At 60.9% G+C, this 55,368-nt stretch carries 56 protein-coding genes and 2 pseudogenes (2 of these 58 cut by a window edge); 40 read left to right on the top strand and 18 right to left on the bottom strand.

The genetic code is table 11. From position 1 onward, the window contains the following. The 5 genes in view from fliO to flhB are tightly spaced (at most 3 nt apart) and all read left to right on the top strand, a layout consistent with a single transcriptional unit that may run on beyond the window. A protein-coding gene (gene fliO, locus DKB71_RS08545; RefSeq protein WP_274074855.1) for a flagellar biosynthetic protein FliO crosses the window boundary here: on the top strand, window positions 1-426 show its 3' portion. 27 nt of this gene lie to the left of the window's left edge; only the last 426 of its 453 coding nucleotides appear in the window; its start codon lies beyond the left edge, outside the window; it ends in the stop codon at window positions 424-426. Next, on the top strand, window positions 426-1,184 hold the full coding sequence (fliP, locus tag DKB71_RS08550; RefSeq protein ID WP_274074856.1) for a flagellar type III secretion system pore protein FliP: 759 nt from the start codon (window positions 426-428) through the stop codon (window positions 1,182-1,184). The genes fliO and fliP overlap by 1 nt, the downstream gene beginning before the upstream one ends. Then, window positions 1,181-1,450, top strand: a complete 270-nt coding sequence (gene fliQ, locus DKB71_RS08555; protein WP_046816911.1) for a flagellar biosynthesis protein FliQ — start codon at window positions 1,181-1,183, stop codon at window positions 1,448-1,450. The genes fliP and fliQ overlap by 4 nt, the downstream gene beginning before the upstream one ends. 3 nt (window positions 1,451-1,453) lie before the next feature. Continuing rightward, a complete protein-coding gene (fliR, locus tag DKB71_RS08560; protein WP_323628865.1) occupies window positions 1,454-2,239 on the top strand; it encodes a flagellar biosynthetic protein FliR in 786 nt (261 codons plus the stop codon). Window positions 2,240-2,242: 3 nt separating this feature from the next. Then, window positions 2,243-3,382 (top strand): flagellar biosynthesis protein FlhB, encoded by a 1,140-nt coding sequence (gene flhB / locus DKB71_RS08565; RefSeq protein ID WP_274074857.1) that lies wholly within the window; start codon window positions 2,243-2,245, stop codon window positions 3,380-3,382. A gap of 167 nt (window positions 3,383-3,549) precedes the next feature. Here the strand turns inward: flhB and DKB71_RS08570 are convergent. After that, window positions 3,550-3,633: pseudogene (locus DKB71_RS08570) on the bottom strand (transposase); the annotation flags it as partial. A 216-nt stretch (window positions 3,634-3,849) separates the two neighbouring features. Continuing rightward, window positions 3,850-4,914, bottom strand: a complete 1,065-nt coding sequence (locus DKB71_RS08575) for an RHS repeat-associated core domain-containing protein (RefSeq protein WP_408600080.1) — start codon at window positions 4,912-4,914, stop codon at window positions 3,850-3,852. A 315-nt stretch (window positions 4,915-5,229) separates the two neighbouring features. Between DKB71_RS08575 and flhA the strand changes: the two genes are divergently transcribed. The 15 genes from flhA (at window position 5,230) to DKB71_RS08650 (ending at window position 20,749) form a co-directional block, all read left to right on the top strand. Continuing rightward, window positions 5,230-7,359: a flagellar biosynthesis protein FlhA gene (gene flhA, locus DKB71_RS08580; RefSeq protein ID WP_046819334.1), complete on the top strand. Its 2,130-nt coding sequence runs from the start codon at window positions 5,230-5,232 to the stop codon at window positions 7,357-7,359. An 11-nt stretch (window positions 7,360-7,370) separates the two neighbouring features. Then, window positions 7,371-8,696 carry a flagellar biosynthesis protein FlhF gene (gene flhF, locus DKB71_RS08585; RefSeq protein WP_408600081.1) on the top strand — a complete coding sequence of 442 codons (1,326 nt, stop codon included), beginning with the start codon at window positions 7,371-7,373 and terminating at the stop codon, window positions 8,694-8,696. A gap of 115 nt (window positions 8,697-8,811) precedes the next feature. Continuing rightward, window positions 8,812-9,642 carry a flagellar synthesis regulator FleN gene (fleN, locus tag DKB71_RS08590; protein ID WP_007975361.1) on the top strand — a complete coding sequence of 277 codons (831 nt, stop codon included), beginning with the start codon at window positions 8,812-8,814 and terminating at the stop codon, window positions 9,640-9,642. Beyond that, window positions 9,639-10,379 (top strand): RNA polymerase sigma factor FliA, encoded by a 741-nt coding sequence (fliA, locus tag DKB71_RS08595; RefSeq protein ID WP_008055347.1) that lies wholly within the window; start codon window positions 9,639-9,641, stop codon window positions 10,377-10,379. Before fleN ends, fliA begins: the two co-directional genes overlap by 4 nt. Window positions 10,380-10,545: 166 nt before the next feature. Next, window positions 10,546-10,917, top strand: coding sequence for a chemotaxis response regulator CheY (locus DKB71_RS08600; protein ID WP_162488921.1), 372 nt, complete (start codon window positions 10,546-10,548; stop codon window positions 10,915-10,917). Between the two features lie 19 nt (window positions 10,918-10,936). Next, window positions 10,937-11,725, top strand: a complete 789-nt coding sequence (locus DKB71_RS08605) for a protein phosphatase CheZ (protein ID WP_274074861.1) — start codon at window positions 10,937-10,939, stop codon at window positions 11,723-11,725. A gap of 52 nt (window positions 11,726-11,777) precedes the next feature. Next, window positions 11,778-14,036 (top strand): chemotaxis protein CheA, encoded by a 2,259-nt coding sequence (locus tag DKB71_RS08610; RefSeq protein ID WP_408600082.1) that lies wholly within the window; start codon window positions 11,778-11,780, stop codon window positions 14,034-14,036. A gap of 50 nt (window positions 14,037-14,086) precedes the next feature. Continuing rightward, the gene (locus DKB71_RS08615) at window positions 14,087-15,217 is read left to right on the top strand and encodes a chemotaxis response regulator protein-glutamate methylesterase (RefSeq protein ID WP_274074863.1); all 1,131 of its coding nucleotides are present in this window, start codon (window positions 14,087-14,089) and stop codon (window positions 15,215-15,217) included. Further along, complete coding sequence (locus tag DKB71_RS08620; RefSeq protein ID WP_248677034.1) at window positions 15,217-15,957, top strand: flagellar motor protein; 741 nt, start codon at window positions 15,217-15,219, stop codon at window positions 15,955-15,957. The genes DKB71_RS08615 and DKB71_RS08620 overlap by 1 nt, the downstream gene beginning before the upstream one ends. A 15-nt stretch (window positions 15,958-15,972) precedes the next feature. Next, window positions 15,973-16,863, top strand: coding sequence for a flagellar motor protein MotD (gene motD, locus DKB71_RS08625; RefSeq protein WP_274074864.1), 891 nt, complete (start codon window positions 15,973-15,975; stop codon window positions 16,861-16,863). Between the two features lie 42 nt (window positions 16,864-16,905). Continuing rightward, complete coding sequence (locus DKB71_RS08630; protein WP_274074865.1) at window positions 16,906-17,694, top strand: ParA family protein; 789 nt, start codon at window positions 16,906-16,908, stop codon at window positions 17,692-17,694. A gap of 580 nt (window positions 17,695-18,274) precedes the next feature. Further along, window positions 18,275-19,174, top strand: a complete 900-nt coding sequence (locus DKB71_RS08635; protein ID WP_408600083.1) for a CheW domain-containing protein — start codon at window positions 18,275-18,277, stop codon at window positions 19,172-19,174. A gap of 42 nt (window positions 19,175-19,216) precedes the next feature. Beyond that, on the top strand, window positions 19,217-19,702 hold the full coding sequence (locus DKB71_RS08640; protein WP_007946765.1) for a chemotaxis protein CheW: 486 nt from the start codon (window positions 19,217-19,219) through the stop codon (window positions 19,700-19,702). Next, a complete protein-coding gene (locus DKB71_RS08645; protein WP_274074867.1) occupies window positions 19,703-20,098 on the top strand; it encodes a DUF2802 domain-containing protein in 396 nt (131 codons plus the stop codon). A 381-nt stretch (window positions 20,099-20,479) separates the two neighbouring features. Then, window positions 20,480-20,749 (top strand): hypothetical protein, encoded by a 270-nt coding sequence (locus DKB71_RS08650; protein WP_408600084.1) that lies wholly within the window; start codon window positions 20,480-20,482, stop codon window positions 20,747-20,749. Window positions 20,750-20,809: 60 nt separating this feature from the next. On the opposite strand, the gene DKB71_RS08655 is transcribed toward DKB71_RS08650, so the two are convergent. After that, the gene (locus DKB71_RS08655) at window positions 20,810-21,139 is read right to left on the bottom strand and encodes an EscU/YscU/HrcU family type III secretion system export apparatus switch protein (RefSeq protein ID WP_323609082.1); all 330 of its coding nucleotides are present in this window, start codon (window positions 21,137-21,139) and stop codon (window positions 20,810-20,812) included. Next, a complete protein-coding gene (locus DKB71_RS08660; RefSeq protein WP_408600085.1) occupies window positions 21,136-22,704 on the bottom strand; it encodes a flagellar hook-length control protein FliK in 1,569 nt (522 codons plus the stop codon). Before DKB71_RS08660 ends, DKB71_RS08655 begins: the two co-directional genes overlap by 4 nt. A 198-nt stretch (window positions 22,705-22,902) precedes the next feature. Here DKB71_RS08660 and ccmA point away from each other — a divergent pair, with 198 nt between their 5' ends. The 12 genes and pseudogenes from ccmA to DKB71_RS08720 form a co-directional block, all read left to right on the top strand. Next, on the top strand, window positions 22,903-23,538 hold the full coding sequence (ccmA, locus tag DKB71_RS08665) for a cytochrome c biogenesis heme-transporting ATPase CcmA (RefSeq protein WP_408600086.1): 636 nt from the start codon (window positions 22,903-22,905) through the stop codon (window positions 23,536-23,538). Then, a complete protein-coding gene (gene ccmB, locus DKB71_RS08670; RefSeq protein ID WP_007980754.1) occupies window positions 23,535-24,203 on the top strand; it encodes a heme exporter protein CcmB in 669 nt (222 codons plus the stop codon). The genes ccmA and ccmB overlap by 4 nt, the downstream gene beginning before the upstream one ends. Before the next feature lie 92 nt (window positions 24,204-24,295). Next, entirely contained in the window at window positions 24,296-25,051 is a 756-nt protein-coding gene (locus tag DKB71_RS08675) for a heme ABC transporter permease (RefSeq protein ID WP_274074872.1), read from the top strand. Next, entirely contained in the window at window positions 25,048-25,224 is a 177-nt protein-coding gene (gene ccmD, locus DKB71_RS08680; protein ID WP_008055370.1) for a heme exporter protein CcmD, read from the top strand. Before DKB71_RS08675 ends, ccmD begins: the two co-directional genes overlap by 4 nt. After that, complete coding sequence (ccmE, locus tag DKB71_RS08685) at window positions 25,221-25,676, top strand: cytochrome c maturation protein CcmE (RefSeq protein ID WP_056852992.1); 456 nt, start codon at window positions 25,221-25,223, stop codon at window positions 25,674-25,676. Before ccmD ends, ccmE begins: the two co-directional genes overlap by 4 nt. A 3-nt stretch (window positions 25,677-25,679) precedes the next feature. Further along, entirely contained in the window at window positions 25,680-27,668 is a 1,989-nt protein-coding gene (locus tag DKB71_RS08690) for a heme lyase CcmF/NrfE family subunit (protein ID WP_274074874.1), read from the top strand. Then, window positions 27,665-28,201: a DsbE family thiol:disulfide interchange protein gene (locus tag DKB71_RS08695; protein WP_274074875.1), complete on the top strand. Its 537-nt coding sequence runs from the start codon at window positions 27,665-27,667 to the stop codon at window positions 28,199-28,201. Before DKB71_RS08690 ends, DKB71_RS08695 begins: the two co-directional genes overlap by 4 nt. Beyond that, on the top strand, window positions 28,198-28,668 hold the full coding sequence (locus tag DKB71_RS08700; RefSeq protein ID WP_274074876.1) for a cytochrome c-type biogenesis protein: 471 nt from the start codon (window positions 28,198-28,200) through the stop codon (window positions 28,666-28,668). Before DKB71_RS08695 ends, DKB71_RS08700 begins: the two co-directional genes overlap by 4 nt. Continuing rightward, window positions 28,665-29,867 carry a c-type cytochrome biogenesis protein CcmI gene (gene ccmI / locus DKB71_RS08705; RefSeq protein ID WP_406592592.1) on the top strand — a complete coding sequence of 401 codons (1,203 nt, stop codon included), beginning with the start codon at window positions 28,665-28,667 and terminating at the stop codon, window positions 29,865-29,867. The genes DKB71_RS08700 and ccmI overlap by 4 nt, the downstream gene beginning before the upstream one ends. Window positions 29,868-29,895: 28 nt before the next feature. Next, the gene (locus DKB71_RS08710) at window positions 29,896-30,303 is read left to right on the top strand and encodes a hypothetical protein (protein WP_323609085.1); all 408 of its coding nucleotides are present in this window, start codon (window positions 29,896-29,898) and stop codon (window positions 30,301-30,303) included. A 279-nt stretch (window positions 30,304-30,582) separates the two neighbouring features. Then, window positions 30,583-31,149: a phosphonate metabolism protein/1,5-bisphosphokinase (PRPP-forming) PhnN gene (gene phnN / locus DKB71_RS08715; protein WP_406592591.1), complete on the top strand. Its 567-nt coding sequence runs from the start codon at window positions 30,583-30,585 to the stop codon at window positions 31,147-31,149. Between the two features lie 55 nt (window positions 31,150-31,204). After that, window positions 31,205-31,324 (top strand): annotated as a pseudogene (locus DKB71_RS08720) (type II toxin-antitoxin system HicB family antitoxin); the annotation flags it as partial. Between the two features lie 53 nt (window positions 31,325-31,377). Here DKB71_RS08720 and DKB71_RS08725 read toward each other — a convergent pair. Beyond that, window positions 31,378-32,583, bottom strand: a complete 1,206-nt coding sequence (locus DKB71_RS08725; RefSeq protein ID WP_274074880.1) for an MFS transporter — start codon at window positions 32,581-32,583, stop codon at window positions 31,378-31,380. A 208-nt stretch (window positions 32,584-32,791) separates the two neighbouring features. Here DKB71_RS08725 and DKB71_RS08730 point away from each other — a divergent pair, with 208 nt between their 5' ends. Further along, complete coding sequence (locus DKB71_RS08730) at window positions 32,792-33,235, top strand: hypothetical protein (protein ID WP_408600087.1); 444 nt, start codon at window positions 32,792-32,794, stop codon at window positions 33,233-33,235. 97 nt (window positions 33,236-33,332) lie between these two features. On the opposite strand, the gene DKB71_RS08735 is transcribed toward DKB71_RS08730, so the two are convergent. The 8 genes from DKB71_RS08735 to gcl form a co-directional block, all read right to left on the bottom strand. Next, window positions 33,333-34,328 carry a sulfate ABC transporter substrate-binding protein gene (locus DKB71_RS08735; protein ID WP_408600088.1) on the bottom strand — a complete coding sequence of 332 codons (996 nt, stop codon included), beginning with the start codon at window positions 34,326-34,328 and terminating at the stop codon, window positions 33,333-33,335. A gap of 104 nt (window positions 34,329-34,432) precedes the next feature. After that, on the bottom strand, window positions 34,433-35,257 hold the full coding sequence (locus DKB71_RS08740; protein ID WP_274074883.1) for an ion transporter: 825 nt from the start codon (window positions 35,255-35,257) through the stop codon (window positions 34,433-34,435). Window positions 35,258-35,278: 21 nt separating this feature from the next. Further along, window positions 35,279-36,193, bottom strand: a complete 915-nt coding sequence (locus DKB71_RS08745) for an urea transporter (RefSeq protein ID WP_408600089.1) — start codon at window positions 36,191-36,193, stop codon at window positions 35,279-35,281. 121 nt (window positions 36,194-36,314) lie between these two features. Then, window positions 36,315-37,730, bottom strand: a complete 1,416-nt coding sequence (gene pyk, locus DKB71_RS08750) for a pyruvate kinase (protein WP_323609093.1) — start codon at window positions 37,728-37,730, stop codon at window positions 36,315-36,317. After that, window positions 37,720-39,000 (bottom strand): glycerate kinase, encoded by a 1,281-nt coding sequence (locus DKB71_RS08755; RefSeq protein ID WP_408600091.1) that lies wholly within the window; start codon window positions 38,998-39,000, stop codon window positions 37,720-37,722. Before DKB71_RS08755 ends, pyk begins: the two co-directional genes overlap by 11 nt. A gap of 152 nt (window positions 39,001-39,152) precedes the next feature. Next, a complete protein-coding gene (locus DKB71_RS08760) occupies window positions 39,153-40,043 on the bottom strand; it encodes a 2-hydroxy-3-oxopropionate reductase (protein WP_408600092.1) in 891 nt (296 codons plus the stop codon). Window positions 40,044-40,195: 152 nt separating this feature from the next. Next, entirely contained in the window at window positions 40,196-40,978 is a 783-nt protein-coding gene (gene hyi, locus DKB71_RS08765; RefSeq protein ID WP_408600093.1) for a hydroxypyruvate isomerase, read from the bottom strand. Window positions 40,979-41,118: 140 nt separating this feature from the next. Beyond that, the gene (gene gcl, locus DKB71_RS08770) at window positions 41,119-42,894 is read right to left on the bottom strand and encodes a glyoxylate carboligase (RefSeq protein ID WP_046819365.1); all 1,776 of its coding nucleotides are present in this window, start codon (window positions 42,892-42,894) and stop codon (window positions 41,119-41,121) included. 267 nt (window positions 42,895-43,161) lie between these two features. Between gcl and DKB71_RS08775 the strand changes: the two genes are divergently transcribed. After that, window positions 43,162-43,602, top strand: coding sequence for a heme-binding protein (locus DKB71_RS08775; protein WP_077184045.1), 441 nt, complete (start codon window positions 43,162-43,164; stop codon window positions 43,600-43,602). A gap of 217 nt (window positions 43,603-43,819) precedes the next feature. Then, window positions 43,820-44,278, top strand: a complete 459-nt coding sequence (locus DKB71_RS08780; RefSeq protein WP_408601065.1) for an REP-associated tyrosine transposase — start codon at window positions 43,820-43,822, stop codon at window positions 44,276-44,278. 114 nt (window positions 44,279-44,392) lie between these two features. Here DKB71_RS08780 and DKB71_RS08785 read toward each other — a convergent pair whose 3' ends face one another. Beyond that, window positions 44,393-44,998 carry a TetR/AcrR family transcriptional regulator gene (locus DKB71_RS08785; protein ID WP_274074890.1) on the bottom strand — a complete coding sequence of 202 codons (606 nt, stop codon included), beginning with the start codon at window positions 44,996-44,998 and terminating at the stop codon, window positions 44,393-44,395. 134 nt (window positions 44,999-45,132) lie between these two features. On the opposite strand from DKB71_RS08785, the gene DKB71_RS08790 reads away from it, so the two are divergent. Then, window positions 45,133-46,047 (top strand): DUF808 domain-containing protein, encoded by a 915-nt coding sequence (locus DKB71_RS08790; protein ID WP_408600095.1) that lies wholly within the window; start codon window positions 45,133-45,135, stop codon window positions 46,045-46,047. Window positions 46,048-46,178: 131 nt separating this feature from the next. On the opposite strand, the gene DKB71_RS08795 is transcribed toward DKB71_RS08790, so the two are convergent. Beyond that, window positions 46,179-46,967, bottom strand: a complete 789-nt coding sequence (locus tag DKB71_RS08795) for a VacJ family lipoprotein (RefSeq protein WP_274074892.1) — start codon at window positions 46,965-46,967, stop codon at window positions 46,179-46,181. After that, window positions 46,960-48,258: a serine/threonine protein kinase gene (locus DKB71_RS08800; protein ID WP_408600096.1), complete on the bottom strand. Its 1,299-nt coding sequence runs from the start codon at window positions 48,256-48,258 to the stop codon at window positions 46,960-46,962. The genes DKB71_RS08795 and DKB71_RS08800 overlap by 8 nt, the downstream gene beginning before the upstream one ends. 224 nt (window positions 48,259-48,482) lie before the next feature. Between DKB71_RS08800 and DKB71_RS08805 the strand changes: the two genes are divergently transcribed. After that, complete coding sequence (locus DKB71_RS08805) at window positions 48,483-48,851, top strand: hypothetical protein (protein ID WP_274074894.1); 369 nt, start codon at window positions 48,483-48,485, stop codon at window positions 48,849-48,851. Between the two features lie 106 nt (window positions 48,852-48,957). On the opposite strand, the gene DKB71_RS08810 is transcribed toward DKB71_RS08805, so the two are convergent. Continuing rightward, window positions 48,958-50,511: a beta (1-6) glucans synthase gene (locus DKB71_RS08810; protein ID WP_408600097.1), complete on the bottom strand. Its 1,554-nt coding sequence runs from the start codon at window positions 50,509-50,511 to the stop codon at window positions 48,958-48,960. A 330-nt stretch (window positions 50,512-50,841) separates the two neighbouring features. On the opposite strand from DKB71_RS08810, the gene DKB71_RS08815 reads away from it, so the two are divergent. From DKB71_RS08815 to DKB71_RS08825, 3 genes are all read left to right on the top strand, one after another. Next, window positions 50,842-51,693 (top strand): glycine betaine ABC transporter substrate-binding protein, encoded by an 852-nt coding sequence (locus DKB71_RS08815; RefSeq protein WP_323608815.1) that lies wholly within the window; start codon window positions 50,842-50,844, stop codon window positions 51,691-51,693. 239 nt (window positions 51,694-51,932) lie between these two features. Beyond that, window positions 51,933-52,244 carry a DUF485 domain-containing protein gene (locus DKB71_RS08820; protein ID WP_008061165.1) on the top strand — a complete coding sequence of 104 codons (312 nt, stop codon included), beginning with the start codon at window positions 51,933-51,935 and terminating at the stop codon, window positions 52,242-52,244. Beyond that, on the top strand, window positions 52,241-53,899 hold the full coding sequence (locus DKB71_RS08825; RefSeq protein ID WP_406591331.1) for a cation acetate symporter: 1,659 nt from the start codon (window positions 52,241-52,243) through the stop codon (window positions 53,897-53,899). Before DKB71_RS08820 ends, DKB71_RS08825 begins: the two co-directional genes overlap by 4 nt. A 334-nt stretch (window positions 53,900-54,233) precedes the next feature. On the opposite strand, the gene gltA is transcribed toward DKB71_RS08825, so the two are convergent. After that, window positions 54,234-55,368 carry the 3' portion of a citrate synthase gene (gene gltA / locus DKB71_RS08830; RefSeq protein WP_007977501.1) on the bottom strand. 155 nt of this gene lie beyond the right edge of the window, so only the last 1,135 of its 1,290 coding nucleotides appear in the window; the start codon falls outside the window, past its right edge; it ends in the stop codon at window positions 54,234-54,236.

Raw genomic sequence — 55,368 nt, forward strand, 5'->3', positions numbered from 1 at the left:
GGGCTGGCGCTGGTCTTGCCCTGCAGTGTGCTGGCCGCCGAGCCTGTCGCCAATGCCGCCGCCGCGCCTGTGGCCAGCAGCGGCGTGGCCGGGCAGTTGACACAACTGGTGTTTGGTTTGTTGCTGGTGCTGGGGCTGATTTTCTTCCTCGCCTGGCTCTTGCGCCGGGTACAACAGGCCGGGCCGGCGGGCAAGGGGCAGGTGATCGAGCTGATCGGCTCCCGCGCACTGGGGCCCCGTGATCGCCTGATGCTGGTGCAGGTCGGCAACGAGCAGATCCTGCTCGGCCTGAGCCCGGGCACCATCACGGCGCTGCATGTGCTCAAGGAGCCGGTGCAGGTGCCGAGCGCGACCGAGAAAGCCACCCCGGAGTTCGCCCAGCGCCTGATGGAGCTGATGGGCAAGGATCAGAAGGATAAGAAGTAATGGCTGCGCTGCGCATCATCCTGACGCTGGCCCTGATGCTGGCCGCGCCGCTGGCGATCGCCGCCGATCCATTGTCGATCCCGGCCATCACGCTCGGCACCAATGCCGAGGGCGCCCAGGAATACTCGGTCAGCCTGCAGATCCTGCTGATCATGACCGCGCTGAGTTTCATCCCGGCGTTCGTCATGCTGATGACCAGTTTCACCCGCATCATCATTGTCTTCTCGATCCTGCGCCAGGCCCTCGGCTTGCAGCAGACGCCGTCGAACCAGATCCTCACCGGCATGGCGCTGTTCCTCACCCTGTTCATCATGGCGCCGGTGTTCGACCGGGTGAACCAGGATGCCTTGCAACCTTACCTCGCGGAAAAAATGACCGCCCAGGATGCCGTGGCCAAGGCCCAGGTGCCGATCAAGGACTTCATGCTGGCCCAGACGCGCACCAGTGACCTGGAGCTGTTCATGCGCCTGTCCAAGCGCACCGACATCGCCACGCCGGATCAGGCGCCGCTGACCATCCTGGTGCCGGCGTTCGTCACCTCGGAACTCAAGACCGCGTTCCAGATCGGCTTCATGATCTTCATCCCGTTCCTGATCATCGACCTGGTCGTGGCCAGTGTGCTGATGGCGATGGGCATGATGATGCTTTCGCCGCTGATCATTTCCCTGCCGTTCAAGATCATGCTGTTCGTGCTGGTCGATGGCTGGGCCCTGATCATCGGCACCCTGGCCAGCAGCTTCGGCGGTGTGTCGCCATGACGCCTGAAGTCGCCGTCGACATCTTTCGCGAAGCATTGTGGCTGACCACCCTGATGGTCGCGGTGCTGGTGATTCCGAGCCTGCTCGTGGGGCTGCTGGTGGCGATGTTCCAGGCCGCCACCCAGATCAACGAACAGACCTTGAGTTTCCTGCCGCGCCTGCTGGTGATGCTGGTGACGCTGATCGTCGCCGGCCCCTGGCTGGTGCAGACCTTCATGGAATACATCCTGCAGTTGTACGGCAGCATTCCGCAGGTCATCGGCTAAGCCATGTCGTCGCTGCTGCAGCTGACCGATACCCAGATCAGCACCTGGGTGGCGACCTTCATGTTGCCGCTGTTTCGCGTCGGCGCCTTGCTGATGGTTATGCCGGTGTTCGGCACCGCCCTGGTGCCCAAGCGCATCCGCCTGTACTTCGCCCTGGCCATCACCGTGGTCATCGCCCCGGGCCTGCCGCCGATGCCGCCGGTGAATGCGCTGGAACTGAGCGGGCTGCTGCTGATTGCCGAGCAGATCCTCGTCGGCGCGATCCTGGGGTTCTCCCTGCAACTGTTCTTCCAGGCCTTCGTGGTGGCGGGGCAGATCGTCGCGATCCAGATGGGCATGGGCTTCGCCTCGATGGTCGACCCCACCAACGGCGTGTCGGTGGCAGTGATCGGACAGTTCTTCACCATGCTGGTGACGCTGCTGTTCCTCTCCATGAACGGCCACTTGGTGGTGTTCGAGGTGCTGACCGAGAGCTTCACCACGTTGCCGGTCGGTAGCGGCCTGATGGTCAACCACTACTGGGAGCTGGCCGGCAAGCTCGGCTGGGTGCTCGGCGCGGCGCTGCTGCTGGTGCTGCCGGCGATCACCGCGCTGCTGGTGGTCAACATCGCATTTGGCGTGATGACCCGGGCGGCGCCGCAACTGAACATTTTCTCCATCGGCTTCCCGCTGACCCTGGTGCTCGGCATGTTCATCCTCTGGGTCGGGCTGGCGGACATTCTCAACCAGTATCAACCGCTGGCTTCCGAGGCCCTGCAGTTTTTACGCGAACTGGCACAGGCGCGCTAAGGCATGGCTGAGAGCGAAAGCGGTCAGGACAAGACAGAAGACCCCACGGAGAAAAAGAAAAAGGACGCCCGGGAGAAAGGCGAGATCGCCCGATCCAAGGAACTCAATACCCTGGCGATCATGCTCGCCGGCGCCGGTGCGCTGCTGATCTTCGGGGGTGCCCTGGCCCAGGACATGATGGACCTGATGCGCCTGAATTTTTCCCTGTCCCGCGAGGTGGTGCTGGACCAGCGGGCGATGGGTACCTACCTGTTGCACTCGGGGCAGATCGCCTTGCTGGCGGTTCAACCGGTGATGATCACCTTGCTGCTGGCGGCGATCATCGGCCCGATTTCCCTTGGTGGCTGGCTGTTCTCCGCCGGCACCATGGCGCCCAAGTTCAGCCGCATGAACCCCGGCGCGGGGCTCAAGCGCATGTTTTCGGCCAAGGCCCTGACCGAACTGCTCAAGGCCCTGGCCAAGTTCTTCATCGTCCTGTTCGTGGCCCTGGCGGTGTTGACGGCGGACATCGACGACCTGCTGCGCATCGCCCACGAACCCCTGGACCGCGCCATCACCCACAGCCTGCAAGTGGTCGGCTGGAGTACCCTGTGGATGGCCTGCGGGCTGATCATCATCGCCGCCGTCGACGTGCCGATCCAGATCTGGGAAAGCATCAAGAAGCTGAAGATGACCAAGCAGGAAATCCGCGACGAGCACAAGGACCAGGAAGGGCGGCCGGAGGTCAAGCAACGGATTCGCCAGCTGCAGCGCGAAATGTCCCAGCGCCGGATGATGGCGGCGGTGCCCGATGCCGACGTGGTCATCACCAACCCGACCCACTACGCCGTGGCCCTCAAGTACGACCCGGACAAGAGCGGGGCGCCCATGCTGATCGCCAAGGGCAGCGACTTCCTGGCCCTGAAAATCCGAGAGATCGCGGCGGCCAACGAGATCCTGCTACTGGAATCACCGGCGCTGGCGCGGTCGATCTACTACTCCACCGAGCTTGAACAGGAAATCCCTGGCGGCCTGTACCTCGCCGTCGCCCAGGTACTGGCCTACGTGTACCAGATTCGCCAGTACCGCGCCGGCAAGGGCAAGCGTCCGGATCCGCTCAAGGACGACCTGCCGATCCCGCCGGATTTGCGTCGCGATTCCTGATACCCCAAAGCAAAAGATCGCAGCCTTCGGCAACTCCCACAGGTGTACACCGAATCCCTGTAGGAGCTGCCGAAGGCTGCGATCTTTTTTCACCTGCGGGAATCTAGATTTCAACGCTCCGCAAGAATTTCGATAAATAAATCTAACCCCTTTTCTACTCTCGTGTTTGCGAAAATGACTTGCCGATTGTGCCCTCGCTGTACGACACGATGGGGGTGGTTGGGTAAAACAACGCGGCCTGTCTTGGGCATCTTCCTTCGTCCTTGTCATGACGACGAGAGATTAGTAGAAGCTGAGTCCTCCGTTCCATTTTGCTGTTATTGAATATTTCCATGTTTTTGCTTTGAAAATAAATTTGTCCCCTTTTTGCTCCCTTTTTGCTCGTGTCTTCAGGTCCTTTTAGGTCGTCCCTTTTTACGCCGTCCCCTTGTAGGTCCTGTCCCCTTTCAGGACCCTTATGGGATTGATTATTTTATATAATTGAAATGAAGGTCTCTGATTCTGATTGCCTCTGAGGTCAGTTCCGCGAAATATGGGTGGCGTACTTGAGTAATTTCTTGGTAGTAACGATCTGCTAGTTCAGGTGAGGGGAGTTTGTGGGGTGGTATGCTAAGATCGAACTCAGACTCTCCTGCCTTGGATAGTTTTTCCATGTCGAACAGACGGTTTTTATTATTTGGTGTGGGGGTTGTCTCGATGTATTCCAATAATTTAAGGCGGTCGTTGGAACTTTTGGTTATTCCAGTCATGTTTTCTAATTCGGGTGCATATTTTCGTGCTTGCGCCAAATCGTATGAGAATTTTTCATTCTGAAATTTAGCTTCTGAGAGCATCTCCACTAATTTGTCATATTTTGCACGTGCTGAAACCGCTTTTGTAGGCGATATTCCTGGCTTGAGGGAAAATCTCCCCGTGCGGAGCAGAATTGTATTAGTTTTGGCAACTTGGTCGGCTTGTAGACGCAGTCCGAAGATGATTGCGCGTGTTACTGTGCGGAAAGATACATGTCCATTTGAGTCACGTCGATTGAGAGGGTCCCCCAAGCAATACACATACGAATTTAATCCGCCCTTCCCAAACGGACTCAAACTATCCGGACTAATAAACCGCATCAAAAACGGATTGAATGCCCGATACCCCCCTAATAAATACCACCCGGTTACCCGATCCCGCCGCTCACCGTTGAACCCAAGCAGGCTGAGTAACCCGCTCCCAGCCGGGTGGTGGCCATAGGGTGTATAGGCGATGGCTCGTTGTGGCTGATTGATCTTGAGCGTCTGCAACACCGAGCGCTGCTGATCGGTGGCCAAGAGCGTGGTGCCGGGTGAACCACCTTCGTGTTGCTGTTGCGCCAGCAGTTGGTCGCCGTGCTGGAATACCGAATACCGGTTCGCACCCTGAATCTCGGTGGCCAGTCGGCTTTTGCAATAAAAGCGCTGGTGCTCGGGCTCGTTTGGCAGTTCGTTGCTCGTCAGGCGGTCAAGCGCATCGTAGCTATATCGACAGAGCAGGGTTTCGCGTGGGGTTGCCATGTATGGACGCCTCGAAAGGTCGAAGGACTTGCGCCGAGTATCAGCAATTATGCAACGGGCGGGTACTAGCAGAACTGATAGGTTCGCCGTTGTAAAGTCGTGCGTTACACGGACTGAAGATCAAAAGATCGCAGCCTTCGGCAGCTCCTACAGGGGTACTCCGAGCCTCTGTAGGAGCTGCCGAAGGCTGCGATCTTTTTGCTTGCGCAAACCTCTATTTCAAACCTGCGCAAAAGTTGGAAAGCTTCTTGCAGTGCCCACCCCGCGCCCGCTTCTGGCGTCAAAAGTTTTGCTTCAAAGGAACGGGGAATACCGGTGGATCGCTCTCAGTTAATCAACAGTGCCCGCACGAACATGGCAGACCTCAGTCGAGGCAATCTGGGCGTGCCGCTGTTGCTGCTGGTCATGTTGGCGATGATGATGTTGCCGATGCCGCCGTTCCTGCTCGACGTGTTTTTCACCTTCAACATTGCCCTGTCGATCGTCGTGCTGTTGGTCTGCGTCTACGCCTTGCGGCCGCTGGATTTTGCGGTGTTCCCGACCATCCTGCTGGTGGCGACGTTGTTGCGCCTGGCCTTGAACGTTGCGTCAACCCGGGTGGTGATGCTCCACGGCCAGGACGGCCATGCTGCCGCGGGCAAGGTGATCCAGGCCTTTGGCGAGGTGGTGATCGGCGGTAACTACGTGGTCGGTATCGTGGTGTTCGCGATTTTGATGATCATCAACTTCGTCGTGGTGACCAAGGGTGCCGGGCGGATTTCCGAGGTGAGCGCGCGGTTCACCCTCGATGCGATGCCCGGCAAGCAGATGGCCATCGACGCCGACCTCAACGCCGGCCTGATCGACCAGAACCAGGCCAAGGCGCGGCGTTCGGAAGTGGCCCAGGAGGCCGAGTTCTACGGCTCCATGGACGGTGCCAGCAAGTTCGTGCGCGGTGACGCCATCGCCGGCCTGCTGATTCTGTTCATCAACCTGATCGGCGGCATGGCGGTCGGTATCTTCCAGCACAACATGTCCTTCGCCGATGCCGGCAAGGTATACGCCCTGCTGACCATCGGTGACGGTTTGGTGGCGCAATTGCCATCACTGTTGTTGTCCACAGCGGCGGCGATCATGGTGACCCGTGCTTCGGGCTCCGAAGACATGGGCAAGCAAATCAACCGGCAGATGTTCGCATCGCCCAAGGCGCTGGCGGTGTCGGCCGGCCTGATGGCGGTGATGGGGCTGGTGCCGGGCATGCCGCACTTCTCCTTCCTGTCCATGGCCGCCCTGGCCGCCGGTGGCGCGTACCTGTTCTGGAAAAAACAGAACACGGCCAAGGTGCAGGCCCTGCAAGAGGTCAAGCGTCAGCAGGAACTGCTGCCATCGCCGGCCCGCGCCCAGGAAACCAAGGAGCTGGGCTGGGATGACGTGACGCCGATCGACATGATCGGCCTGGAAGTGGGCTATCGCCTGATTCCGCTGGTGGACCGCAACCAGGGCGGGCAATTGCTGGCGCGGATCAAGGGCGTGCGCAAGAAGCTGTCCCAGGACCTGGGTTTCCTCATGCCCACGGTGCACATCCGCGACAACCTCGACCTGGCGCCGAGTGCCTATCGCCTGACCTTGATGGGGGTGATCCTCGCCGAGGCGGAGATTTACCCGGATCGCGAGCTGGCGATCAACCCGGGGCAGGTCTACGGCACGCTCAACGGCATAACCGCCAAAGATCCGGCTTTCGGCCTGGAGGCGGTGTGGATCGAAATCAGCCAGCGCGCCCAGGCGCAATCGCTTGGTTATACCGTGGTCGATGCCAGTACCGTGGTGGCCACGCACTTGAACCAGATCCTGTACAAGCACTCCAGCGAGCTGATCGGCCACGAAGAAGTCCAGCAACTCATGCAATTGCTGGCGAAAAACTCGCCGAAACTGGCCGAAGAGCTGGTGCCGGGGGTGCTGTCGCTGTCGCAATTGCTCAAGGTCCTGCAAGCGCTGTTGGCCGAACAGGTACCGGTACGCGACATTCGCAGCATTGCCGAAGCCATCGCGAACAACGCCAACAAGAGTCAAGATACCGCCGCGCTGGTGGCTGCGGTGCGCGTCGGCGTATCCCGCGCCATCGTGCAAAGCATTGTAGGCACTGACTCCGAGCTGCCAGTGATCACGCTGGAGCCAAGGTTGGAACAGATATTGCTCAATAGTCTGCAGAAGGCAGGGCAAGGCTCGGAAGAGGGCGTGCTGCTGGAGCCAAGCATGGCTGAGAAGCTGCAACGCTCGTTGATCGATGCGGCGCAGCGGCAGGAGATGCAAGGTCAACCGGTGATTCTGCTGGTGGCCGGTCCGGTTCGCGCGATGCTCTCGCGATTTGGCCGGCTCGCAGTCCCGGGTTTGCACGTGTTGGCGTATCAGGAAATCCCTGACAACAAGCAAGTGACCATCGTTGCGACAGTAGGGCCCAACGGCTGAGGTAGTGGTTTATGCAAGTTAAGCGTTTTTTCGCCGCCGATATGCGTCAGGCCATGAAGCTGGTTCGTGATGAGCTGGGCGCCGATGCCGCCATCATTGGCAACCGGCGCATCGCCGGGGGTGTCGAGCTGATGGCTGCCCTGGATTACAAGCTGTCGGCGCTGGCACCGCGTGTGCCGAACGTGGAGCTCGAGGACGAGCTGCGCAAGACCCAGTCGCGGATCGTCACCGCCCAGGCCGAATTGAGCCTGCGGGGCGAGGGCGAGAGCGACAAGGGCACCAATCGCCAGTTGTTTGCCGGCCTGCCGCTGACCGCTGCCGAACCGCTGATCGAACCGACCCTGGCCGAGCCACCGCGACCTGCCCCGGTCCCTGCGCCGGCGGCCGGTCTCGATACGCGGGCCTTCGATTCGATGCGTTCGGAGCTCAACAGCCTGCGTGAACTCATGGAAGTGCAGCTCGGTTCCCTCGCCTGGAACCAGCTGCAGGGCAGCCGCCCGGCCCAGGCGAACCTGTGGCGGCGCCTGCAGCGCATCGGCCTGTCCGGTCCGTTGTCGCGGGACCTGCTGGCACTGGTCAGCGAAATTGAAGAACCCCGTCAGGCCTGGCGCATGTTGCTGGCGCACCTGGCGCGGATGATCGCCACCCCGGAAGTGGAGCCGCTGGAAGAGGGCGGCGTGATTGCCATGGTCGGCCCGGCCGGCATGGGCAAGACCACCACCCTGGCCAAGCTGGCGGCGCGTTACGTGCTCAAGTACGGCGCGCAGAACATTGCCCTGGTAAGCATGGACAGCTTCCGCATCGGAGCCCAGGAACAGCTCAAGACCCTCGGGCGGATCCTCAATGTGCCGGTGACCCACGTCGATCCGGGCCAGTCGCTGGTCCAGGCGCTGGACCCGTTGCTGCGCAAGCGCGTGGTGCTGATCGATACCGCCGGCCTGCAAGCCAGCGACCCGGCCCTGCGCATGCAGCTCGAAAGCCTGGCCAGTCGCGGCATCCGCTCAAAAAATTATCTGGTCCTGGCAACCACCAGCCAGAAACAGGTTCTAACCGCCGCTTATCACAGTTACAAGCGTTGTGGGCTCGCTGGCTGCATCCTGACTAAACTGGATGAAACGGCAAGTCTGGGCGAGGTGTTGAGCCTGGCCATCAGCCATGAATTGCCGGTGGCCTACCTGACCGACGGTCCGCGGATTCCAGATGATCTGCATCTGCCGCGCCGTCATCAACTGGTCAGTCGGGCCGTCAGCGTGCAAATGCAGGAAGAACCCAGCGAAGAAGCCATGGCTGACATGTTCGCTGATATCTATCACAGCCCGACCAAGCAGGTTGGCTGAGGTAACAATGAATAGTTTTTGTACCTACATCGATGGCCTGCCATGCATTGTTCCGGTTGTGAACGCGCAGCCAGTTATGTGGCCCCGTCTATGCAGAACAAGGTAAAGAAATAACATGGGCAGCATGCATCCTGTACAGGTGATCGCGGTGACCGGCGGCAAAGGTGGCGTCGGCAAAACTAACGTGTCAGTGAACTTGTCCCTGGCTTTGGCTGAGCTCGGCCGGCGCGTCATGCTGCTGGACGCTGACCTGGGCCTGGCGAACGTCGACGTTCTGTTGGGGCTGACACCCAAACGTACCCTGGCCGACGTGATCGAAGGCCGCTGTGAGCTGCGCGACGTGCTGTTGCAGGGCCCCGGCGGCATCCGCATCGTGCCGGCCGCGTCCGGCACCCAGAGCATGGTTCATTTGAGCCCGGCCCAGCACGCCGGCCTGATCCAGGCCTTCAGTGACATTGGCGACAACCTCGACGTGCTGGTGATCGACACCGCCGCGGGCATTGGCGAGTCGGTGGTCAGTTTCGTGCGCGCGGCCCAGGAGGTGTTGCTGGTGGTCTGCGACGAGCCGACCTCGATCACTGACGCCTACGCCTTGATCAAGTTGCTCAACCGCGATTACGGCATGAACCGCTTCCGCGTGCTGGCGAACATGGCGCAGAGCCCGCAGGAAGGGCGCAACCTGTTCGCCAAGTTGACCAAGGTCACCGATCGCTTCCTCGACGTCGCCCTACAATATGTCGGCGCCGTGCCTTACGACGAAAGCGTGCGCAAGGCTGTGCAGAAGCAGCGCGCCGTCTACGAAGCCTTCCCGCGCTCCAAGTGCTCGCTGGCGTTCAAGGCGATCGCGCAGAAGGTCGACACCTGGCCGCTGCCCGCCAACCCGCGTGGGCACCTGGAATTTTTCGTCGAGCGCCTCGTGCAACAAACGGCAGGACCCGTGCTATGACCGCAAGCGGTTACAACCTCTACAAGGCATCGGCGCGTAACGCGCAGTACGAGCTGATCGAGCGTTACGCGCCGCTGGTTAAACGCATTGCCTATCACTTGCTGGCGCGTCTGCCGGCCAGTGTCCAGGTGGAAGACCTGATCCAGGCCGGGATGATTGGCCTGTTGGAAGTATCGACCAAATACGACGCCAGCAAAGGCGCGAGTTTCGAGACCTACGCGGGCATCCGTATCCGCGGCGCCATGCTCGATGAAGTGCGCAAGGGCGATTGGGCGCCGCGTTCGGTCCACCGTAATACGCGGATGGTCAGCGACGCCATCCGCACGATTGAAGCTAAAACCGGGCGTGACGCTAAAGATCACGAGGTTGCGGCCGAACTCCAATTGAGCCTTGACGATTATTACGGGATTTTGAACGACACCTTGGGCAGCCGCCTGTTCAGTTTCGACGACCTGTTGCAGGACGGCGAACACGAAGGGCTGCACGAGGACGGCGCGAGTGCGCATCTGGAACCGTCGCGCGATCTGGAAGATGAACGCTTCCAGGCGGCGCTGGCCGATGCGATCGCCAATTTGCCGGAGCGCGAGCGCCTGGTGTTGGCGCTGTACTACGACGAAGAGTTGAATCTCAAGGAAATCGGCGAGGTCCTGGGGGTCAGCGAATCCCGGGTCAGCCAGTTACACAGCCAGTGCGCGGCCCGCTTGCGGGGGCGTCTGGGAGAGTGGCGAGCGCGCTGAAGGCAGTGTGGGGGCACTGCGACTTGGCTGGTGGGGTGATGAACCGCGCCGGTCTCGATCCGTTGTACTCCAGACAGTCATCGAGTGTTTCGCCAGTTTGATTGAAATGGCGCGTCCAGGTGCTGGGCGCGTTTTAGTCTGCTTGGAGGTCGAATTGGACAAGAACATGAAAATCCTCATCGTTGATGACTTCTCAACGATGCGGCGGATCATAAAAAACCTGTTGCGTGACCTTGGGTTCACCAACACGGTCGAGGCCGACGATGGCACTAGCGCCATTCCGGTACTCAACAGCGGGAGCATCGACTTTCTGGTGACGGACTGGAACATGCCTGGCATGACCGGTATCGATCTGCTGCGCCACGTGCGCGCCGATGAAAGGCTCAAGCACCTGCCAGTGCTGATGGTGACCGCCGAAGCCAAGCGCGAGCAGATCATCGAAGCAGCCCAGGCCGGTGTAAACGGCTATGTGGTCAAACCCTTCACGGCCCAGGCGTTGAAAGAAAAAATCGAGAAGATTTTCGAACGCATCGGTTGAACTGCGCCACGGGGGAGCTATGGGGCATAACGAATCATCCCAGGGCGATTTTGAATCGACCCTGAAAAAACACGCCGTCGAATTGGTCGAGAGCCTTGAAAAGGGCAGGTTCGGCGATGCTGTGCAATTGATCCATGAGCTCAACCAGACCCGTGACCGTGGCCTGTATCAGGAAGTGGGCAAGCTCACCCGCGAGCTGCATAGCGCGATCGTCAATTTCCAGATTGACCCGCACATGCCGCAAGCCGAGGAAGTCTCACAGATCACCGACGCCACCGAGCGCCTGGGGTATGTGGTCAAGCTGACCGAAGCCGCCGCCAATCGCACCATGGACCTGGTGGAAAACGCCACGCCGCTGGTCAACAGCCTGGCTGAAGAAGCCCAGGGCCTGAGCACCGACTGGGGACGGTTCATGCGGCGCGAAGTCGGCGCTGAAGAGTTTCGTGAGCTGGCCCGGCGCGTCGACGGCTTCCTGACGCGCAGCAGCACGGACAACCGCGCGGTGTCGAGCAACCTCAACGACATTCTGCTCGCCCAGGATTACCAGGACCTTACCGGTCAGGTGATCAAGCGCGTGACCCAACTGGTCACCGAAGTGGAAAGCAACCTGCTCAAGCTCGTGCTGATGGCCAGTCAGGTGGACCGCTTTGCGGGCATCGAACATGACCGTGCGGCAATGCTTGCAGAAAAAGATCCACAAAAACATCTCTCGAAGGGTGAAGGTCCGCAGATTCATGCCGATAAAAGAGAAGACGTTATGTCCGGTCAGGACGATGTGGACGATTTGTTATCCAGTCTAGGCTTCTAAAATTTTTAGCATTCTAGGTTTTGGGTTTTTAGACCTTTAGGAGCACCCCCTGATGAGCTTCGGCGCCGATGAAGAGATCCTTCAGGATTTCCTGGTTGAGGCCGGCGAGATTCTAGAGCAACTGTCCGAGCAACTGGTCGAGCTGGAAAGCCGTCCGGATGATGCGGATTTGCTCAATGCAATTTTTCGCGGTTTTCACACTGTAAAAGGGGGCGCCGGCTTCCTCCAGCTCAACGAGCTGGTGGAGTGCTGCCACATCGCCGAGAACGTGTTCGACATCCTGCGCAAGGGCGAACGCCGCGTCGACTCGGAATTGATGGACGTGGTCCTCGAAGCGCTGGACGCCGTGAACAGCATGTTCGGCGAAGTGCGCGAGCGGTGTCCGGTCACTGCTGCAACACCTGAACTGCTGGCGGCCCTGGCGCGCCTGGCCGAGCCGCAATCGGCTGACGAGGTGGCTGCTGTACCTGCAGCGGCAGTGGTCGAAGCACCTGAAGCCGATTCCGGCGATATTACCGATAACGAATTCGAGCAGTTGCTGGACTCGCTGAACGCCGTCAAGGCCCAGGCCGAGGCGCCAGCGGTTGCGCCAGCACCGGCCAGCGAAGTGCCTGCCAGCGACGAAATCACCGACGCCGAGTTCGAGTCGTTGCTCGATCAACTGCACGGCAAGGGCAAGTTCGCCGTCGATGCAGTGGCCCCGGCGCCCGTCGCGCCGCCAGAGCCGAAAGCCGCTGGCGATAGCTCGGACATCACCGACGAAGAATTCGAAGCCTTGCTCGACCAACTGCACGGCAAGGGCAACTTTGCGGTAGAGGCCCTGGAGTCGGCCATCGCATCGGTGCCTGCACCGGCAGCGCCCACCGCAGCGGCGGCCGGCAGCGACCTGATCAGCGATCATGAATTCGAAGCCCTGCTCGATGAACTGCACGGCAAAGGCAAGTTCAGCGAAGTGGGCACCGCGACAGCGGCGAACAGCTCGAGCGCCTCGGTAGGTGCTCCGGCCGCCAAGGTGGTTGCACCCAAGCCCGTGGCCAAGGCGCCCGAAGCGAAAGCCGAAGCGCCAGCACCCGTTGCCGCCGCTGCACCGGCTGCGGCCCGTGCCCCGGCCGCGCCACCCGCGGAAAAACCGGCCAGCGAAGCCGAGACCACCGTACGGGTCGATACCGCGCGGCTGGACGAGATCATGAACATGGTCGGCGAGCTGGTGCTGGTGCGTAACCGCCTGGTGCGCCTGGGTGCCAACAGCGCCGACGAAGCCATGTCCAAGGCGGTGTCGAACCTCGACGTGGTCACGGCCGACCTGCAGACCGCGGTCATGAAGACGCGCATGCAACCGATCAAGAAAGTCTTCGGGCGCTTCCCGCGCCTGGTTCGCGACCTGGCACGCCAGCTCAAGAAAGAGATCAACCTGGAGCTGGTCGGCGAAGACACCGACCTCGACAAGAACCTGGTCGAAGCCCTGGCCGACCCGCTGGTCCACCTGGTGCGCAACGCGGTCGATCACGGCATCGAATCGCCGGAAGAACGCGAAGCCTCGGGCAAGGCCCGTGGCGGCAAGGTGATCCTGGCGGCCGAGCAGGAAGGCGATCACATCCTGTTGTCGATCTCCGACGACGGCAAGGGCATGGACCCGAATGTCCTGCGTGCCATCGCCGTTAAACGCGGTGTGATGGACAAGGACGCGGCCGACCGCCTGAGCGATACCGAGTGCTACAACCTGATTTTCGCCCCGGGCTTCTCGACCAAGACCGAGATCTCCGACGTGTCGGGTCGCGGGGTGGGCATGGACGTGGTGAAAACCAAGATCTCCCAGCTCAACGGCTCGATCAACATCTACTCGGCCAGGGGCCAGGGCTCGAAGATCGTCATCAAGGTGCCGCTGACCCTGGCGATCATGCCGACCCTGATGGTCATGCTCGGCAACCAGGCGTTCGCCTTCCCGCTGGTGAACGTCAACGAGATCTTCCACCTCGACCTGTCGCGCACCAACGTGGTGGACGGCCAGGAAGTGGTGATCGTGCGCGACAAGGCACTGCCGTTGTTCTACCTCAAGCGCTGGCTGGTCAGCTCCGCCGCTCACGAAGAGCAGCGCGAAGGCCACGTGGTGATCCTTTCGGTGGGCACCCAGCGGATCGGCTTTGTCGTCGACCAGCTGGTGGGCCAGGAAGAAGTGGTCATCAAGCCATTGGGCAAAATGCTCCAGGGAACCCCGGGGATGTCGGGCGCCACCATTACCGGTGACGGCCGCATCGCGCTGATTCTCGATGTTCCGAGCATGCTCAAGCGTTACGCCACACGGCGTATTTGATTCTGCCGCAGCGGGGCGACTGATGCCCCGCTGCGTCTAATGGAGTGTTTATGGCAGTCAAGGTCCTGGTGGTGGACGATTCGGGGTTTTTCCGCCGCCGCGTCTCGGAAATTCTTTCAGCGGATGTGAATATCCAGGTCGTCGGCACGGCGACCAACGGCAAAGAGGCGATCGATCAGGCGCTGGCCCTCAAGCCGGACGTGATCACCATGGACTACGAGATGCCGATGATGGATGGCATCACCGCGGTAAGGCACATCATGCAGCGCTGCCCGACCCCGGTGCTGATGTTTTCCTCGCTGACCCATGAAGGCGCCCGGGTCACCCTGGACGCGCTGGATGCCGGCGCGGTGGACTTCCTGCCGAAGAACTTCGAAGACATCTCGCGCAACCCCGAGAAGGTCAAGCAACTGCTGTGCGAGAAGATTCTCAGCATCTCGCGCAGCAATCGTCGTGTCAGCAGTTACAGTGCGCCGGCACCGGTGGCCGCGCCGGCGCAGGCGCCAACGCCTGCGAGCACCATTGGTTATGGCAGCAGCGCGCCTGTGCGTCAGGCACCTGCTCCGATCCCGACTCGTGCACCTGCGCACCCCCCGTCCTCGCCAGCGCCCAAGCGCAAAGCCTATAAACTGGTCGCCATCGGTACGTCCACCGGCGGCCCGGTTGCACTGCAGCGGGTATTGACCCAACTGCCAGCCAACTTTCCGGCCCCCATCGTCTTGGTCCAGCACATGCCGGCGGCCTTCACCAAGGCGTTCGCCGAGCGCCTGGACAAGCTCTGCCGGATCCACGTCAAGGAAGCCGAGGACGGCGACATCCTGCGTCCGGGCCTGGCGTTGTTGGCGCCCGGTGGCAAGCAGATGATGGTCGACGGCCGGGGCGCGGTGAAAATCCTCCCGGGCGACGAGCGCTTGAACTACAAGCCGTGCGTGGACATCACCTTCGGTTCGGCGGCCAAGTCCTACGGCGACAAAGTTCTGGCGGTGGTACTGACCGGCATGGGCGCCGACGGCCGCGAAGGCGCGCGCCTGCTCAAGCAGAGCGGCAGTTCGATCTGGGCCCAGGATGAAGCCAGCTGCGTGATCTATGGCATGCCCATGGCCATCGTCAAGGCCGAACTGGCCGACGCGGTGTATGCACTGGATGACATCGGCCGGCACATCGTCGAGGCCTGTGTCTGATGGACGTTCTGAGTCTCATCGGCATCATCATGGCGTTCGTCGCCATCATTGGTGGCAACTACCTTGAAGGCGGCCATATCGGCGCGCTGGCCAACGGTCCGGCCGCGTTGATCGTGCTGGGCGGGACCATTGGCGCGGCGTTGCTGCAGTCGCCCATGAGCGCCTTCAAGCGGGCCATGCAGATCCTCGCGTGGATCCTGTTTCCGCCACGGGTCGACCTGGCCGGCGGCATCGATCGTGTCGTCAACTGGAGCCTGACCGCCCGCAAGGAAGGCCTGCTCGGGCTGGAAGGGGTGGCCGACGCCGAACCCGACAGTTACTCGCGCAAAGGCTTGCAATTGCTGGTCGATGGCGCCGAGCCGGAAGCGATCCGCAGCATTCTCGAGGTGGATTTCTACACCCAGGAAAGCCGCGACATCGAAGCCGCCAAGGTCTTCGAAAGCATGGGCGGTTATGCGCCGACCATCGGCATCATCGGTGCGGTGATGGGCCTGATTCATGTGATGGGCAACCTGGGGGATCCGTCCCAGTTGGGCAATGGCATCGCCGTGGCCTTCGTCGCCACCATCTATGGTGTGGCCAGTGCCAACCTGGTGTTGCTGCCGATTGCCGCCAAGCTCAAGTCCATCGCGTTGCGCCAGTCGCGTTATCGCGAAATGTTGCTGGAAGGAATCCTGTCGATCGCCGAAGGTGAAAACCCACGCTCGATCGAGTTGAAGCTCCAGGGCTTCATGGATTGATGGGGGTAATGGACTATGGCTCGTCGTCGTCAACATGATGAACATGTAAACCATGAGCGTTGGCTCGTGTCCTACGCCGACTTCATCACCTTGCTGTTCGCCTTCTTCGTGGTGATGTACTCGATCTCCTCGATCAACGAAGGCAAGTACAAAGTCATTTCCGAGGCATTGATCGGCGTCTTCACCGACACCGATCGCGCGCTCAAGCCGATCCCCATTGGTGACGAGCGACCGAAGACCGTGACCCCGGCCAAGCCCTTGGTCAAGGACAGTGACCAGGTCGATGCCGGTGTCTCGGGTGCCAGCGATCCGCTCAAAAGCATCGCCGACGACATCAGCGCGGCCTTCGGCGACCTGATCAGTTCCAAGCAGATGACCGTGCGCGGCAACGAGTTGTGGGTGGAGATCGAACTCAATTCCAGCCTGTTGTTCGGCAGCGGCGATGCCATGCCCAGCGACATTGCCTTCAACATCATCGACAAGGTCGCGGCGATCCTGAAACCGTTCGACAACCCGATCCACGTCGAGGGTTTCACCGACGACCAACCGATCCGCACCTCGCAGTACCCCACCAACTGGGAGCTGTCTTCGGCCCGCTCGGCCAGCATCGTTCGGATGCTGGCGATGCAGGGGGTCAATCCCGGTCGCCTGGCGTCGGTGGGGTATGGCGAGTTTCAGCCGGTGGCCAACAACGCCACGGCGGAGGGCCGGGCGCGCAACCGTCGCGTGGTGCTGGTGGTGTCGCGCAACCTGGACGTGCGCCGCAGCCTCACCGCGACCGGCGCGGCCAATGCACAACCGGATGCCGCCTTGAAGCGTGCTGGCACACAAACTGCACCGACCAAGGTCAAGTCGCCGGTAGGGGAGAACGCCGTCAATTCTCCGTCACCCGCATTAACACGTTGAGCTAATTCTCGGCCGAGCCGTTGGGCCGGGAGGAACAATCGAATGAGAGTCTGGGCAGTCGCCAATCAAAAGGGTGGTGTCGGTAAAACCACTTCCTCCATCGCTTTAGCCGGGTTGCTGGCCGAGGCGGGCAAGCGCGTGGTCGTGGTCGATCTCGACCCCCATGGCTCCATGACCAGCTATTTCGGTTACGACCCCGACAGCCTGGAACACAGCAACTACGACCTGTTCCTGCATAAAGGCAGCGTGCCCCAGGGCCTGCCGGGCCAGTTGTTGCTGCCCACCAGTCACGAATCCATTTCCCTGTTGCCCTCGAGCACCGCGCTGGCCACCCTCGAACGCCAGTCGCCGGGCCAGAGTGGCCTGGGCCTGGTGATCGCCAAGAGCCTGGCGCAGTTGTGGCAGGACTTCGATTACGCCGTGATTGACAGCCCGCCGTTGCTCGGGGTGCTGATGGTCAATGCGTTGGCAGCGAGCCAGCAACTGGTGATTCCGGTGCAGACCGAACACCTGGCGGTCAAAGGCCTGGAGCGCATGGTCAACACCCTGGCGATGATCAATCGTTCGCGCAAGCAGGCCTTGCCGTTCACCATCGTGCCGACCCTGTTCGATCGCCGCACCCAGGCGTCCCTCAGTACACTGCGGGTGGTGCGCGACAAGTTTCCGCAAGAGATCTGGCAAGGCTACATCCCGGTCGACACACGCCTGCGCGATGCCAGCCGGGCGGGTCTGACGCCCTCCCAATTCGACGGCAAAAGCCGTGGCGTCGTCGCCTACCGCGCGCTGCTCAAGCACCTGCTGGCGGCGCAACTCGTTGCGCAGGTGGCATAAGAATGAGCCCGATCCCTGTAGGAGCAAGCTTGCTCGCGACGGTCGTCAACGATAACGCTGGAAACCGGTCACCCCGCGTCGCTCTCGCTCCTGTAGGAGCAAGCTTGCTCGCGACGGTCGTCAACGATAACGCACGAAACCTGGCACCCCGCGGCGCTCTCTCTCCTGTAGGAGCAAGCTTGCTCGCGACGGTCGTCAACGATAACGCTGAAAACCTGGCACCCCGCGGCGCTCTCGCTCCTGTAGGAGCAAGCTTGCTCGCGATGGTCGTCAACGATAACGCTGGAAACCGGTCACCCCGCAGCGCTCTCGCTCCTGTAGGAGCAAGCTTGCTCGCGATGGTCGTCAACGATAACGCTCGAAACCGGTCACCCCGCAGCGCTCTCGCTCCTGTAGGAGCAAGCTTGCTCGCGATGGTCGTCAACGATAACGCTGGAAACCTGGCACCCCGCGGCGCTCTCGCTCCTGTAGGAGCAAGCTTGCTCGCGATGGTCGTCAACGATAACGCTGGAAACCTGGCACCCAGCGGCGCTCTCGGGTTCTTCGCGAGCAAGCTCGCTCCTACAATGGGGGTGTGTCAGTGAATCGTCCGGTAAAGATCACATCGCGCCCGCAACTGGCGCTGCAGTCGTATCTGGACAGCCTGCTGCAAGAAGTCACCGAGGAACTCTCGGCGGAATTCGAAGCAGCGCCGGAAGTCGTCGAAGCCGAGGCTGCGCTCGACGAATTCCAGGCCGCAGTGCTCGAAGAGCAGGCCCGGGATGCACAGAAGGGCGCCGCCCCGGACGTTGCACCTGTGGTAGCTGTGGCGAAGCCCGCTGTGGCCGTGATCGAAGCGTCGCCACCAGTCCTGACGCCGGTATCGACCATCGCGCCCTTGCTGCAAGCCCTTGTACCGCCGCCCGTCGAAGTGCATCAAGCCTTGGTGCCGCCGGTCGTCGAAGTGCATTTGCCACCCGCCAGCACGCCGCCACCGGCAGAAACCGACGGTCGTCCGGCCTGGGCGGCCGAACCCTTCGAATGCCTGTTGTTCGATGTCGCCGGGCTGACCCTGGCGGTGCCGCTGGTGTGCCTGGGTTCGATCTATCCACTGGCCGGCCATGAGCTGACGTCGTTGTTCGGCCAGCCGGACTGGTTCCTCGGCATCCTGCCGAGCCAGGCAGGCAACCTCAAGGTCCTGGACACGGCCCGTTGGGTCATGCCCGATCGCTACCGCGAGGACTTCAAACAGGGCTTGCAATACGTGATCTCCGTCCAGGGCTACGAGTGGGGGCTGGCGGTGCATCAGGTCAGTCGTTCGCTACGCCTGGACCCGAACGAAATCAAATGGCGCAGCCACCGTGGCCAACGGCCATGGCTGGCGGGCACGGTGATAGAGCACATGTGTGCCTTGCTCGATGTATCCGAACTGGCCGAGTTGATCGCCAGCGGTGGGGCCAGGCACATGGGCGGCAGCAAGCCGACCCACAAAACTACATAACAGAACAACACCGCCAGGGCGGTTTCTTGAGGGGATCAGGGTATGAATGACAAGGCAACGGCGGCAAAGGGTTCCGAAGATCCGATCCTGCAATGGGTAACCTTCAAGCTGGACAATGAAACCTACGGCATCAACGTGATGCGCGTCCAGGAAGTCCTGCGCTACACCGAAATCGCCCCGGTACCGGGCGCCCCGAGCTACGTGCTGGGCATCATCAACCTGCGCGGCAACGTGGTCACCGTGATCGACACCCGCCAGCGCTTCGGCCTGATGAACGCCGAAATCAGCGACAACACCCGCATCGTCATCATCGAAGCCGACAAGCAAGTGGTCGGGATCATGGTCGACAGCGTGGCCGAAGTGGTTTACCTGCGTCAGTCGGAAATCGAGACGGCACCGAACGTCGGTAACGAAGAGTCCGCCAAGTTCATTCAAGGCGTGTGCAACAAGAACAACGAACTGCTGATCCTGGTCGAACTGGACAAGATGATGAGCGAAGAAGAATGGTCGGATCTGGAGAATATCTGATTGATCCTCGAGGTAGCGGTCATTGTCCTGTTCCTGTTATGGGCAGGCACGCTGGCAATGTTTCTGTCTTACGTGCGCGGTCAGAAGCTGATCGCGGCACAACAGGCCCAGGGCGATGCGCAGCGTGACCAGCGCATCAAGGACCTGGGCCGGCGCGTCGATAATTACCAGAACGGCAACGTGAGCATGGGCGAAGACCTGCATGAACTTCGTGCGCTGGTCGCGCCCTTGCCGGACAGACTGGCCCGCCTGGAACAGCGCGATCCGGCGAGCCTGTCGTTTGAACAGGCGGCGAAACTGGTCGGGATGGGCGCCAGCGTCGACGAACTGACCCAGTCCTGCGGCCTGACCAAGGCCGAGGCGGAGTTGATGAGCAAGTTGCACAAGAGCAGCTAGCAGCTTCTAGCGGCAAGCCTCAAGCAAAAGATCGCAGCCTTCGGCAGCTCCTACAGGGGCTTACATTCACCTGTAGGAGCTGCCGAAGGCTGCGATCTTTTCGTTTTTATCGGGAGTTTAGGTAAACGCACCCCCCTGTAGGAGCTGGCTTGCCAGCGAAGACAATCTAAAGATCACCGTAATATATGATTTTTTGAAAGGCCAAAATACTTCAATAGCTATGTCAGCTTGTTAGTTCGGGCTTAAATCAGCGCTCTTGAAACGTGAATCCTGGTACTTTTAACAGTTGTGTCGTTGTGTCGAAAACTCTAATTTGAATTCGATCCTGCTTGGCAGGCGTGATCACTAATGTGTGAAATTTCGATTTCAAGGAGTTGTCGCATGGAACAGCAGCAAAATCGTCATACCGGAATCATTGCGTCTTTTGAATTGGAGCATCCAGGTTGGCCAGTCATAACGCCAGCGGCGAAAGGAACGGTCCGATCCGCACTTGATAATAATCTATACGACCTTCGCGGAAGTGACTTCAAGGGCATGGAACATCTGTTACCCCTTGTAGGTGTGCGTATTTCTTTTATTCTAGTCAGGTGGAATGACGGTAAAGTAACCGCAGGTGATATTCGACTGGAAGACCGTGGGAACGATGCCTGATTCAGGTATTACCATAAATCGTTGTGCCGGCTGCCTCTCCAAGTGAGGGCAGTCAGCATTTCAATAATCATCTCCCCGCTCAGATATATCGCGTTCCACTCTCACTGCATCCAGATCCTGCCCCTCCGGAAACTTCCCTTTCAAATTCCACGCAAACGCAATGATCTCGGCAATCGTCAGATAAAGCTCCTGCGGAATACTGTCCCCCAACTCCATCCGCGCCAGCAGGCTCACCAGTTCGGAGTTCTCATAGATCGGCACTTCGCAGTCGCGGGCGATGCGCAGGATTTCTTCGGCCAGTTCTTCGTCGCCCTTGGCGGTGAGGGTCGGGGCGTGGGTGCCGTCGTATTTGAGGGCGATGGCCTGGCGTGGGGCGTTGGGGTTTTTCATGCGTTTTCGTCGACCCAGCGTTGTTCGAGGCGGGTTTGTGGACCTTGGGGCGGTTTGCCGAGGTGGCAGTCGAGATCGCCGACGTTCAGGCCTGCCGCCAGCATGCGTTGGCGCAGGGCCGCCAGGTTGCTTTCGATCAGGCTGGCGGTGTAGGCGCGTTCGGCCCACAACTGGCTGCTGAGGCTGCCCTGGATCAGCTGTGCCTGTACCTGCAACGGGCCGAGCGGCTCCATGTCGAACGCCAGTTCGATGCGCCAGAGTTGTTGTTTGGGCGCGCGTTCTTCGGGGCGTTCCTTGGGTTGTTCTCTTTCGGGGGCCTCCTCGCGCTGGAACTTGATTTGCAATGGCACGATGTCCTGCAGGTTGCGCATCGGGATCTCCAGCTGCCAGGTACTCATCAGCCGTCCGTCCGGGGTGACGCCGGTCTGCTCCAGGCTGGACAGCTGGTGACTTTGCAGGCGGGAAACCGCCGCGGCGGCCAGGCGCAGCAGGTGTTCCAGATCGTCTTCGCCTTCGGCGCCTTGCAATAGCCGTTCAGGCAGCGGAAACCCGCTCGGCGACGGCTTTGCGTTGACTTGGCCGAGCATGCCCAAGGCATTGCGTACAAAACTCGGCATGGCCTGGGCCAGGGTGTTGCCAGCGATGATCGCGCTGAGGTGGGTGCCGGCTGGAAGCGCGGAGGACAATTGGCCGATCAGTTTGAGCAGGTCGCCTTTCATGTCCGGCCCCAGGTTCTGCCCGCCCAGCAGTTTTGCTTCGAGGAATGCGCCGCTGCTGGCCAGCGCCTGGGCCAGGCCTTTGGCGCTGCTCAATTGCTGCAGGTCGGGCAGGCCAGCGAGCAATCGGTCCACGGCCGCGCGCAGGTCGCCGGAGGTCTGGTCCGAGGCCGGCAGGTTTTGCAGCAGTTTGAGCAAGCCGTCCAGCGAGCCCTGGCGGCTTTGCTGGCTGAGCAGTTGCTGGGTTATGGCCAATTGTTCCTGGCGGCTGCTCAAGGGCACGAACTTCAAGGTCTGGGCGTCTTGCACCTGGGCGCTGAGCAAGGTGCCGATGCGCAACGGCTGCGCGCTGTCGATGCTCAGCGTGCTGCCGCTCAGCGCGGTGTTGAGCAGACTGACCATCGAGCGAAACACCGCGGGTTGCCCCGGCACTTGTGGCAGCACCTGAGAAGTCAGCACCTTACCCTGCACCAAGGTGCCGACCGGCATTTGCGCCGTGTCGAGGCGGGTGAGGGTGGCGACGCTGGCGGCGAGAGCTTGCTGTACGGTGACCGCCAGGTTGCCCGCCGAAGGTTGGGTGACTGCGACGCTGGTGCCTTGGGCCAAGGGTTGGTTGCTGAGGGCCTGGAGCGTGGTCTGCCGGCCGCTTTCAAGGGTGAGCTTGAGCAGCAGTTGAAACGCCTGGTCCGCCTGCTTGAGCGACAGCACTTCGGCCTTGGCGGTCTGGCCGGCGCTGATCAGGCCCTCCATCGGCGTCAGCAGCTTGAGCAGTTCGCCGTTGACCGCCTGCGGGCGTGCGGTCGCCGGGGCGGCCTGCGGTAGCGGGAGGATGTTCATTTCGCCTGTCATACGCGGTCACAACCTTGGGAAATTGCACGCTTGAGAGTAGGAAATGGCATGTATAATGCCGCTCCGTTGTATACAGATTGCGCTAAATTTCGCAGTTAATTGACGCAGCTCTCTCGTTCGGGGCGCCAATACCTTTATTCTGCATCTCTTTAACGGCTGCGCCAGCGCCGACTTGAACCGTATAAGGCCCGTGAACCCTTGACCAGTCCAGTCCTGCAAACCGTTGCCCTTGCCTGTGAGCGAGACCTTCGGCTGCTCTTCGAAAATCTCGATTTGAGAATGGCCAGTGGCGAAATGGTACAGATCAGTGGCCCCAATGGCAGTGGCAAGACCAGCCTGTTGCGCCTGTTGTCCGGCCTGATGCACCCGACTGCCGGTCAAGTGCTGCTCAACGGTCAACCGCTGAGCGAGCAACGCACCGAGCTTGCGCGCAATCTTTTGTGGATAGGTCATGCCGCCGGCATCAAGGACTTGCTGACCCCGCAAGAGAACCTGAGCTGGCTTTGCGCCCTGCATCAACCGGCGCCCCATGAGGCGATCTGGCAGGCCCTGGCGGCTGTCGGACTGCGGGGTTTCGAGGACGTGCCTTGCCACACCCTGTCCGCCGGTCAACAGCGCCGAGTAGCCCTGGCGCGGCTCTATCTGGACAGCCCGCCGCTGTGGATTCTCGATGAGCCCTTCACCGCCCTCGACAAGCAAGGCGTGGCGCAGCTCGAAGAACACCTGGCTGCGCACTGCGAGCGCGGCGGCATGGTGGTGCTGACCACGCACCACACGCTGAGCCGGATGCCGGCGAGCTATCGCGACATTGATCTGGGGAACTGGGCCGTATGAGTGTTTTCGGCCTGTTGGTCGCCCGTGAGGCCCGTCTGCTGTTCCGCCGTCCCGCGGAGCTGGCCAATCCGCTGGTGTTCTTTGCCATCGTCGTTTCGCTGTTCCCGCTGGCGGTCGGTCCCGAGTCTCAATTGTTGCAAACCTTGTCGCCGGGACTGGTCTGGGTGGCGGCCCTTTTATCGGTCCTGCTCTCGCTGGACGGGCTCTTCCGCAGTGATTTCGAAGACGGATCGCTGGAACAGTGGGTCCTTTCGCCGCACCCCCTGGCTCTTCTGGTTTTGGCCAAGGTACTGGCACACTGGGCGTTTTCCGGCCTGGCACTGGTTTTGCTCGCGCCCTTGCTGGCGTTGATGCTCGGTTTGCCTGCCGCCTGTCTGCCGGTGTTGCTGCTTTCCTTATTGCTGGGTACACCGGTGCTGAGCCTGCTCGGTGCGGTGGGCGCGGCCTTGACGGTCGGTTTGAAGCGCGGTGGCCTGTTGTTGGCGTTGCTGATCCTGCCGTTGTACATCCCGGTGTTGATCCTTGGCAGTGGCGCCTTGCAGGCGGCCTTGCAGGGCATGCCGGCGACCGGTTATCTCTTGTGGCTTGGTAGCCTGACCGCCCTGGCGATAACCCTGACACCTTTTGCAATAGCTGCTGGCCTGAAGATCAGCGTCGGCGAATAATAATGAGGCCTGATCATTTTTTGATCACTTCTTTTGAAGAAAGGCAGGCCCTGGCTCTTCACAGTAAAGAGCAACCGTGACGGAAACAAAGTATGAACTGGACGTGGTTTCACAAGCTCGGCTCGCCCAAATGGTTTTACGGCATCAGCGGCAAAATGCTGCCATGGCTGAGCGTCGCGGCGTTGCTGCTGATCGGCATTGGCGTGGTCTGGGGCCTGGCCTTCGCGCCGCCGGACTACCAGCAGGGCAACAGCTTCCGCATCATCTATATCCACGTCCCGGCCGCCATGTTGGCCCAGTCCATCTACGTGATGCTGGCGGTGTGCGGCATCGTCGGGCTGGTGTGGAAAATGAAACTGGCCGACGTCGCCCTGCAAAGCGCAGCGCCCATCGGTGCCTGGATGACCGCCGTGGCGCTGGTCACCGGGGCGATCTGGGGTAAGCCGACCTGGGGCTCGTGGTGGGTCTGGGATGCACGCCTTACGTCCATGCTGATCCTGCTTTTCCTGTACTTCGGTCTTATTGCGCTGGGCAACGCCATCAGCAATCGTGACAGCGCGGCCAAGGCTTGCGCGGTGCTGGCGATTGTCGGCGTGATCAACATCCCGATCATCAAGTACTCGGTGGAGTGGTGGAACACCCTGCACCAGGGCGCAACCTTCACCCTTACGGAAAAACCGGCGATGCCCGCCGAGATGTGGCTGCCGTTGCTGCTGACGGCGCTGGGTTTCTACTGTTTCTTCGGTGCGGTGTTGCTGCTGCGCATGCGACTTGAAGTGCTCAAGCGCGAAGCCCGGGCCAGCTGGGTCAAGGCCGAAGTGGAAAACAGCCTGGAGGTCGCTCGATGAGTTTTGCTTCATTCGGCGATTTCCTCGCCATGGGCCATCACGGCCTGTATGTATGGTCGGCCTACGGCATCTGCCTGGCGGTGCTGGCCCTCAACGTGGCGGCGCCGATCCTGGCCCGCAAGCGGTATCTGCAACAAGAGGCGCGTCGTCTGCGCCGGGAGAACGGCAAGTGAATCCGCTGCGTAAAAAGCGTCTCATCATTATTCTGGCGATCCTGGTCGGGGTCGGCGCCGCGGTGGGCCTGGCCCTGAGCGCCCTGCAGCAGAACATCAACCTGTTTTATACACCGACCCAGATCGCCAATGGCGAAGCCCCGCAGGACACGCGCATCCGCGCCGGCGGCATGGTCGAGGCGGGTTCCCTGCAGCGCTCCGGGGACTCGCTGGACGTGAAGTTCGTCGTCACCGACTTCAACAAATCCGTGACAATCGCTTATCGCGGCATCCTCCCTGACCTGTTCCGCGAAGGGCAGGGCATCGTCGCCCTGGGCAAGCTCAATGCCGACGGCGTGGTGGTGGCCGATGAAGTGCTGGCCAAGCACGATGAAAAGTACATGCCGCCGGAAGTGACCAAGGCGTTGAAAGACAGTGGTCAATCCGCTCCAACGCCCGCTAAGGAGGGTTGATCCATGACTTCCGGCATCTTTATTCCTGAGTTGGGCCACCTGGCCATGATTCTGGCGCTGTGTTTCGCCCTGGTCCAGGCCGTGGTGCCATTGGTCGGTGCCTGGCGCGGTGATCGCCTGTGGATGAGCCTGGCCCAACCGGCCGCATGGGGCCAGTTCGCGTTCCTGCTGTTCGCCTTCGGTTGCCTGACCTACGCGTTCATGGCCGACGATTTCTCCGTCGCCTATGTCGCCAGCAACTCCAACAGCGCCTTGCCCTGGTACTACAAGTTCAGCGCCGTGTGGGGCGCGCACGAAGGTTCGTTACTGCTCTGGGCGTTGATCCTCGGCGCCTGGACGTTTGCCGTGTCGGTGTTCTCCCGGCAGCTGCCGCAGGTGATGCTGGCGCGGGTGCTGGCGGTGATGGGCATGATCAGCACCGGTTTCCTGCTGTTCCTGATCCTCACCTCGAACCCGTTCAAGCGCATCCTGCCGCAAATCCCCAGCGATGGCGCCGACCTCAATCCGCTGCTGCAGGATATCGGCCTGATCGTTCACCCACCGATGCTGTACATGGGTTACGTCGGTTTCTCGGTGGCGTTCGCCTTCGCCATCGCCGCGTTGATGGGCGGTCGTCTGGATGCCGCGTGGGCGCGTTGGTCGCGTCCATGGACCATCGTCGCCTGGGCCTTCCTCGGCATCGGCATCACCCTGGGCTCGTGGTGGGCCTACTACGAACTCGGCTGGGGCGGCTGGTGGTTCTGGGACCCGGTGGAAAACGCCTCGTTCATGCCCTGGCTGGTGGGCACCGCGCTGATTCACTCGTTGGCGGTCACGGAAAAACGTGGCGTGTTCAAGAGCTGGACCGTGCTGCTGGCCATCGCCGCCTTTTCCTTGAGCCTGCTGGGCACCTTCCTCGTGCGTTCCGGCGTGCTGACCTCGGTGCATGCCTTTGCCTCGGACCCCGAGCGCGGCGTGTTCATCCTGATCTTCCTGCTGTTCGTGGTCGGCGGTTCGCTGACGCTGTTCGCCTTGCGTGCACCGGTGGTCAAGAGCCAGGTCGGCTTCAACCTCTGGTCCCGGGAAACCCTGTTGCTGGGCAACAACCTGGTGCTGGTGGTGGCGGCTTCGATGATACTGCTGGGCACCTTGTATCCGTTGATCCTGGATGCCATGACCGGTGCCAAGCTGTCGGTCGGCCCGCCGTACTTCAACGCGCTGTTCATTCCGTTGATGGCCTTGTTGATGCTGGTGATGGCGGTCGGCGTGATCGTGCGCTGGAAAGACACCCCGGTGAAATGGCTGCTGGGCATGCTGACCCCGGTACTGCTCGGCAGCGCCGCGCTGGCGGTGGTGGCGGGCGTTGCCTACGGCGATTTCAACTGGGCGGTGCTGGCCACCTTCATGCTCGCGGCCTGGGTGTTGCTGGCCGGTGCGCGTGACATTGTCGACAAGACTCGTCACAAAGGCCTGATCAAAGGCCTGCCGACCCTGACCCGCAGCTACTGGGGCATGCAGGTTGCCCACCTGGGCATCGCCGTCTGCGCCCTCGGCGTGGTGTTGTCGAGCCAGAACAGTGCCGAGCGCGACCTGCGCCTGGCACCGGGGGAATCCATGGCCCTGGGCGGTTACCAGTTCGTGTTCGAAGGCGCCAAACATTTCGAAGGCCCGAACTTCACCTCCGACAAGGGCACCGTACGGGTGATCAGGGACGGCAAGGAAGTCAGCGTGCTTCACCCGGAAAAACGCCTCTACACGGTACAGAACTCGGTGATGACTGAAGCCGGGATCGACGCCGGTTTCACCCGTGACCTCTACGTCGCCCTGGGCGAGCCCCTGGGGGATGGCGCCTGGGCGGTGCGCGTACACGTCAAGCCGTTCGTGCGCTGGATCTGGTTCGGTGGCTTGCTCACCGGGCTGGGCGGGTTGCTGGCAGCGATGGATCGGCGTTATCGGGTCAAGGTGAAAGCCCGTGTGCGTGAAGCGCTGGGCATGACGGGAGCTACTGCATGAGACGTTGGTTGATGCTGTTACCACTGGCGATTTTTCTGGTGGTGGCGGTTTTCCTGTATCGCGGTCTGTACCTCGACCCGGCCGAGTTGCCCTCGGCGATGATCGGCAAACCGTTCCCGGAGTTTTCCCTGCCAGCGGTGCAGGGCGACAAGACCCTGACCCGCGCCGACATCCTCGGCAAGCCGGCACTGGTCAATGTCTGGGGCACCTGGTGCATTTCCTGCCGGGTCGAGCACCCGGTGTTGAACAAACTGGCCGAGAAGGGCGTCGTGATCTACGGCATCAACTACAAGGACGTCAACGCCGATGCCTTGAAGTGGCTGACGGAGTTCCACAACCCGTATCAACTGGACATCCGCGACGATGCCGGCACCCTGGGCCTGAACCTCGGTGTGTACGGCGCCCCGGAAACCTTCTTCATCGACGCCAAGGGCATCATCCGCGACAAGTTCGTCGGCGTGATCGACGAGCAGGTCTGGCGCGAAAAACTGGCGGCCAAGTATCAGGCGCTGGTTGATGAGGCCAAGCCATGAAACGCTTTTTAGCCGCCGTGGTATTGGGTTTGAGCCTGGCCGGCGTAGCCCACGCCGCCATCGACACCTACGAGTTCGCCAAGGAAGGTGATCGCGAGCGTTTTCGCGAATTGACCAAGGAGCTGCGTTGCCCCAAGTGCCAGAACCAGGACATCGCCGACTCCAATGCGCCGATCGCCGCCGACCTGCGCAAAGAGATTTTCCGCATGTTGGGCGAGGGCAAGGACAACCAGCAGATCATCGACTTCATGGTCGATCGCTACGGTGATTTCGTCCGCTACAAACCGGCCCTGAACGCCAAGACCGCGCTGCTCTGGTTCGGTCCCGCCGGCCTGTTGCTGGGTGGTTTCGTGGTCATCGCGGTGATCGTCCGCCGTCGTCGCGCGCAACGCGCCGAGACGCCGGGCTCGCTTTCTGCCGAGGAGCGCGAGCGCCTCGACCAACTGTTGGATAAAAACCAAGAATGATTGATTTCTGGCTCGCTGCAGGTCTGCTCCTTCTGGTGGCCCTGAGTTTTCTGCTGATCCCCGTTCTGCGTAGTCGTCGCGCCCAGCTCGAAGAGGATCGTACTGCCCTGAACGTGGCGCTGTATCAGGAGCGCGTGGCTGAGCTGCAGGTTCAGCAGGCGGAGGGCGTTCTCGATGCCGCGCAAATGGACGCCGGTCGCGCCGAAGCCGCCCGTGAATTGCTCGCCGACACCGAGGGCGTTGCCGCGCCGCGGGTGTCGCGCCTGGGCAAACCGGCGCCGTTGCTGGCGGCCATCCTGGTGCCGGTGCTGGGCCTGGGCCTGTACCTGCATTTCGGTGCCAGCGACAAGGTCGAGCTGACCCGGGAATTCTCCCAGGCGCCGCAGTCGATGGAAGAGATGACCCAACGTCTGGAGCGCGCAGTCGCTGCGCAGCCGGATTCCGCCGAAGCCCTGTACTTCCTCGGTCGCACCTACATGACCCAGGATCGTCCGGGTGATGCGGCGAAGGTCTTCGAGCGCACCGTCAACCTTGCCGGCCGTCAGCCTGAATTGCTTGGGCAATGGGCGCAGGCCCAGTACTTCGCCGATGGCAAAAAGTGGTCGGACAAGGTCCAGGCCCTGACCGACGAAGCGCTGAAAGCCGATCCGAAGGAAGTCACCAGCCTTGGCCTGCTGGGCATCGCCGCCTTCGAAGGCCAGCGTTACCAGGAAGCGATCGATTACTGGAATCGCCTGCTGGAACAACTGCCGCCGGAGGATCAATCCCGTGTCGCGCTGCAGGGCGGTATTGCCCGCGCCAGCGAGAAACTGGTGGCCAGCGGTGGCAAAGTGGCCGAGGCGCCAACGGCCAAGCCGGCAGCGCTGCTCAAGGTCCGGGTGGACCTGGCGGCCGAACTGAAAACCAAGGTGCAGCCGGGCGACAGCGTGTTCATCTTCGCCCGCGCCACCTCGGGCCCACCGGCGCCGTTGGCGGCCAAGCGCCTGACCGTGGCTGACCTGCCGGCCACCGTGGAACTGGGCGATGGCGATGCAATGATGCCGCAGTTGAAACTGTCGAACTTCCCTGAAGTCCAACTGGTTGCGCGCATCTCCCGTGCCGGCCAACCGACGGCAGGCGAGTGGATCGGTCGCAGCCAGCCCCTGGCCAGCAGCACCACCGCGCCACAACAACTGACCATCGATAGCCCGGATAAATAAGCCGGGATAAATAACAGGAAACGCCACCATGACCGCCATTGCTCGTATCACACTGCTCAGCGTTGTTTTGGGGCTGAGCGCTTGTGCGGTCCAACGGCCACCCGAGCAGACGACCCCGCCACCGATCCCGCCGTCGCAGCCGAGTACCAAGCCGGCGCCGACGACGGTGCCGAGCAAGCCGACCACGCCGGCCAAACCGGCCAAGCCGTTGCCGCGCACCTCCGCGAGCTTTGCGCCGCCACCGGGGGGTAACAGTCATTGGGATCCGAAACTGGGTGTGTACGTGCTCGACGGTCAACCGAACACGTTCTATCGCCAGCGCACCTACTACCGTTGGGATAACGGCTGGAGCCGCTCGATCAGCCCCAACGGGCCGTGGGAAGAGACGGACATCCAGGGCGTGCCGGGTGGTTTGGGACGGCAGTTCGGGCAGTAACGCAAAAGGCGACCTTCGGGGTCGCCTTATTTGTAGGGCTGAATCTGTTCTTGCAAGCAAAGTCAAAAGATCGCAGCCTGCGGCAGCTCAAGGATTAAGCCCGGCCACACTATTGGCGGCACACCCGGTCAATGGTGATGGACCACTCGCCGGGCCAGCGCCAGATCGTGCAGGGATCCAGGTACCGTGAGTGCTTCATGGCCACCGGGCTCTCTGATCGCGACAAGAAAACTAACCGGTGGTCCAGCAAGTAGGGCGACAAGCGAAGAGGGTGATTGGATGTCAGGTAGATTGATCTATCTCATCGGGCCTTCGGGCTCGGGCAAGGACAGCCTGCTCGATGCCGCGCGAACACGTTTGGCCGAGCGAGGCTGCCGTATCGTGCGGCGGGTCATTACGCGATCGGCGGAAGCCGTTGGCGAAGCGGCGTTGGGGGTCAGTCCTGAGCAGTTCATAGAGATGGAGGCCCAGGGCGCGTTTGCCCTGAGCTGGCACGCCAATGGCCTGACCTATGGCATTCCACGTGAAATCGACGACTGGCTGGCTGCCGGGCAGGACGTGCTGGTGAACGGCTCGCGGGGGCACCTGCACGATACTCGCGAGCATTATCCGAACGTGGTGGCGGTGTTGCTGACTGTGGACGAGGCTGTGTTGCGCCAGCGCTTGCTGGCGCGGGGTCGTGAGTCCGTGGCCGAGATCGACCAGCGCCTGGCGCGCAATGCCCGTTTCAGTGAGCACCTGCTGGCCGATGATCCATCAGTGCACGTGCTCGACAACTCCGGGTCACTGGAGCGCACCGTCGAGCGACTATTGGCCTGCCTCGACGAGCCCGGCGCATGCGCCTGACCGGGATGCGTGACAACCACGCTCCGGTCAAAGCAGGCGCTGGCAAAACCTGCGATCCGTGACGTTGCCCGGCTATGTGATCCAGCGCATTGACCGTTATGTGCGCGAGCACAATGTCAAAAGCCGCTCGTCGTTCCTCGCGGATGCGGCGATGGAGAAGCTGGTTCGTAATTGACAGTAACATCGCCTTGGCGGGCAAACCGACTTGCCCGCCTGGCGCATGAGTCGTTATGCCGTCGCCAGCGAAGCCTTCTGTGAAACACTGAGGAACCGCAACAACGCCACCAGGGGAAACGCACTGCCCACGATCACGATCCACAACCAGCCACCGTGCTCATACACCGCACTGGCCACGGATGAGCCAAACGCGCCGCCGATGAAGATGCTGGTCATGTACAAGGCATTCAGGCGGCTGCGGCTCTTGGCGTCCAGGGCATAGACCGCGCGTTGACCGAGGACCATGTTCATTTGCACGCAGAAGTCCAGGACCACGCCGGTCACTGCCAGGCCGATCACGCTGTAGGCCGGGTGGATGAAGGCGGGCAGGAAGCTCAGGCTGGCAAACAGCAGGGCCAGCAATGACGCACTGCGGGTATGCCCGGCGTCGGCCAGGCGTCCGGCGATAGGCGCGGCAATGGCGCCGATAGCGCCGACCAGGGCGAAAATCGCGATCTGGCTTTGCGACAGGCCATGATTGCGCGCCAGTTCCAGCGGCACGGCGGTCCAGAACAGGCTGAAGGTGGCGAACATGCAGCCTTGGTAAAACGCCCGTTGGCGCAACACCGGTTGTTGGCGCAGCAGCGTCCAGAGCGAACCCAGCAACTGGCCATAGGACGCACTGTGGTCAGGTTGGCGCTTGGGGATGGTCAGCGCCAGCACGATGCTGATCGCCGCCATCAACAGTGCGGCAATGACAAACATTGCCCGCCAACCGAAATGATCGGCCACCACGCTGGACACCGGTCGCGCCAGCAAGATCCCCAGCAACAAGCCGCCCATGATCCCGCCGACCACGCGGCCGCGAGATTCTTCCGGCGCCAGGTGCGCGGCCAGTGGAATCAGGATCTGCACCGACACCGAGCTGAAACCCACCAGCAGCGAAATCAGCAAAAACACGTTCGGCTGATCGGTGAACGCCGCGCCCAGCAGGCTGGCGATCGCCACCAGGGTGGTGATGATCATCAGCCGGCGGTTTTCCAGCAGGTCACCCAGGGGTACGAGGAAGAACAGGCCCAGGGCATAGCCGATCTGGGTCAGCGACACGATCAGGCTGGCCATGGTGCTGGTCAGGCCGATGTCCGGTGCGATCAGCCCAATGATTGGCTGCGCATAGTAGATGTTGGCGACGATCGCACCGCAGCAGAAGGCGAACAGCAGCACCATGCCTCGGGTCATTGTCGCGGTGCCGTGGGGCACCTGGGTCGCTGGGGTCATAACGTGTCTCGTTGAACAGAAGGGAATGCGCGCAGGCTAAAGGCTTGAACGCAACGGTGGAAGAGAGTTTGGACTGATAGTAATCATGCCATGGCGTAATGATTGCCAGCGGTTGACCGACCATCCGAAGAAACACCCGCTTTGCCCTGACAGCTAGAATCTACAGGGGGATCACTTCAACGTGTCCTTACAAAGCGGGAGTATCACGATGAAAATCGTATCTTCGCTAGCGTTGGTGGTAGCGGTTGGGTCGATCTTCGGGTGCTCGACAGTACCTGACAGCCAGGTCACCATCGTTCCCCTGAACGCTACTTCCATCAATGCCGGGAACATCGCCCGGCCCATCATGATGTCCGACGGTAAAGCAACGGTGTTCTGGTTCGCGGTCAGTGGCGAAAGCATGGGAAGTGCTTTGCCGGGCCGTCTGGAGGCCTATATCTATTCGGGAAGCTGCGCGAGCCTGGGTGCGAAACCGGCCTATGACATGAATGACGGTCCGAATGCGCGGTTCTATTCGCAGGCGTCGCACCAGTATTTCTGGAAGAGTGCACCGGTCGCCGTGGAAACGCTGCGAGCGGGCGGTTATGCCCTGGTCGTGCGTGAAAGCCCGGCCGATGGTCACCAGGCTATTTTCTGCGGCAACCTGAGCTAGCGCCACACCCCTGTAGGAGCTGCCGCAGGCTGCGATCTTTGACTTTTATTTTCAAGATCAAAAGATCGCAGCCTGCAAAGGCTTGCGGGGATTGTGGTTACTGGGCGTAAATCTGGTCGAAAACCCCACCATCATTGAAGTGGGTTTTCTGCACGGTGCGCCAGTCACCGAAGGTTTTCTCCACCGACAGGAAGTCCACTTTCGGGAAGCGGTCGGTGTACTTGGCCAGCACGGCCGGGTCACGTGGACGCAGGTAGTTGGCGGCAGCGATCTCCTGGCCTTCTGGCGACCACAGGTACTTCAGGTATTCCTCGGCGGCGGCGCGGGTGCCTTTCTTGTCGACGGTCTTGTCGACCACCGACACCGGTGGCTCGGCTTCGGCGGAGACGCTTGGGTAAATCACTTCGAACTGATCGCGGCCAAACTCACGGGCGATCATTTCCGCTTCGTTTTCGAAGGTCACCAGCACGTCGCCGATCTGGTTGGTCATGAAGGTCGTCGTGGCGGCGCGGCCACCGGTATCGAGCACCGGCGCTTGCTTGAACAGCTTGCCGACGAAGTCCTTGGCCTTGTTCTCGTCGCCGCCGTTTTTCAGTACATAGCCCCAGGCCGACAGGTAGGTGTAGCGGCCGTTACCCGAAGTTTTCGGGTTTGGCACGATGACCTGCACGCCGTCCTTGAGCAGGTCTGGCCAGTCCTTCAGGGCTTTCGGGTTGCCTTTGCGGACGATGAACACGGTGGCCGAGGTGAACGGCGCGCTGTTGTTCGGCAGGCGGGTCACCCAGTTGTCCGGGATCAGTTTGCCGTTATCGGCCAGGGCGTTGATGTCGGTGGCCATATTCATGGTGATCACGTCAGCGGGCAGGCCATCGATGACCGAACGCGCCTGTTTGCTGGAGCCACCGAAGGACATCTGCAGGGTGATGTTTTCGTTGTGTTCGGCTTGCCAGTGTTTCTGGAACGCAGTGTTGTAGTCCTTGTAGAAATCGCGCATCACGTCGTAGGAAACGTTGAGCAGGGTCGGTGCGGCGTGTGCCATGCTGGACAGTGCCAGGCCAGCGACCAGAAGGGAGGCGCCAAAGAGTTTTTTCACTGCGAATTCCTTGTTCGAGAAGATGTTTTTATTAAAAAACAGGCAATTTGCCAGCGACTATAGCCGGGCTCGCATAGTCGTTTAAAGATTAAAAAGCTCTTTGCTTATTCTATTTTCTTGAATAAAGCATTGCCGCAGCGCGAGCAGAACGCGGCGCCGTGTTCATGGCTGTTTTTCTTGCACACCGGGCAGTCAGTTTGCAACTGTTCGCCACGCATGGCATTGGCCAGTTCGGCGGTGAAAATACCGGTCGGCACGGCGATGATCGAGTAACCGGTGATCATCACCAGCGAGGAAATCACCTGGCCCAAAGGCGTCTTCGGCACGATGTCGCCAAAGCCCACGGTGGTCAGCGTCACGATCGCCCAATAGATGCCCTTGGGAATGCTGGTAAAGCCGTGTTCCGGGCCTTCGATCACGTACATCAAGGTGCCGAACACCGTCACCAGGGTGCAGACACTCACCAGGAACACGACGATTTTCTGCTTGCTGCCGCGCAGGGCGGACATCAGGTAGTTGGCTTGCTTCAGGTAAGGGCTCAACTTGAGCACGCGGAAAATCCGCAGCATCCGGATGATCCGGATAATCAACAGGTACTGCGCATCGGCGTAATACAGTGCGAGGATGCCGGGTACGATCGCCAGCAGATCCACCAGGCCGTAAAAGCTGAAGGCGTAGCGCAGGGGCTTGGGCGAACAGTACAGGCGCAGGCCATATTCGATGGCGAAGATGACGGTGAAACCCCACTCGATATACGCCAGCACGTCGGCGTAGTTACGGTGAACGGTGTCGATGCTGTCGAGCATCACGATCACCAGGCTGGCGAGGATGATCAACAGCAGAATGCCGTCGAAGCGCCGACCCGCCTTGGTGTCGCTCTGGAAAATCATGACGTAGAGGTCTTCACGCCAGTTTTTGCTGCTGTCCATGGATAACGCCTGACTCAATGATCAGCGCAGCCTAGGTTGATTCTCCCCTGAAGCGCAAGGCGCACTGGCGTCCCGCGCTTTGCCGAGCACCTGAGTTGCCGTACGGATCAGCCAGCCGGCGAGGATGAACGGCGCAGTCAGGGTGGGCAGGCCGATAGCGGCAAACATCGGCGTCAGCAGCAGCGCTGCGGCGATACCGAGCAGTGGCAGCCACGGCTGCTGGCGCTGCGTGCTGAAGGCGAGGGCGGCGAGCACGGCGTTATAGCCACCCAGGCCCAGCAGTGCGGTGTAGAAGTCGTGGTGCAGCAGGCTCCAGCCCATGCCCGCAACAGACGCCAGCAACGCCCAGCAGAAGGCGCGACGATCGGCGATCAGCAAACCGGCGGCAATCATTGCCCCGGCCAGCGGATGACCGAGAAACATCACCTGACCGAGGCCCTTGAGTGGGGCGGCGAGCATGTTCAGTGTGCTGACCTCGATCAAATGCGCCTCGGTCGAGGGCGTGGCGAAGCACAACAGTACCCAGCTCAACACGACGAATGGCGTGGTGTACGCGGGGAGGTATTGGCTGAACCGCACGCGTTTGAGCCATTGTTGAGTGATCATCGCACTCAGGCCACCGGCGGCCAGAATCAGCGGTGGCATCATCGCCGACCAGGGGAAGTACAGGCTCAGCAGCAGGCCGAGCAACACGCCGTTGTAGCTGAACAGCCCGGCCTGACGATCAGCCTTGGCATAGTTGCGACGTTGCGCGGTGAGCAATCCGGCGACACCGCCGAGCAACGCTCCGCCGAGCAGGGCCGGGGCGGTGAACAGGATGGCCGAAAGGATCAGCAAGCCGCACAGCGGATTGCGCTGGAGGAATATCTGGCTGAAGCCGTTGAGCAAGGCTTCGGCCCAGTCGGGGCAGTGGGTGTTGAAGTGGTTGGCAGGCATGATGAAGTCTTTGGTGTTTCAGTTAAACCGTGTCGCCTCCTTCGCGAGCAAGCCCGCTCCCACATTTGGAATGCATTCCAATGTGGGAGCGGGCTTGCTCGCGAAAGGGCCAGTGCAGGCGCTAGATCAACGTCTCGATACGCAAGGAGTTAGTCGACCCCGGCTGCCCAAACGGCACACCCGCCGTGATCAATAACGTATCGCCACGCTGCGCCATGCCCTGGGCCTGGGCAATTTCCAGGGCCGTCGAGCACACTTCGTCCACCTGGCGCAGGCGATCGTTGACCACCGAGTGCACGCCCCAGGCCACGGTCAAGCGACGAGCGGTTTGCAAGTTCGGCGTCAGGTTGAGGATTGGCACCGTCGGCCGTTCACGGGCAGCGCGCAGGCTCGAGGTGCCGGACTCGCTGTAGTTGACCAGCACCGCCACCGGCAACACATTGCTGATACGGCGAATCGCGCAGCTGATCGCATCGTTGACCGTCGCTTCGGCCTTCGGTCGGCTGACGTCCAGTTGGTTCTGATAGTCCGGGCCGTTTTCCACCTGGCGGATGATCTTGCTCATCATCTGCACGGCTTCCAGCGGGTACTCGCCGGACGCGGTTTCCGCCGACAGCATCACCGCGTCGGCCCCTTCGGCCACCGCGTTGGCGACATCGGTGACTTCCGCGCGGGTTGGCGCAGGGGAGAAGCGCATCGATTCGAGCATCTGCGTCGCCACCACCACCGGCTTGCCCAGCTCGCGGCAGGTGCTGATGATGTTCTTCTGGATCTGCGGCACGCTTTCGGCCGGCACTTCCACGCCCAGGTCACCGCGGGCGACCATGATCGCGTCGCTCAATTCGGCGATTTCGCGCAATTGCGTCACCGCCGACGGCTTCTCGATCTTGGCCATCAGGAACGCCTTGTCGCCGATCAGCGCGCGGGCTTCGATGATGTCCTCCGGACGCTGGACGAACGACAGCGCCACCCAGTCCACCCCCAGTTCCAGGCCGAAGCTCAGGTCGCGGCGATCCTTGGCGGTCAGCGGGCTCAGGTCGAGCACCGCTTGCGGCACGTTCACGCCCTTGCGGTCCGACAGTTCGCCGCCGTTGAGCACGGTGGTGTCGATGGCGTCGGCGTACTTGGTGACCACCCGCAGGCGCAGCTTGCCGTCGTCCAGCAGCAGGTCCATGCCTGGCTCCAGCGCCGCGATGATCTCCGGGTGGGGCAGGTTGACCCGGCGCTCGTCACCCGGCGTGGTATCGAGGTCCAGGCGCAAGGCCTGGCCGCGAAACAGTTGTACCTTGCCCTCGGCAAATTTGCCGACCCGCAGTTTCGGACCTTGCAGGTCCATCAGGATGCCCAACGGATAATTCAGCTGGCGCTCGACTTCACGGATCCACTGATAGCGCTTGGCGTGGTCGGCGTGATCGCCGTGGCTGAAGTTCAGGCGAAAGATGTTCACACCGGCCTGCACCAGTTCACGAATGTCTTCGATCCCGTCGGTGGCAGGGCCGAGGGTGGCGAGGATCTTGACCTTTTTATCAGGCGTCATGTTTAGGGCTCTCAAGGATCAGAATGGCGCGGAAGTCGTTGACGTTGGTTCGGGTCGGCTCGGTGACGATCAGTGCGTCCAGCGCCTGGAAATAGCCGTAGCCATTGTTGTTGTCCAACTCGTCGCTGGCGCTCAGGCCGAGGGCGGCGGCACGGCTGTAACTGTCCGGGGTCATGATGGCGCCGGCGTTGTCTTCGGAACCGTCGATGCCGTCGGTGTCGCCGGCCAGGGCATAGACACCGGGCAAGCCCTTGAGGCTGTCGGTCAGGCTCAGCAGGAACTCGGCGTTGCGCCCGCCACGGCCGTTGCCGCGAACGGTGACCGTGGTTTCGCCACCCGAGAGAATCACGCAGGGCGCGGCCAGCGGTTGGCCGTGCTGGACAATCTGCCGGGCGATACCGGCGTGGACTTTCGCCACTTCCCGGGACTCACCCTCCAGGTCACCCAGGATCAACGGGCTGTAACCGGCTTGACGGCATTTGACCGCCGCGGCTTCCAGGGATTGCTGGGGACGGGCGATCAGCTGGAAGTGGCTGCGGGCCAGGCTCGGATCGCCGGGTTTGACCGTTTCCGATTCAGCGCTTTGCAGCCAGTTGCGCACGGAGGCCGGCACGTCGATGTTGTAACGCTTGAGGATCGCCAGCGCTTCGGCCGAGGTGCTCGGGTCGGCCACGGTGGGGCCGGAGGCGATGACCGTGGCGAGGTCGCCCGGCACATCGGAAATCGCATAGGTGTAGACAGTGGCTGGCCAGCAGGCCTTGCCGAGGCGGCCGCCCTTGATCGCCGAGAGGTGCTTGCGCACGCAGTTCATCTCGCCAATGGTGGCGCCGGATTTGAGCAGGGCCTTGTTGATCGATTTCTTGTCGGCCAGGGTGATGCCGGCAGCGGGCAGGGCGAGCAACGCCGAACCACCGCCCGACAGCAGGAAGATGACGCGGTCGGTTTCAGTCAGGTTGCTGACCAGTTCGAATACACGCTTGGCCACCGCTTGGCCGGCTGCGTCCGGAACCGGGTGAGCGGCTTCGACCACTTCGATTTTTTCGCACGGAGCGCCGTGACCGTAACGTGTCACCACCAGACCGGACACTTCACCCTGCCAGCAGCGCTCGACCACCTGGGCCATGGCGGCCGCGGCTTTGCCGGCGCCAATGACGATCACCCGACCGCTACGGTCGGCAGGCAGATGGGCTTCGAGGACTTGCTGCGGATGGGCCGCGTCGATAGCTGTGGCGAACAGCTCGCGCAGGAATTGTTGCGGATCGACCGACATGGCGGGCTCCCGAATTCTTGTTATTTGGAGGGCAACTCGGTCCAGTGTGGGAGCGGGCTTGCTCGCGAAGGCGCCATGTCAGTCAACATCTCTGTTGAATGTGAAACCGCATTCGCGAGCAAGCCCGCTCCCACATGGGATTGGTGCAGGGTTTATTTATCGCGAATCGAGAAATTCGCCATGTGTTCCAGGCCCTTGATCAGCGCCGAGTGGTCCCAGTTGCTGCCACCGATCGCCGCGCAGGTGCTGAACACTTGCTGGGCGTTGGCGGTATTCGGCAGGTTGATGTTCAGTTCCTTGGCGCCTTGCAGGGCCAGGTTCAGGTCCTTCTGGTGCAGGCTGATGCGGAAGCCCGGATCGAAGGTGCCCTTGATCATGCGCTCGCCGTGCACTTCGAGGATCTTCGACGAAGCGAAACCGCCCATCAGCGCTTCACGCACCTTGGCTGGATCGGCACCGTTCTTGGCCGCGAACAGCAGGGCTTCGGCCACCGCCTGGATGTTCAGCGCAACGATGATCTGGTTCGCCACTTTGGCGGTCTGACCGTCGCCGTTGCCACCGACCAGGGTGATGTTCTTGCCCATGGCCTGGAACAGCGGCAGTGCGCGTTCGAAGGCATCGGCATCGCCACCGATCATGATGCTCAGGGTCGCGGCCTTGGCGCCGACTTCACCGCCGGACACTGGCGCGTCGAGGTACTGGGCGCCTTTTTCATTGATCTTGGCGGCGAAGGCCTTGGTGGCGGTCGGCGAGATCGAGCTCATGTCGATTACCACCTTGCCTTTGCCGATCCCTGCAGCCACGCCGTCGGCACGGAACAGCACGTCATCGACCTGCGGGGTATCCGGGACCATGACGATGATGAATTCGGCTTCCTGGGCGACTTCTTTCGGGTTCGCCAGGGCGACGGCGCCGGCGGCGACCAGGTCGGCGGGGGCGGCGTCGTGATGCGCGGACAGGAACAGGCTGTGACCGGCTTTTTGCAGGTTCGCCGCCATTGGGTGGCCCATGATGCCGGTGCCGATAAATCCGATTTTAGCCATGAGAAAATCCTCTTGTTTTTGTCTTGCTCAAGCGAATAGGGGAGCTGCTTTTGTGGGAGCGGGCTTGCTCGCGAATGCGGTGTGCCATCCGGCATACATGTCGACTGACCCACCGCCTTCGCTGGCAAGCCAGCTCCTACAAGGGATCTGTGTCAGATTGCGTTATGGGTTTTCAACCAGCCCAGGCCCGCTTCCGTGGTGGTCAGCGGCTTGTATTCGCAACCGACCCAACCCTGGTACCCGATGCGGTCCAGGTGTTCGAACAGGAAGCGGTAGTTGATTTCACCCGTGCCCGGTTCGTTACGCCCCGGGTTGTCCGCGAGCTGCACATGGTTGATCTCGCCCAGGTGCGATTGCAGGGTGCGGGCCAGGTCGCCTTCCATGATTTGCATGTGGTAGATGTCGTATTGCAGGAACAGGTTGGCGCTGCCGACCTGCTCGCGAATCGACAGGGCCTGCGCCGTGTTGTTCAGGTAGAAACCCGGGATGTCGCGGGTGTTGATCGCTTCCATCACCAGTTTGATGCCTGCCGCTTGCAGCTTGTCGGCCGCATACTTGAGGTTGGCGACAAAGGTTTTTTCCACGGTGGCATCGTCGACGCCTTGTGGGCGGATACCGGCCAGGCAGTTGATCTGGGTGTTGGCCAGCACTTGTGCGTAGGCAATCGCCAGGTCGACACCGGCGCGGAACTCTTCAACGCGGTCCGGCAGGCAGGCGATACCGCGCTCACCCTTGGCCCAGTCGCCGGCTGGCAGGTTGAACAGCACTTGGGTCAGACCGTTGGCGTCGAGCTTGGCCTTGATTTCGGCAGAGCTGAAGTCGTAGGGGAACAGGTACTCGACACCACTGAAGCCGGCCTTGGCGGCCGCTTCGAAACGGGCGAGAAAGTCCTGTTCGGTGAACAGCATGGACAGGTTGGCTGCGAAACGCGGCATGGTGGTCTCCCATAAATCTTGTGAGGATCCCCTTGTGGGAGCGGGCTTGCTCGCGAAAGCGGTGGGTCAGTCAACATCGTTGTCGGATGTGAAATGGCCTTCGCGAGCAAGCCCGCTCCCACAGGGAGAGCGGTCAGCTGTTAATCGAGCAACGAAATCGCAGTCGGTGCGTCGTTGCCGACCAGCGCCAGGTCTTCGAATTCGTTGACGGCGTTGATCTCGGTGCCCATGGAAATGTTGGTCACGCGCTCCAGGATAATCTCGACGATCACCGGCACCTTGAACTCTTCGATCAGCTCCTGGGCCTTGCGCAGGGCAGGCTGGATCTGGGCCGGTTCGAATACGCGCAGTGCCTTGCAACCCAGGCCTTCGGCAACCGCGACGTGGTCGACACCGTAACCGTTGAGTTCCGGCGCGTTCAGGTTGTCGAACGACAGCTGTACGCAGTAATCCATGTCGAAACCGCGCTGCGCCTGACGGATCAGGCCCAGGTACGAGTTGTTCACCACCACATGGATGTACGGCAGCTTGAACTGCGCGCCCACCGCCAATTCCTCGATCATGAACTGGAAGTCATAGTCCCCCGACAGGGCCACGACTTTGCGGTTCGGATCAGCCTTGACCACGCCCAGCGCCGCCGGAATGGTCCAGCCCAGAGGGCCTGCCTGGCCGCAGTTGATCCAGTGACGCGGCTTGTAGACGTGCAGGAACTGCGCGCCGGCAATCTGCGACAGACCGATGGTGCTGACGTAGCAAGTGTCCTTGCCGAACACCTGGTTCATTTCTTCGTAGACGCGCTGCGGCTTGACCGGCACGTTGTCGAAGTGAGTCTTGCGCTGCAGGCTGGCTTTACGCTGCTGGCAGTCTTGCAGCCATGCGCTGCGGTTTTTCAGCTTGCCGGCGGCTTGCCATTCGCGAGCGACTTCGATGAACACGGTCAGCGCGGCGGCGGCGTCGGAGACGATGCCCAGGTCCGGGGTGAACACGCGGCCGATCTGGGTGCCTTCGATGTCGACGTGAATGAACTTGCGGCCTTCTGTGTACACATCCACTGAACCGGTGTGACGGTTGGCCCAACGGTTACCAATGCCCAGCACCACGTCGGATTTCAACATCGTGGCGTTGCCGTAGCGGTGCGACGTCTGCAAGCCGACCATGCCGACCATCAGCGGGTGATCGTCCGGGATGGTGCCCCAGCCCATCAGGGTCGGGATGACCGGGATACCGGTCAGCTCGGCGAATTCAACCAGCAGATCGCTGGCGTCGGCATTGATGATGCCGCCACCGGCTACCAGCAGTGGACGCTCAGCCTGATCGAGCAGGGCCAGAGCCTTCTCGACTTGAACGCGGGTAGCGGTCGGCTTGGCCAGAGGCAGCGGCTGGTAAGCATCGATGTCGAACTCGATTTCGGCCATCTGCACGTCGAACGGCAGGTCGATCAGCACCGGGCCTGGGCGGCCGGAGCGCATCTCGAAGAAAGCTTTCTGGAACGCATAAGGCACCTGGCCCGGTTCGAGAACAGTGGTCGCCCACTTGGTCACTGGCTTGACGATGCTGGTGATATCGACAGCCTGGAAGTCTTCCTTGTGCATACGGGCGCGGGGTGCCTGGCCGGTAATGCAGAGGATTGGAATCGAGTCGGCCGAGGCGCTGTAGAGCCCGGTGACCATGTCGGTACCGGCAGGGCCGGAAGTCCCGATGCACACGCCGATGTTGCCGGCCTTGGTGCGGGTGTAGCCCTCGGCCATGTGCGAGGCGCCTTCAACGTGGCGAGCGAGTACGTGATCGATGCCGCCGACCTTTTGCAGGGCGGAGTACAGCGGGTTGATGGCGGCACCGGGGATGCCAAAAGCGGTATCAACCCCTTCACGGCGCATCACCAGAACGGCGGCTTCGATTGCTCTCATTTTGCTCATGGTTTTGTGCCTCTTTACGTTTTGTAATTGTATACAAGTGGCTTTGCGCAGAGTGTATTCACGGCGGACGGCGCAGGTCAATCCATTTTCTCAAGCGGTTGTTTCATTCGTCGGAAGCCCGGTCTACTGTGGCTTTTCGTCGCATGTGGCGCTTTTCGAGAATTATTGTATACAAAAAAATAATTCATTGTGTTCTATTTGTTGTATCGGACTACGGCACATCGAAGCAGTCCACCGCCTTTCCAAAAACAAAATGAGGACGGCACCATGAGCGCTTTAACCTTGAAAGTCGCAGTCAACCTGGTCAACGAAGCCATCAGCGCAGGGCGGGCCATCTCCGCGGCGCCACTGACCATCGCGGTACTGGATGCCGGCGGGCACCTGATCACCCTGCAACGCGAAGACGGCGCCAGCCTGCTGCGCCCCCACGTCGCCATCGGCAAAGCCTGGGGCGCCATCGCGCTGGGCAAAGGCTCACGCCTGCTGGCACTGGACGCCCAGCAACGCCCGGCGTTCATCGCGGCATTGAATAGCCTGGGGCAGGGCAGCGTCGTGCCCGCACCGGGTGGTGTGCTGGTGCGGGATCAGGACGGGAACGTGCTGGGGGCGGTGGGGATCAGCGGGGATCTGTCGGATGTTGATGAGCAGTGTGCGATCAATGCGATCGAGGCGCTGGGGTTGAGGGCGGATGCTGGGGTGGTGGCTTGATTCTGCGGTGATTGAACGACCGCTTTCGCGAGTAAGCCCGCTCCCACAGGGAGTTGCGGTTGGACACAAAATTGTGTGTACACCGCAAAACCCTGTGGGAGCGGGCTTGCTCGCGAAGGCAATTTCCCAGACACATCCAGCTAAAAAGTCCACCCGGCAACTCTGTAGTCGCTGATCTAGCCTTTTCCATGATTTCAACATGAGAGAGGGCAAAGGAATGCCTGAGTTGTCAGCTTCGCATCGTCTACGCATCGGCCGCTATGCCGAACAAAACCGCATTTACCTTCTGACGGCCAACACTTTAAATCGGGAACCCATATTCAGGGATTACACTCTTGGCCGATTGGTTGTCCACCAATTCAAGCAAGCTCAAGATGAGGGCTTCGCCGATTCTTTGGCCTGGGTGGTCATGCCCGATCATTTTCACTGGTTGGTCCAGTTGCAGAAAGGGACGCTAGGACAATTGATGTGTCAGGTGAAGTCACTGAGCACTCGTGCAGTTAATTCGTCGACTGGTCGAACAGGTAGCCTCTGGCAACAGAGTTTTCATGACCATACGCTGCGAAAAGAAGAGGACCTGGTGAAACTGGCTCGATATGTTGTGGCTAACCCATTGCGGGCTGGGCTGGTTCAGAAGCTTGGCGACTATCCTTTGTGGGATGCGATCTGGGTTTGACCCATAACCGAGTCGCCGCTATTCGCGAGCAAGCCCGCTCCCACATTGGATTTGTGTATGACGCTGATCAAATGTGGGAGCGGGCTTGCTCGCGAATGAAGGCGACTCGGTCTATCAGTCCGGCTCACACCCCTTCAACACCAACCGAATGATCGTCTGCGCCGCCGCTTCGTAATCTTCTTCATCCAGCCTGGCCTTGCCGGTGATGGCGGTGATTTGCCAGTCGAAGTCGGCGTAGGTCTGGGTGGCGGCCCAGATGCTGAACATCAGGTGATTGGGGTCGATGGGCGCTATCTGGCCGCGGTCGATCCAGGTCTGGATGCAGTCGATGTTGTGCTTGGCCTGGCCGTTGAGCTGTTCGACCAGGTCGGGGCTCAGGTGCGGGGCGCCGTGCATGATTTCGCTGGCGAATACCTTGGAGGCGAAGGGCAGGTCGCGGGAGATGCGGATTTTCGAGCGAATATAGCCGCTCAGCACTTCACTGGGCACACCGTCCGGGTTGAATGGCGTCGAGGCCTGCAGAATTGGCTCGATGATGCTTTCCAGGACCTCGCGATAGAGGTTTTCCTTGGATTTGAAGTAGTAGTAGACGTTGGGCTTGGGCAATCCCGCCTTGGCTGCGATGTCACTGGTTTTGGTCGCAGCGAAGCCCTTGTCGGCAAATTCTTCACTGGCGGCACGCAGGATCAGTTGTTTGTTGCGCTCGCGGATGGTGCTCATAAACCAGGGGGTTCCTTGCCTGTACTGGCGGTGGCGCATGGTAGCACCGGCCTTCGGCGACGCTCAAGAATGCTCCGTGCGGCGCTCGGCCGCGCTATGCTGCACGGCATTCATTCAAGAAGGAAAGCCGATTCATGGCAGGAAGCAGTTTGCTCGTGCTGATCGACGACATCGCCGCCGTACTGGACGATGTGGCGTTGATGACCAAAATGGCCGCCAAGAAAACCGCCGGCGTGCTCGGCGACGATCTGGCGCTCAACGCCCAGCAGGTCAGCGGTGTGCGCGCTGAGCGGGAAATCCCGGTGGTCTGGGCGGTCGCAAAGGGCTCGTTCGTCAACAAGCTGATCCTGGTGCCGTCGGCATTGGCTATCAGCGCGTTCGTCCCGTGGCTGGTCACGCCGTTACTGATGCTCGGTGGCGCCTACCTGTGTTTCGAAGGGTTTGAAAAGCTCGCCCATAAATTCCTCCACAGCAAGGCTGAAGACCAGGCCGAACATGCCGAACTGGTCGAGGCGGTGGCGGATCCGGCGGTCGATCTGGTGGCGTTCGAAAAGGACAAGATCAAGGGCGCGATCCGCACCGACTTCATTCTGTCGGCGGAAATCATCGCCATCACCCTTGGCGTCGTGGCCGATTCGGCGCTGACCCAGCAAGTCGTCGTGCTCTCGGGTATCGCCATCGTCATGACTGTCGGCGTTTACGGCCTGGTAGCGGGCATCGTCAAGCTCGATGACCTGGGGCTGTGGCTGACCCAGAAGCCGGGGCAGGTGGCCAAAAGCATCGGCGGTGGCATTCTGCGCGCGGCACCGTACATGATGAAAAGCCTGTCGGTGATCGGTACGGCGGCGATGTTCCTGGTCGGTGGCGGCATCCTCACCCACGGCGTTCCGGTGGTGCATCACTGGATCGAAAGTGTCAGCGCAGCCGCCGGCGGTGCCGGATTTATCGTGCCGACGTTACTCAATGCGGTGGCGGGGATTGTGGCGGGTGCGGTGGTGTTGGTTGGGGTTTCTATTGTTGGAAAAGTCTGGAAGACGCTGAAGGGCTAAGACCTGGCAATACGATCAAGTGTGGGAGCGGGCTTGCTCGCGAAGACGGCTGCACATCCAACATTGATGTCGACTGTCATGCACTCTTCGCGAGCAAGCCCGCTCCCACATTTGATTTGTACCCGCCGTTATTACTCGGCGATCTGCAACTTGCGCGACTCGGTGTACACGTAGCGCACCTTCTCGTACTCGAACGGCGAGTTCAGCTGGCCATAGCGGAAGCTGTTCTGATGGCGCTTGTCGATGGCGCGCAGGATCCAGACTTCCGGATGGTTGGAGCTGACTTCGGCAACGTTGAGGAAGTTGATGGCGTTCTCGGCGCTGAAATCGACCACCAAGCCGCCTGTATCACGCAGGTTCGACGGGCCGAGGATCGGCAGTACGAAGTAGGCGCCGCCCGGAACACCATAGAATCCCAGGGTCTGACCGAAGTCTTCATTCTGGCGCGGCAGGCCCATGGCGGTGGCCGGGTCCCACAGGCCGGCGATGCCGATGGTGGTATTGAGCAGTAGCCGTCCGGTGATTTCCATCGAGCGCTGGCCCTTGAACTGCAACAAGCTGTTCATCAGGTTCGGCACGTCGCCAAGGTTGTTGAAGAAGTTGCTGACGCCGGTGCGCAGGAAGCTTGGCGTGATGTAGCGATAGCCGTCGACCACCGGCAGGAACACCCATTGGTCGAACCGGTAGTTGAAGTGGTAAACCCGGCGGTTCCACTCTTCCAGCGGGTCATAGACGTTCAATGCGCTAAGCGTCGAACGTTCGAATTCGCGCTGGTCCAGGCCCGGGTTGAACTTGAGTTTGCTCAGTGGCTCCTTGAAGCCGTCACTGTCGACGACCACCGGTGCGTTGGCCTTGCTGTTGTCGGCATTGGCAGCGCTTGCACAGAGTAACGCGGCGATAAGCAGGAGGTATTTAGCCACGGAAGAACTCCAGCATGGCGTCGCTGTTGACGCGGTAGTTAATGTTGCCGCAGTGGCCGCCCAGCGGGTAAACGGTCAGGCGATCGCCAAACGTCTTGCGCAGGAAACCCAGGTCTCCAGGGCCGAGGATCACATCGTCGGCGTTGTGCATCACGGCGATTTTCGGGCTGTCGTGCAGGTAGTCCTTCAGTGCATACAGGCTCACCTGGTCGATCAGTTGCAGCAGGCTGCCGCCGTCGGTGCGGGCACGCCACATCGGGATCACCTGTTCGGTGATGTAGCAGTCGAAGTCGCACTGCAGCGCACGCTTGAGGTACGGCGTGAGGCTGGTGCCTTCGGTAATGGGGGTTTTCGGCGGAGTGATCAGGCCGCGACGGTTGATCAGGTCCGAGGTGAAGGCGATGTCGGCCGCGGAAAAACGGAAGGAGGTGCCGATCAGCATGGCCATCTGTTCATTGCTCAAGTGCTGCTTGGACTGCTGGAAGTCATAAAGCAGTGCGTCGTTGATATCGACGTAGCCCTTTTGCTGGAAGTAACGGGTCAGTTTGTTCAGCACCAGCTCATAGAAGGTGGTGGTGTTGTTGATGCCCTTGACCTCGGTCTGGACCAGTTTGTCCAGGTTGGTGATCGAGGTGTAGAGATTGACCGGAGGGTTGAGCAGCAGCACTTTCTTGAAGTTGAAGCTGCGGCGGGTTTCGTCCAGGTGCGCGACGAATGCCGCATCCAGTGCACCCAGGCTGTAGCCGGTGAGGTAGTACTCGGTGACCGGCAGTTTCGGGTTTTGCGCCCGCACGGCCTGCATCACCCGGTACATGTCTTCGGCGTCGTCCTTGGTGATGCCGGGCGTGGCAAAACGTGAGGCGGCGCTCATGAAGTCGAAGCTGGTGGGCGACGACAATTGCACCACGTGGTAGCCGGCCTTGTAGTAGAGCTTTTTCAGGTATTCGTTAAGGCTGCTGTCGTAGCGCGCGCCCGTGCCGGCGATCAGGAAGATCAACGGCGCGGCTTTATCCTGGGTGGCAATGCGATAAGTGAGTTTTTTCACTGGCCAGAAGTTGTCCGGCAGTTCGAATGCGCGTTCCGGGCGCAGGGTGACGCTGCGATCGGACTGATCGATGTCCTCATCCAACGGCAGCTCGGGGCGCAGGTCCGGTGGCGTCGTGGCAATGGTCGCCTCGAACGGGTTGGTCAAGGGATAGCCATAACTGGCGGCGTCGATATCGACCGCCAGTGCGGACGCACTCAAGATAAGGCCGCCAAACAGGGCGGCGAAGCGCAAGGAACGGAGCATGACTAGATCCCTTAGAAAAAGGTGCCGAATGAAGTTCGCAGGCTATGACCACTGGATCTGCGCCAAAGTGCCACGCATCGGCACCAAATTGGCCTGAATTCCGAGTAATAGTAGCGTGACGATACACTTTGCAGTGATTGAATGACCAGTTAACAGTTGTTATCCCTTGCTTAAGGCTGTCGGGCGATTAAGCTGGCCGCCGTTTTCGCGTATTGGAGTGCTCCATGTCCCGCCGTTTGCCCGTGATTCTGCTGCTTGTTTTGTTGCCGTTATGGCTGGCCGCCAGCTATGGCGCGCGTTATGGCTTCATGGAAGATGCGCAGTGGGTCGGCATCTGCGTGGACGAGGCCAGCCGCTGGGAATGCCAGGTACGTTCGAACCTGGGCCTGATGATTCACTTCCAGGTGTTGGGCTGGACAGCACTGGCCGCCGCCGTGGTCGGCTTTGTGCTGCCTGGGCGGGCAGGGTGGTGGTTGGCAGTGGCGGCGCTGGTGTTCGGGTTTCCGGCGCTGGCGTTGTACAACACGACAATGGCGGTGTTTGCGGTGGTGATTGCGGGGTTGCGACTGGTCAGGGCGTCCCGTAGCGCCTGATAGATAGCCTTCGCGAGCAAGCCCGCTCCACATTTGATTTGTGAACGACGCAGATCAAATGTGGGAGCGGGCTTGCTCGCGAAGAGGCCGGAGGCGGCGCTGAAGATCAGTCCTTGCGAACCCGCAAACAACGCCACAACGCCGCCACCATCAACCCGCTCACCAGCGCCCAACCCCAGGCCTGCTGGTTTTGCAGCCCTTCACGAAACAGCTGCGGCGCAATGCCGGCGCCGATGATGAAGGTCAGCAGGGCGATCTCCCGGCGCGGCACGCTCACCGGGCGGCACAGGTAAACCAGCGCTGGCAGGATGAAGGCGACGCTCGGGAAACTGCGATAACGCGGGTCGAACACCAGTTCCAGCATCATCACTGCAGCGGCAAATCCTGCCACCGCCAGTATCCAGCCTGCCCGACGCTCAAGCGTATTGAACGCCCAGCCACGCCAACCGATGCGGGGGCTCAGTGTCAGCGCGGCATGGGCCAACACCAACACATTCAAGGCAGTCAGCACGGCGACCCACAACCACTCGCTGGCAAAACGCGTGGTGACCCGTGCCAGATCGCCCCAGGCACCCATCGAGCAAGCGGCCAAGGCGCCCAGCAGTGGCAGCACCAGCGCGGCGCGAGTGCTGCGAACGCGTCCACCGAGAATCAGTGTGCCAAGGAAGATAAACCCGCCAACCACCAGCCACTGCGACCAGTACGGCACGTTCGACACCGGCCCGGCCAGCACACCCTTGTCCTGGCGATCTGCATCGAACAGCCCCCAGTAACCGCCAACCGCACCTTCACTGGCACGTTTCCACGGCTGGTCGAAGGCTTCGATCAGGTTGTAGTGCCAACCTTGCTGCTCGGCCATGGCGACAAAACCACGAATGAACTTGGCTTCGTTAACCCGACTCGGCAGGGCGGTTTCACGCTGGCGGCCTTCGCTCGGCCAGCCGGTTTCGCCGATCATCACGTCCTTGGGTGCGAATTTGTTGCCGAATACCTGGCGTACCTCGGCCACATGCTGCAGCGCGGCGTCGATGTTCGACGGATCATCTTCCCAGTACGGCAGCAAGTGGATGGTCAGGAAATCCACGGCCGGGGCGATCTCCGGGTGCTTGAGCCAGAACTCCCAGACATCGGCGTAGGTGACGGGCTGTTTGACGTGGCTCTTGACCTTGTTGATCAGCTTCAACAGCTGGGTGCCGGTGACTTCCTTGCGCAGCAGGGTTTCGTTGCCGACGATCACCGCGCTGACCACGTCCGCGTTGGCGTTGGCCGAGGCGATCAGCAGGTCGACTTCTTTTTCGGTGTCCACCGGGTTGCTGTTGATCCAGGCGCCGATCATCAGCTTCAACCCATGCTTGCGCGCCAGGTCGGGGAGGGCATCGAGGCCGGTCATGGAGTAGGTGCGGATGCACTGGAAATTTTTGGCCAGCAGCGCGAGATCCGCGTCCATGCGCTCGGGACGAAGGTTGAACGGTACGTCGAACGGCGACTGGTCCTTGTCGAACGGGGTATAGGAGGCGCATTGCAGCTTGTGCGTCGCGCTGACCACGTCCGGCAGGAGCACCGGTTTGCCGAGGCCGTACCAGAAGCCGCCCAAGGCAAACAGCCCCAGCAGGCAAGCGAACAGATAAGCAAAAAAAGGAAAACGGGATGTCGCGGGCATGGTCAGGCCGTCTGGGAGCAAAGCGGCGCATGTTACCTGTATTTGTCCCGTGCTTGGTGCCTTGCATGATTTTGACATGCAAAGTTCGGGCGGATCGGGCGGAACCTGTGCGCTGTCCTAGACTCATGGCGTTCTGATGTCGTTTCTCGATGCCTTGAGGTCGCTGGCAGAGCAGGTCGCCAACAGCGTCAGGTTGATGATCGCATCATCAGTACTCCGCTGATGATCGAACGAGTTTGCGGGTGGGGCGTGATGGGGGCGCTGTGCACCATAACTATACGTTGACGCGACTCGGCATCCGTCGAGCGCAGCACTTTCGGGGAAGTAACGATGAAGATGCGACGACTTTTAGGCGCAGGTGCCGCTCTGGTGCTTGCGATTGGCTCCACATTCGCCAATGCCGAGAACAAGACCCTGACCATCGGTTACGTTGACGGCTGGTCCGACAGCGTCGCGACCACTCACGTGGCCGCTGAAGTGATCAAGCAGAAGCTCAATTATGACGTGAAGCTGCAAGCCGTCGCCACGGGGATCATGTGGCAGGGCGTGGCCACCGGCAAACTCGACGCCATGCTGTCGGCCTGGCTGCCGGTGACCCACGGCGATTACTGGGCCAAGAACAAGGACCAGGTCGTCGACTACGGTCCGAACTTCAAGGACGCCAGGATCGGCTTGATCGTGCCCGAGTACGTCAAGGCCAAGTCGCTTGAAGACCTGAAAACCGATGACAGCTTCAAGAAACGCATCGTCGGCATCGACGCCGGTTCAGGCGTGATGCTCAAGACCGAGCAGGCGATCAAGGACTATGACCTGACCGGCTATCAACTCAAGGCGAGTTCCGGCGCCGGCATGATTGCCGAGCTGACACGTGCCGAGAAAAAGAACGAATCCATTGCCGTGACCGGTTGGGTGCCGCACTGGATGTTCGCCAAGTGGAAACTGCGTTTCCTGGAAGACCCGAAAGGCGTTTACGGCGCGGCTGAAACCGTGAACAGCATCGGCAGCAAAGAGCTGGCGACCAAGGCACCGGAAGTGGCCAAGTTCCTGAAGAACTTCCAGTGGGCGTCGAAAGACGAAATCGGCGAAGTCATGCTGGCCATCCAGGAAGGCGCCAAGCCTGAAGCGGCGGCAAAGGATTGGGTAGCCAAGCATCCGGAGCGCGTGGCTGACTGGACCAAGTAACAGATACCCCGCGGTACCCTGTGGGAGCTAGCCTGCTGGCGATTGCGGTCTGTCAGTTAACTGAAGTGTTGACTGACAGACCGCAATCGCCAGCAGGCTAGCTCCCACTTTTATTCACTAGTGCTTGAGATTGGCGAATACGTCACGTGGTTCTAAGACTAAGGTCGTCTGGAACCTGCCCCGCAGCCGCATAGAGTGGATACCGTTCCAACTAAATCTGTGCTGCGAGGATAAAAACAATGAACGACAGCATTTACCTCTCGATTCAAAACAGCCCGCGCTTCAAGGAGCTGGTTAGCAAGAGGGAACGATTCGCCTGGATTCTATCGGCGATCATGCTAGGGCTTTACTCCGGATTCATCCTTTTGATTGCTTACGGGCCGCATGTACTGGGGGCGAAAATCAGCCCTGAGTCATCGATTACCTGGGGCATCCCGATTGGTGTCGGGCTGATTGTCTCGGCCTTCATCCTGACCGGCATCTACGTACGACGCGCCAACGGCGAATTCGACGACCTGAACAATGCGATTCTCAAGGAGGCTCAGCAATGATCCGGCGTCTAATGGCTCTTTTGAGCATCGCAGCATTCGCACCTGGCGCCTGGGCCGCTGACGCCCTGACCGGCGCCGTGCAGAAGCAACCGCTCAACGTTTCCGCGATCCTGATGTTCATCGCGTTCGTTGGTGCAACCCTGTGCATCACCTACTGGGCGTCAAAGAAAAACAAGTCGGCCTCCGACTACTACGCGGCGGGCGGCAAGATCACCGGTTTCCAGAACGGCCTGGCGATTGCCGGTGACTACATGTCCGCGGCGTCCTTCCTCGGTATTTCCGCGCTGGTGTTCACCTCCGGCTACGACGGCCTGATCTACTCGATCGGCTTCCTGGTGGGCTGGCCGATCATCCTGTTCCTGATCGCCGAGCGCCTGCGTAACCTGGGTAAATACACCTTTGCCGACGTGGCGTCCTATCGCCTTGGGCAAACCCAGATCCGCTCGCTGTCCGCTTGCGGTTCGCTGGTGGTGGTGGCGTTCTACCTGATCGCGCAAATGGTCGGTGCCGGCAAGCTTATCCAGCTGCTGTTCGGTCTCGACTATCACGTTGCCGTGATCCTGGTCGGTATCCTGATGTGCATGTACGTGCTGTTTGGCGGCATGCTGGCGACCACCTGGGTGCAGATCATCAAGGCGGTGTTGCTGCTGTCCGGCGCGTCCTTCATGGCGCTGATGGTGATGAAGCACGTCAACTTCGACTTCAACGCTCTGTTCTCCGAGGCGATCAAGGTTCACCCTAAAGGTGAAGCGATCATGAGCCCGGGCGGCCTGGTGAAAGATCCGATCTCGGCGTTCTCCCTTGGGCTGGCACTGATGTTCGGTACCGCGGGCCTGCCACACATCCTGATGCGCTTCTTCACCGTGAGTGATGCGAAAGAAGCGCGCAAGAGCGTGCTGTACGCAACCGGTTTCATTGGCTACTTCTACATCCTGACCTTCATCATCGGCTTCGGCGCGATCTTGCTGGTCAGCACCAACCCTGCGTTCAAGGATGCGGCTGGCGCGCTGTTGGGCGGTAACAACATGGCGGCGGTGCACCTGGCCAATGCGGTCGGTGGCAGCATCTTCCTGGGCTTCATCTCGGCGGTAGCGTTCGCGACCATCCTGGCAGTGGTTGCCGGCCTGACCCTGGCCGGTGCCTCGGCGGTGTCCCACGACCTGTACGCCAGCGTGATCAAGAAGGGCAAGGCCAACGAGAAGGATGAGATCCGCGTCTCGAAAATCACCACCATCGCCCTGGCGGTGCTGGCGATCGGCCTGGGCATCCTGTTCGAAAGCCAGAACATCGCGTTCATGGTCGGCCTGGCGTTCTCCATCGCGGCGAGCTGCAACTTCCCGGTCCTGCTGCTTTCCATGTACTGGAAGAAGCTGACCACTCGCGGTGCGATGATCGGCGGCTGGCTGGGCCTGGTGAGCGCTGTGGGCTTGATGATCCTTGGCCCGACCATCTGGGTGCAGATCCTGCATCACGAGAAGGCGATCTTCCCGTACGAGTACCCGGCGCTGTTCTCGATGATCATTGCTTTTGTCGGGATCTGGTTCTTCTCGATTACCGACAAGTCGACCGCGGCTGATAACGAGCGGGCGCTGTTCTTCCCGCAGTTTGTTCGTTCGCAGACGGGTTTGGGTGCTAGTGGAGCGGTTTCGCACTAAGAGCAGTTAGAAGCTGCAAGTTGTAAGCTGCAAGCAAATGCCCCGATCGAGAGATCGGGGCATTTTTGTTGGGCGGTTATCGCACTGATAATTGCAGGAGCGAGCCTGCTCGTGAAAGAGCCGGTACATCCAATATCAATGGTGACTGATGCTTCGTCTTCGCGAGCAAGCCCGCTCCCACATTTGGAATGCGTTCCCCTTGTGGGAGCGGGCTTGCTCGCGAAAGCGGTGGGTCAGATCACCGCAAGGTTTCAGGCAGGTGTAAACAAAAACGGCCTCTATATGGATAGAGGCCGTTCCCGGTACAACTCAACACGCTACAGCAAGACTGATCTTACTTGCGGTCTTCCAGCTTGGTGATGTCACGCGACTCGTAGCCGGTGTACAGCTGGCGCGGACGGCCAATCTTGTACGGGCTGGAGAGCATTTCCTTCCAGTGGGAGATCCAGCCGACGGTCCGCGCCAGGGCGAAGATCACGGTGAACATGCTGGTTGGAATGCCGATCGCCTTGAGGATGATCCCCGAGTAGAAGTCGACGTTCGGGTACAGCGAGCGTTCGATGAAGTACGGGTCGGTCAGGGCGATCTCTTCCAGGCGCATGGCCAGTTCGAGTTGCGGATCGTTCTGGATGCCCAGTTCCTTCAACACTTCGTCGCAGGTCTGCTTCATCACGGTGGCGCGTGGGTCGCGGTTTTTGTAAACGCGGTGACCGAAGCCCATCAGCTTGAACGGATCGTTCTTGTCCTTGGCCTTGGCGATGAACTTGTCGATGTTCGAGACATCGCCGATTTCATCGAGCATGGTCAGGACGGCTTCGTTGGCGCCGCCGTGGGCAGGGCCCCACAGTGCAGCGATACCGGCGGCGATACAGGCGAACGGGTTGGCACCCGACGAGCCGGCCAGACGTACGGTAGAGGTCGATGCGTTCTGCTCGTGGTCGGCGTGGAGGATGAAGATCCGGTCCATGGCCTTGGCGAGTACCGGGCTGATCGGTTTGATCTCGCACGGGGTGTTGAACATCATGTGCAGGAAGTTTTCCGCGTACGACAGGTCGTTGCGCGGGTACATCATGGGTTGGCCCATGGAGTACTTGTAAACCATCGCGGCCAGGGTCGGCATCTTGGCAACCAGGCGGATCGCGGAGATTTCGCGATGCTGCGGGTTATTGATGTCGAGGGAGTCGTGGTAGAAGGCCGAGAGGGCGCCGACTACGCCGCACATGACGGCCATCGGGTGAGCGTCGCGACGGAAGCCGTTGAAGAAGGTCTTCAACTGCTCGTGAACCATGGTGTGGTTCTTCACGGTGCTGACGAACTGGGCCTTCTGCTCTGCGGTCGGCAGTTCGCCGTTGAGCAGCAGGTAGCAGGTTTCCAGGTAGTCCGATTTTTCAGCCAGTTGCTCGATCGGGTAGCCGCGATGCAACAAAATGCCGTTGTCACCGTCAATATAGGTGATCTTCGACTCGCAG

The organism is Pseudomonas sp. PLMAX, assembly GCF_046042685.1.
Lineage (GTDB): Bacteria > Pseudomonadota > Gammaproteobacteria > Pseudomonadales > Pseudomonadaceae > Aquipseudomonas > Aquipseudomonas putida_AE.

What these genes read in the sequence shown, in the direction of transcription:
- fliP (WP_274074856.1), top strand. Translation starts at nt 426, where the DNA reads ATGGCTGCGCTGCGCATCATCCTGACGCTGGCCCTGATGCTGGCCGCG.
- fliQ (WP_046816911.1), top strand. Translation starts at nt 1,181, where the DNA reads ATGACGCCTGAAGTCGCCGTCGACATCTTTCGCGAAGCATTGTGGCTG.
- fliR (WP_323628865.1), top strand. Translation starts at nt 1,454, where the DNA reads ATGTCGTCGCTGCTGCAGCTGACCGATACCCAGATCAGCACCTGGGTG.
- flhB (WP_274074857.1), top strand. Translation starts at nt 2,243, where the DNA reads ATGGCTGAGAGCGAAAGCGGTCAGGACAAGACAGAAGACCCCACGGAG.
- DKB71_RS08575 (WP_408600080.1), bottom strand. Translation starts at nt 4,914, where the DNA reads ATGGCAACCCCACGCGAAACCCTGCTCTGTCGATATAGCTACGATGCG.
- flhF (WP_408600081.1), top strand. Translation starts at nt 7,371, where the DNA reads ATGCAAGTTAAGCGTTTTTTCGCCGCCGATATGCGTCAGGCCATGAAG.
- fleN (WP_007975361.1), top strand. Translation starts at nt 8,812, where the DNA reads ATGGGCAGCATGCATCCTGTACAGGTGATCGCGGTGACCGGCGGCAAA.
- fliA (WP_008055347.1), top strand. Translation starts at nt 9,639, where the DNA reads ATGACCGCAAGCGGTTACAACCTCTACAAGGCATCGGCGCGTAACGCG.
- DKB71_RS08600 (WP_162488921.1), top strand. Translation starts at nt 10,546, where the DNA reads ATGAAAATCCTCATCGTTGATGACTTCTCAACGATGCGGCGGATCATA.
- DKB71_RS08605 (WP_274074861.1), top strand. Translation starts at nt 10,937, where the DNA reads ATGGGGCATAACGAATCATCCCAGGGCGATTTTGAATCGACCCTGAAA.
- DKB71_RS08610 (WP_408600082.1), top strand. Translation starts at nt 11,778, where the DNA reads ATGAGCTTCGGCGCCGATGAAGAGATCCTTCAGGATTTCCTGGTTGAG.
- DKB71_RS08615 (WP_274074863.1), top strand. Translation starts at nt 14,087, where the DNA reads ATGGCAGTCAAGGTCCTGGTGGTGGACGATTCGGGGTTTTTCCGCCGC.
- DKB71_RS08620 (WP_248677034.1), top strand. Translation starts at nt 15,217, where the DNA reads ATGGACGTTCTGAGTCTCATCGGCATCATCATGGCGTTCGTCGCCATC.
- motD (WP_274074864.1), top strand. Translation starts at nt 15,973, where the DNA reads ATGGCTCGTCGTCGTCAACATGATGAACATGTAAACCATGAGCGTTGG.
- DKB71_RS08630 (WP_274074865.1), top strand. Translation starts at nt 16,906, where the DNA reads ATGAGAGTCTGGGCAGTCGCCAATCAAAAGGGTGGTGTCGGTAAAACC.
- DKB71_RS08640 (WP_007946765.1), top strand. Translation starts at nt 19,217, where the DNA reads ATGAATGACAAGGCAACGGCGGCAAAGGGTTCCGAAGATCCGATCCTG.
- DKB71_RS08650 (WP_408600084.1), top strand. Translation starts at nt 20,480, where the DNA reads ATGGAACAGCAGCAAAATCGTCATACCGGAATCATTGCGTCTTTTGAA.
- DKB71_RS08655 (WP_323609082.1), bottom strand. Translation starts at nt 21,139, where the DNA reads ATGAAAAACCCCAACGCCCCACGCCAGGCCATCGCCCTCAAATACGAC.
- DKB71_RS08660 (WP_408600085.1), bottom strand. Translation starts at nt 22,704, where the DNA reads ATGACAGGCGAAATGAACATCCTCCCGCTACCGCAGGCCGCCCCGGCG.
- ccmB (WP_007980754.1), top strand. Translation starts at nt 23,535, where the DNA reads ATGAGTGTTTTCGGCCTGTTGGTCGCCCGTGAGGCCCGTCTGCTGTTC.
- DKB71_RS08675 (WP_274074872.1), top strand. Translation starts at nt 24,296, where the DNA reads ATGAACTGGACGTGGTTTCACAAGCTCGGCTCGCCCAAATGGTTTTAC.
- ccmD (WP_008055370.1), top strand. Translation starts at nt 25,048, where the DNA reads ATGAGTTTTGCTTCATTCGGCGATTTCCTCGCCATGGGCCATCACGGC.
- DKB71_RS08690 (WP_274074874.1), top strand. Translation starts at nt 25,680, where the DNA reads ATGACTTCCGGCATCTTTATTCCTGAGTTGGGCCACCTGGCCATGATT.
- DKB71_RS08695 (WP_274074875.1), top strand. Translation starts at nt 27,665, where the DNA reads ATGAGACGTTGGTTGATGCTGTTACCACTGGCGATTTTTCTGGTGGTG.
- DKB71_RS08700 (WP_274074876.1), top strand. Translation starts at nt 28,198, where the DNA reads ATGAAACGCTTTTTAGCCGCCGTGGTATTGGGTTTGAGCCTGGCCGGC.
- ccmI (WP_406592592.1), top strand. Translation starts at nt 28,665, where the DNA reads ATGATTGATTTCTGGCTCGCTGCAGGTCTGCTCCTTCTGGTGGCCCTG.
- DKB71_RS08710 (WP_323609085.1), top strand. Translation starts at nt 29,896, where the DNA reads ATGACCGCCATTGCTCGTATCACACTGCTCAGCGTTGTTTTGGGGCTG.
- phnN (WP_406592591.1), top strand. Translation starts at nt 30,583, where the DNA reads ATGTCAGGTAGATTGATCTATCTCATCGGGCCTTCGGGCTCGGGCAAG.
- DKB71_RS08725 (WP_274074880.1), bottom strand. Translation starts at nt 32,583, where the DNA reads ATGACCCCAGCGACCCAGGTGCCCCACGGCACCGCGACAATGACCCGA.
- DKB71_RS08730 (WP_408600087.1), top strand. Translation starts at nt 32,792, where the DNA reads ATGAAAATCGTATCTTCGCTAGCGTTGGTGGTAGCGGTTGGGTCGATC.
- DKB71_RS08740 (WP_274074883.1), bottom strand. Translation starts at nt 35,257, where the DNA reads ATGGACAGCAGCAAAAACTGGCGTGAAGACCTCTACGTCATGATTTTC.
- DKB71_RS08745 (WP_408600089.1), bottom strand. Translation starts at nt 36,193, where the DNA reads ATGCCTGCCAACCACTTCAACACCCACTGCCCCGACTGGGCCGAAGCC.
- pyk (WP_323609093.1), bottom strand. Translation starts at nt 37,730, where the DNA reads ATGACGCCTGATAAAAAGGTCAAGATCCTCGCCACCCTCGGCCCTGCC.
- DKB71_RS08755 (WP_408600091.1), bottom strand. Translation starts at nt 39,000, where the DNA reads ATGTCGGTCGATCCGCAACAATTCCTGCGCGAGCTGTTCGCCACAGCT.
- DKB71_RS08760 (WP_408600092.1), bottom strand. Translation starts at nt 40,043, where the DNA reads ATGGCTAAAATCGGATTTATCGGCACCGGCATCATGGGCCACCCAATG.
- hyi (WP_408600093.1), bottom strand. Translation starts at nt 40,978, where the DNA reads ATGCCGCGTTTCGCAGCCAACCTGTCCATGCTGTTCACCGAACAGGAC.
- gcl (WP_046819365.1), bottom strand. Translation starts at nt 42,894, where the DNA reads ATGAGCAAAATGAGAGCAATCGAAGCCGCCGTTCTGGTGATGCGCCGT.
- DKB71_RS08775 (WP_077184045.1), top strand. Translation starts at nt 43,162, where the DNA reads ATGAGCGCTTTAACCTTGAAAGTCGCAGTCAACCTGGTCAACGAAGCC.
- DKB71_RS08780 (WP_408601065.1), top strand. Translation starts at nt 43,820, where the DNA reads ATGCCTGAGTTGTCAGCTTCGCATCGTCTACGCATCGGCCGCTATGCC.
- DKB71_RS08785 (WP_274074890.1), bottom strand. Translation starts at nt 44,998, where the DNA reads ATGAGCACCATCCGCGAGCGCAACAAACAACTGATCCTGCGTGCCGCC.
- DKB71_RS08790 (WP_408600095.1), top strand. Translation starts at nt 45,133, where the DNA reads ATGGCAGGAAGCAGTTTGCTCGTGCTGATCGACGACATCGCCGCCGTA.
- DKB71_RS08800 (WP_408600096.1), bottom strand. Translation starts at nt 48,258, where the DNA reads ATGCTCCGTTCCTTGCGCTTCGCCGCCCTGTTTGGCGGCCTTATCTTG.
- DKB71_RS08805 (WP_274074894.1), top strand. Translation starts at nt 48,483, where the DNA reads ATGTCCCGCCGTTTGCCCGTGATTCTGCTGCTTGTTTTGTTGCCGTTA.
- DKB71_RS08810 (WP_408600097.1), bottom strand. Translation starts at nt 50,511, where the DNA reads ATGCCCGCGACATCCCGTTTTCCTTTTTTTGCTTATCTGTTCGCTTGC.
- DKB71_RS08815 (WP_323608815.1), top strand. Translation starts at nt 50,842, where the DNA reads ATGAAGATGCGACGACTTTTAGGCGCAGGTGCCGCTCTGGTGCTTGCG.
- DKB71_RS08820 (WP_008061165.1), top strand. Translation starts at nt 51,933, where the DNA reads ATGAACGACAGCATTTACCTCTCGATTCAAAACAGCCCGCGCTTCAAG.
- DKB71_RS08825 (WP_406591331.1), top strand. Translation starts at nt 52,241, where the DNA reads ATGATCCGGCGTCTAATGGCTCTTTTGAGCATCGCAGCATTCGCACCT.